The sequence below is a fragment of the Paenibacillus sp. J23TS9 genome, assembly GCF_018403225.1.
GTDB lineage: Bacteria > Bacillota > Bacilli > Paenibacillales > Paenibacillaceae > Paenibacillus_AQ.
This window is the reverse complement of the sequence record NZ_BOSG01000001.1, coordinates 2,360,127-2,417,797: the sequence shown is the minus strand read 5'-3', so window position 1 is coordinate 2,417,797 and position 57,671 is coordinate 2,360,127. Positions and strand designations below refer to the sequence as shown.

The window sequence follows — 57,671 nt, the reverse complement described above, 5'->3', positions numbered from 1 at the left end:
TTCCGAAGCAAATGGCAATTGTACGCGCTGTTTGCTTTGCCGCTGCTCTACATCATTATATTCAAGTATGTGCCGATGTACGGCGCACAGATCGCTTTCAAGGAATTTAACGTAACCAAAGGCATCGGAGGCAGCCCTTGGGTGGGATTTGCACAATTTGAGCGTTTTTTTCACTCCCATGAGTTCTGGAGATTGCTGCGGAATACGCTGGTGATCAGCTTTTATGCCCTGCTCGCGAGCTTCCCGTTTCCTATTATCCTGGCATTGGGACTGAACTATGTGAAGAATCGGCGTTTCAAGAACACGGTACAGATGATCACATATGCGCCGTATTTCATTTCCTTGGTTGTCCTGGTGGGGCTCTTGCTGCAGTTTCTTGATCCGCGGACCGGACTGATTAACACATTGCTCGGATGGTTTGGCCTTGGACCGTTTCATTTTATGGCCCAGGCTTCCTGGTTTAATTCGATCTATGTATGGTCGCATGTGTGGCAGAATACTGGTTTTGCCTGCATTATCTATTTGGCTGCGCTCTCCGGCATTGATCCGGCCTTGCATGAGGCGGCAGTGATGGACGGGGCGACGAAGGTCCAGCGGATGCGTCATATCGATATACCGGGCATTCTGCCGATCGCGGTCATTCTTCTGATCCTGAATACCGGACAAATGCTCGAAACGGGCTTCGAGAAAATTTTGCTGATGCAAAATGCGCTGAATCTGCGCTCTTCTGAAGTCATCGATACCTACGTCTATAAAGTGGGGCTTGTATCACAGGCTATGAATTTCTCTTATGCGACAGCCATTGGCTTGTTCAAAGCGGTGATTGGCTTCATCCTGCTCATTATCGTGAACCAGACAGCCAAACAATTGAAGCAGGAAAGCTTATGGTAGAAAGGCGGCGGAAACCTTGCGAAAAACAAAAATGAAAGAAGCCGGCTCTGACCGTCTATTTACGATCATGAATTATTTGGTACTGACTCTGATTATGATTATCGTGCTGTATCCGCTCGTTTATGTTGTAAGCGCTTCATTCAGCTCGAGCAGTGCAGTCTTGTCAGGACGCGTGTGGTTGTGGCCTGTTGAACCAACGCTGGATGGTTACCGGGCTGTTTTCAAAAATGGAATGGTTGTACGCGGCTTTATGAACACCTTGTTCTACACCGTGGCGGGAACGGGAATTAACCTGCTGTTTACGGTTCTGGCAGCTTATCCGCTGTCCAGAAAAGATTTCCGCGGACGGAATGTATTTATGCTCCTGTTCGTCTTCACCATGATGTTTAACGGAGGGCTTATTCCGACCTATTTGCTGGTAAAAAATCTCGGCATGATCGACACGGTCTGGTCCATGCTGATTCCGGCGGCCTTGTCGGTCTGGAATGTCATTATCATGCGGACGTATTTTCAAACGACGATTCCCGGCGAACTACTGGAAGCATCGCAGCTGGACGGATGTACAGATTTCCGTTTCCTGCTTCGGATTGTATTGCCCTTGTCCGGGCCGATCCTTGCGGTTATCGCCTTGTTCTATGCCGTGGGGCATTGGAATCAATATTTCAACGCAATGATTTTCCTGAAACGGGCGGATTTGTATCCGCTGCAATTGATTCTTAGAGATATTCTCGTCCAGAACGAGATCAATATTGACATGCTCGGGGATGCGAAGACCGCTGCGGCGCGTCAGGGACTGCGGGAGCTGCTCAAATATTCACTGATTGTTGTGACCTCTGTCCCGCTGCTCGTGGTGTATCCATTCGTGCAGAAGTTCTTCGTTAAAGGTGTCATGATTGGCTCGATAAAGGGCTGATAGCGGGTCATGAAAGATTTCGATAACTTTTGAAAAAACATGGAGGGTTGTTATGTACAAGAAAGCTGGCAAGATCGCAAGTCTGGTCATTGCTGTCAGTATGCTGCTCGCAGGATGCTCAGGCGGCTCGAAAGAGGGAAGCGGGGAGACGGAAGAAAGTAAAGCGCCCGCAGCCCAAACGGTTGAATTATCGGCACCAGGCACCTATCCGTTGGTAAAGGATAAAACGACGCTCAAGATCATGGTGCGCGGCAATCCGCTCGTGGAGAACTTCGAAACCAACGAGTTCACCAAATGGTATGAGGAAAAAACCAACGTGCACATTGAGTGGGAGGTTGTTCCGGAACAGAGCATGCAGGAGAAGCTGAACCTGGTACTGGCAAGCGAGGATTATCCGGACGTCATCATGGGTCTGAATGTATCCCCTACACAGCAAATGATCTATGGATCACAGGGGGCGTTCCTGCCGCTGAATGATTTGATTGAAAAGGAAGGCACTCAAACGAAGAAAATGTTCCAGGATAATCCTGAAATCAAGGACACGGTTACCGCCATTGACGGCAAGATCTATGCGCTTCCTGAAGTTAATGATTGTTATCACTGTTCCATGAGCCAGAAAATGTGGATTTATGAGCCTTGGCTCAAAAAGCTCGGTCTCGAAATGCCGAAGACAACAGATGATCTCTACAATGTTCTGAAGGCTTTTAAGGAGAAGGATCCGAATGGCAACGGGAAAAAGGATGAAGTACCGCTTTCCATTACTCAAAAGTCATGGCGTTCGACCATAGATTCGTTCCTGATGAACTCCTTCATTTATAATCCGGTGTACGGATCAAGCAGCAAACATATGTACATTAAGGGCGGTAAACTCGATGTTGCGTATAACAAACCGGAATGGCGCGAAGGCCTGCGTTATCTTAACAAGCTTTACAAGGATGGACTAATTGCTCCGGAATCATTTACCCAGGACGAGAACCAGCTGATTCAACAGGGTGAAAATCCGGATACGGTAATTTTAGGCGCTTCCACGGGTGGTCATGAAGGCGTATTCACACAGCTGCTGGGTGAAAGCGGACGCTGGAAAGAGTATAAGGCTGTTCCTCCTCTAAAAGGACCGGAAGGCGTGCAGTATGCCGCAACGGATACCACTGCGTTGACTCCTGGATCCTTCATCATTACCAAGAAGGCCAAAAATCCGGAGCTTGCTCTGCGCTGGGCGGATGGCTTGTACGAGAAAGAAATGACGCTGCGGAGTGTGTACGGCCGCCCCGATCAGGAATGGCGTGACGCCAAGGATGGCGAAATCGGCATTAACGGCAAGCCTGCCGTATGGTCCGAGCTTAAATCCTTTGGTACGGTTCAAAATGTGAACTGGGCTCAGACCGGGCCGGCAATGCGTTCTAACGATTTCCGCCTGTCGGCTGTAGCAAAAGGTGATGATGATTTAGAGGTAATCCTGTACAACGAGACGAAGAATAAATATGAGCCGTATAAACCAACAGATGTCAGCACAGTGCCGCCGCTGTTCCTGACCAATGAACAGGCGTCCGAGGTGGCCGATTTGGCCAAGACCATCAATGACTATGTGGATGAGATGATTGCCCGTTTTGTCATTGGAGATGCGAGCCTGGATACGGAATGGGACAGCTACGTCAGCCAGCTGGATAACATGAACTTAAAACGTTATCTGGAAATTTACCAAACGGCTTATGATGAGAAGAACAAAAAATAAACCAGCAAACGGAGGTTAAGACTGACATGAATCCGCGTTTTGAAAGAACACTTCCTCTGATGGAAGATCGATTCGGCTTGTTTATTCACTGGGGCTTGTATGCGATCCCGGCAAGGGGAGAATGGATTCGGAATAATGAACGCATCACCAATGAGGATTATCAGCCGTATTTCGAAGAGTTCAATCCGGTTCTATACGACCCGAGGAGCTGGGCGAAATCAGCCAAGGCGGCCGGTCAGCGCTATGCTGTTCTCACAACCAAGCATCACGACGGCTTCTGTCTCTTTGACAGCCAGCTTACGGAGTACAAGGCAACAAATACGCCGGCTGGACGGGATTTAATCCGCGAGTATGTGGATGCATTCCGGGAAGAAGGTATTAAGGTCGGTTTCTATTATTCTTTAATCGATTGGTATCATGATGATTATCCGGCATATGATGACAGACATCATCCGATGAGGGGCAATGAAGACTTCAAGGACAAGGAAACGGAGTTCGACCGCTACCTAGACTATATGCACGGCCAGGTGCGGGAGCTTCTCACCAACTACGGCAAGATTGATATTATCTGGTTCGACTTCTCCTATGACGATATGACAGCCGAGAAGTGGCGGGCAACCGAGCTGATTCAGATGATTCGCTCTCTTCAGCCGGATATCGTCATTGACAACCGTCTTGGCGGCAACATTATGGCGGAGGAGCCTGAAGTGTACGCAGGCGATTTCTTCTCACCTGAACAGATTATCCCGCCTGAAGGAATCGTGAATTCGGCTGGTGAGGCAGTTCCCTGGGAAGCATGTATTACGCTGAATGATCATTGGGGATACCATTCCACCGATCATAATTACAAGTCCCCGCGCCAAGTCATTCGAGCGCTGGTGGAATGCGTCAGCAAGAACGGTAATTTACTCTTAAACGTGGGTCCGGATGCCAAAGGCGAGATTCCTGAAGAGTCACTCGAAATTCTGGCGGCTGTCGGGAAGTGGCTTCACCGCAATGGCGACAGCATTTACGGCTGTGGAATCGCTAGCTTGCCAAAGCCGGAGTGGGGACGTTATACCCAACGCGGTAATAAACTGTATGCGCATGTATTCGACCGGGGCATCGGACCCATCTACTTCCAGGGCTTAAAAGGTAAAATTAAAAAAGCAAGGCTGTTGTCTGATGGCAGTGAGCTTCATGTGCAAACGCCATGGATGGCGGATCAATACTCCGATACGGAAAGCGGCGCTTTTATTCACATTGCCGGCGGAGATCTGCCGGATGAACTGGATACGGTGATTGAGCTGGAGCTTTTTGAATAGATGATAGATAGCGGTACAAATCGCTTCTAAGATACTTATATGGCAAGGAGCTGATAAACGGGATGAAGCCAGGAGTAAGCAGCTATAGCCTGCTTCACGCGATCAAAGCCGGCGAGATGTCCGTGCTTGATGTCATCGACTGGATTGCGGAGCAGGGTGGAGAACATATGGAGATCGTTCCTTATGGATATACGCTTGAAGACCAGCCTGAACTCGCGGATGCCGTCCGCGAGCGGGCTGCGGCGAAGGGGATCGAGTTGTCCAATTATTCGATGCCCGCAAATTTCGTGCAGGAGACACGTGAAGACTTCGAGGCCGAGATGGAGAGGGTCAAAAGGCATGTGGACACTGTACACCGACTGGGCATGAAGCATATGCGCCACGACGTGACCGCTTTCACGCTGCCGCCCGACAAATGGGGAATTGACTATTTGGAGGATCATCTGGAGCAGATCGTGGAGGGCTGCCGGCAAATTGCTGATTATGCAGCCGGTTATGGCATCACGACCACGATCGAGAACCATGGCGTCAGCGTTCAGGCAAGCGACCGCGTACAGCGGGTTCTCCGGGCGGCGGACCGTCCGAACTTCAAAACGACGCTTGATATCGGCAACTTCCTCTGCGTCGACGAAGAGCCTCTGGTTGGCGTGAAGCGGAACCTGCCCTTTGCCTCGCTGATTCACGTCAAGGATTTCTATATCCGTCCCGCGGATGAAAATCCCGGCGGCGGCGACTGGTTCCGCAGCACGCATGGAAACTATCTGCGGGGAGCGATCTTTGGCCAGGGCGATATCGATGTCCGTCGCGTGCTGCGCTTGGTAAAAGAATCCGGCTACGACGGATATATTACGCTTGAGTTCGAGGGTATGGAGGAGTGCCGTGAGGCCACAAAGCTGGGTCTTGAAAATTTGCGGCGAATTTGGAATGAGATTTAGAGGGTAATATGAAAAGCCTGTTCATGCTACTAATGCATGAACAGGCTTTTTTAATGAACGATGTTATTTAGGTCAATATGGGGCTAGGAATGGCGCTAGCATTTTCACATGGATACCGCAGCCTCCGCAGCTGCGGTTTTCCGCTCCTTAAACATAAAATAATAAATCGCTGAAGCGCTGATATAGAGAACGCCGGTCATGCTGAACGTGATTGCATAACCCCAGTAAGTTCCATAAGTCGTTAGCAACAAAGACTGCACAGGTCCCATGGTTGCCCAGCCCATCATAAAAGCGGTCTGCGTCATGGAGTTCGCAATGCCTCTGCGTGCATCGGATACTCTGTCCACCATAATGGAGGACTGGATTGGGTTGGCCGCATTCATCAGGGCCTGACGGAACAGGAAACTGATAGAGGCCATCACGAATAGATTCGTGAAGCCGGTAAGCAGCAGGAACGGCAAAGACATCATCTGGAAGAGTACGACGGCTTTTACAGGTCCTACGCGGCTTGCGAGCGTAGGTCCGATGAGCATCGAAACGATGGTCATCACTTGGCCGAGTGAGATCAGAATGCCTACAGCCGTGAGAGATACGGCGAAACGGTTCGTAAAATACAGGTTAAGATATGGGACAACGAGCCCTGAGCCTGTACCTACAATTAATTGCGCGAGCGTAAACTTCAATATTGCTTTCCAGTCGTCTTTCGCCTGAGCTGGCAGCTTGGCGGGTTCTACAGGAACCACGGCTTCGATCAGAACCTTATCCTTCACCGTTCTCTTTACGAATAAAAGCGGAATGAATGCGAGTACGCTGGCTGCGCCCCCGGCAAAGAGAACGGCCTGCAAACTGTGGATCTTGCTCCAGCCCGCCTGCTGCAGCAGATCCGCTAGGAATCCGCCGCCGCTGCTTCCCAGTACTTGTGCTGCGAGAACAAGTGAAAAATGATAGCTGAACATTTTCAGCCGCTGCTGCTTCGTTGTATTCTCCGCCAGAAACGGTACAGCGATAACCTGAAAGAATGCGGCAAACAAGCCAGCGGCTATTGAGAGTATGATGAGTCCTGATTCTCCGCTGACAAAGGCTCTTCCCATAAAACTGAGACCGGTTAGCAAGGCCCCAAACAAGAGCAGAAGCCGGTGGCTGACGCGGTCCGCTATCAGTCCAATCGGAATAAATATGAGCGCTGTCGCCAAGGACTGTACGCTGACGATGGTTCCGTTCATCGTATCCTGATATCCCAGGGACTGAATGTATAAATTGTAGAGCACCGAAAACATGCCTGTACCGATCTGGTACAGAAGGTTTGCCAGAAAAAAGAGCCGGATATTGCGGCCGAGCTGTTTCCATCCTGATGTTACTGCATGCAGTACATGCATTTTGTCTGATCCTCCGTCATTGTCATAGTTTGTCTCCCCATTGTAGCAAGGGGATCTCCCGGAGGGAAGCAAAAAATGGAAGATGTCCATCCAGAAGGGACAGGAAGGTGGAGCTACTATGAGCAGTGCAACAAATCGGAGCTGCCAGCGTACATAACAAAGAAGAATAAACAGGAAGGGGCAATGTATTTTGAACGAAGAAATCAGAATCTGGGAAGTAGAGTCGATGGAGCCCAAGCTGTTGGAGCAGCTGTCTTCACTATTGATCCATGTGGTTGAAGACGGGGCATCAATCGGCTTTTTGCCGCCGCTTATGGAGCAGGATACCCATGAATACTGGCAGCAGGTGCTGGAGCCCGGCGTCCGGATGTGGGTCGCAATGAGAGGGGAGCAGGTGGCAGGGACCATCCAGCTGCATTTAGCAATGAAAGCTAACGGAGCACATCGTGCTGAAATTGCAAAATTAATGGTATCCCCTGATGTCCGAAGAAGCGGAATTGCCCGCCTGCTGATGCAGACGGCCGAGCAAGCGGCCAAATACGAGAACAGAACGCTGCTTGTTCTGGATACTAGAGCCGGAGATCCATCAAATTTACTCTATCAATCTCTTGGATATATCGAAGCGGGAAGAATACCGCGTTTTGCCCGTTCGGCCAGCGGCCAGCTGGATGATACGATCTATTATTACAAGGAAATTTAAAATTGCCGTCAATTAGGAATGGTGAATATGGATATGTTCAAGAGATTCCTCGTCAAATTACCCTATGCATACACCATGCGAATTCATCAGCTTAGATTAACCCGAAGTCTGCAGAACAAGTTCAAATCCTTTGCGGTCGATCGTTCGGATGTTTCGCTTCCCTTCATCATGAAACGCCATCAATCGCTTCTCCGGAGAAAGCTTGGCGCATCCGATCCAAGACTTCAAGAGAATAAGATCACCAACCTTGGCATTGCCATCAGCAGGATGAACGGCGTGCTGCTTCGGCCGGGTGAAACCTTTTCTTATTGGAAGCTGGTCGGCAAACCTACGAAAAGGAAAGGCTATATTGAAGGCCTTCAGCTATCTCGCGGAGAAGTGAGAACCGGAGTCGGCGGCGGTTTATGCCAATTGGCCAATCTGGTTTATTGGCTGGCTCTGCATTCGCCGCTTGAGGTTGCAGAGCGTCATCATCACAGCTTTGATCCGTTTCCGGATGATCACCGTGTCCTGCCTTTTGGAAGCGGGGCGAGCGTATTTTATAACTATGTGGATCTTCGTTTCTACAATCCGACTTCAGTATCCTTTCAATTCAGCATCTGGCTGACGGAAGAACATCTCAAAGGAACCCTCCACTGTGGCCAGGAATGGCCGTACGCATATCATATCGAAGAAAGAAATCATCAGTTTCATTCCAGAGACGGAAAAAACTTCAGAGAGAATGAAATCTGGCGCAGAGTGGTTGATAAGAGAACGGGGCTGACAGTGATTGAAGAGCTGCTGGTACATAACTTCTCAGAGGTCAAATATGAGATACCTGCAGTTTCGGTTATAGGGCCACAGTTCCACCACCTCAAGATCCGGTGACGATGTAACGGGTTTGCTGTAAAATGTGTGGGATGCCGAATACATAATAAAGGAATGATCGACTGTAATGAATGTATACCAAGCTTCGATCCATGATCTAGAAGATATCGCCGTGTTATTTAATGAGTACCGGATCTTTTATATGCAGGAGTCTGACCTTGAAGGGGCACGGCATTTTTTGTCTGAGCGCTTTGCCCTGAGTGAATCGGTCATTTTTGTCGCAAGGGACCCGAAGACGAGCCAGGCTCTGGGCTTTACCCAGCTGTATCCATCCTTTTCCTCGGTTTCCATGCAGCGGTTGTTCATTCTGAATGATTTGTTCGTCGTAAAGGAGTTCCGCAAACAGGGGGCGGCGCAGCGGCTGCTGGAGGCTGCCCGGAGCTATGCTTCCGTCAACAAGGCCAAAGGCCTTGAGCTATCCACTGCTAAAGACAACATATCTGCCAAATGTCTGTATGAACAATTTGGTTATAAGAAGGATATTGAGTTCGACCATTATTTTCTGCGCCTATAATGCGAAAATTCACTACAAGGCTTTGGCCTGAAAACGAGTTCAACTACGGGAGTGAGCATGATGCAGCATACATTGATCTGGAAACGTGTGGATGGTACGGGAATGGAGTATTGTACCCATACCCTTGGGGAGCGGACAAGAATTGAGGGCAAAGTGATACGTTCCCTGAAGGAGGAAGTATCCTTTGTAGAATACAACGTGATTTGTGACGAGTTGGGAAATACAGAATCCGTGATGATAGATTACATCCAGCACAACTTGGTTCAAACGATGAAATTACAGAAAGACGCGGATCATCGCTGGATGCGTGACGGTATCTATATTCCCGGACTGGACGGTCTTAAGGATATCGATATCGGTGCTACGCCATCAACGAACCTGCTTCCGATTCGCAGAATGCGGCTTGAGGTCGGGAAATCGGAGCAAATGACGGCTGCCTGGGTGCGTTTTCCCGAATTTGATGTGCTGCCGCTTCAACAGGAATATACCCGCTTGGGAGAGGAGTTGTTTGAATACCGCTCAACAAGTGGGTATACCGCCCGGTTACATACGGATGCCGAGGGGATTATCTGCGAGTATGAAGGAGAATGGATTCAGGAAAATAAATAAACCAAGCGAGTCGGCGCTGAAGGAAGATGCTATCTTGTCTATCTACCATTCTCTCAAAATGTGTGTTGATCCTATGACAATCATCGCTTCATTTCATAGATTATGTCATAGAATATACTATCCTTGAGAGAAAGGAGGTGATCGACATGGCGATTTTATTACCAATACAGTTTTTCGATCTGGCAGCCAATGTCGGCAAATCCTACTATGAAAATCTTGCGGGAGGCATTAACGCGGCTGTTACCGTACAGAACAACTCGGAAAATCCTGTGAGCCTGGTGATTACACGCGTGAATGCTCCGGTCATTACGTATTTGATCCCTGCCTTTAACAGTCTCACACTTTCGGTGAATCTATTATTAGTCGCGGCTCTGCTGACGGGTGCGGGCGCAGCCTTCGGCACGATCGAGGTGGCTACGTCGGATTTCTAAATTCGTACTAGGAAGCAAGGAAGTTATAAAATAATAACGGACGGGATTCGATCGGCTGAATCCCGTCCGTTATTTTTTTTTGGAAAAAGGTAAAAAAAGCTGGAAAGAATGATCTTCAGAGGGTATGATATAGTAAATTCTTATATATCCAATGAATTTACTATGAATTAAATGGAGAAGCCTTGTGATGAACAAAAAAAAGCTGGTAATACCGTTCATACTGCTGATCGTTTTGTTGATACCTTTTGGAATCAGTTATTTTTCATTTCAGTCACAACAGATAAGCAATCAAGGGGCAAATGAATTTGCAACACGTTTGCAGGAAGCAGCGGCTCATCATCAACCCTTTAAAATATCTGAATTAACGTCTATTGATTGGGATCAAATTTATGTTTTTCAGCCTTATGTTACGAAGAGCGAGATGGAGGAAGCCACGGGGATATCATGGACCACCAGTCATTCTTATTTTGGATATTTGCTGAACCGGACATTTCTAGGGGAGTATCCGCTTGATGATGATTCTCTTCATAAGCTCGTTTTTATGAAAAATGGCAAAGTTGTATTGGATGTAACGTTAAACCGCTCTACAGCTGATTTTACAGCTTTGAAGGGATTTTGGCGTGATAAGGAAGTTATGCTGAAAACCGGAGAAGACGGCAAACGAGTCGTGGTTTCCGGGCATTAAAAAGTCATATCGCATTTCTGATGGATAAACATGACAAACCGTTCCTGGATGGGACGGTTTTTTTGCGAGATACGAATGGTTCTCTGAGTAGATTCTTCTGAGTTATTAATGATATGGAAGGAAATAGGGAATGATATACTCCCTACAGAAAAATATGCTAGAATGATCAGTGTCCCAACCTGTGGAGTACCAATAAATCAAAGATGAACCAGAGGAGAGAGGCAAATGACACAAGCAACATCAGCACCGGCAATCGAAGTGGCTTTGTACACCATGTGTCTCGTTCAGGATGGAGATAAGGTATTGCTCCTGAACCGTCCCAGTAAACGTGGCTTTCCCGGCTATATCGGCCCCGGAGGTAAAGTGGATTTCCCCGAGAGTCTGACTGAAGGTGCCATCCGCGAAGTGCGCGAAGAGACGGGGCTGATCGTACATGACTTGATCTATAAAGGACTGGATGAGTTCGTTGATCCTTCGACGAACTATAGATATATGGTTTTCAACTATTTGGCTACCTCGTTTGAAGGGGAATTGCTTGAAAATCCGCCTGAAGGCGAACTGAGGTGGGTTCCGATTCAAGAAGCGACCTCATTGCCTATGCAGGATTGGTTCAAGCGCCGTTTTCCGCTCTTTTTTGATGAAGGGACATTCGAAATCTATGAAGTCTACGACATGGAGAACCTAGTAACCTTGAAGGAAAGTGTGAAGAAGCTCTAACAGCGCTAAGAATAACGAACCAGATCATACATCAGGCCTATTTTCAATCTTATAATCGAGAGAAGAGGTCTTTATAAAATGACAAGCGTGTACCTGAAATTGATTACCGATGACAACATGGAAGAATGCTTGCAGCTCAAGCCAAGGGAAGATCAGCGGCGGCTTGTAGCCCCGAATTCCGATTCACTCGAGAAGGCGAAGCGGGAACCATCTTCAAGACCTTATGGGATTTACACTGGCGATACCATGGTTGGATTCGCTTTGTTCGATGAGGAGGTTTATCCTGAGGACGGTTATTTCTGGATTTGCCGGTTCATGATTGATGAACGCTATCAAGGTAAGGGGTATGGCAAAGCTGGACTCGCGGCGGTTCTGGAGCAGCAGAAAAGCCATTCAGATTGTGTCAAAATCCGCATATCCCATGTTCCTGATAATGGAGTCGCTAACCGTTTATATAAAGGCTTCGGATTTGTAGAGACCGGTGAAGTGATCGGCGGGGAAACGGTGCTGGACTATATAATCTTATGAATACGGATTTGCGAGATTTCCTCGATAACCTGAAAAAGCCTCCGGGTTAACCCCGGGGCTTTTTTTGTTCTCTTAAATTATTTATAGCTGAATATTAGCTAGCTTGCGGAAGGGATACCGCGAAGGCTCAAAAAAGCATCATTTCCTTCACTGAACGAAAATACCATCGTATGGTAACCGGTTGGCAAATTGGACAGATATGCTTTGATGAAAACGACGGTCGTTCCCTGAATGACGTAATCCGTCCCCTGGGTTAAAGGTCCCGCTTCATCGCGGATCGAGGTGAGGGTATTGCCATTCAGACTGAGATTTACACTTGACTCATTTACATTCTGCTGGAATTCGATTGAACGGGCGGATAAGCCGGATTGAACAGGAGGCAGTCCTGAGGCTTTTATCCCCATTTCAGCGAATGGTATAGGTTTGAATTCAGGCAAACCGGAGAGGATTTTAGATTGATCATTGATTTGAAAATTCTCTTTTGCTGAGTTGAGCAGCCCGAGTTCGTCCTTTGTATTGAAGGATAAATTATTCTCAAAGGTACCCAGATCCATATTTTGCTGGTCACCGGTTATGGGTCCGCTATTCACGAAAATATTGTTGCGAACAACATTCCGTTTCGGCAGCAGCGGTTCGTCGTTCAGGATATTTGGTAGGGTAGGATATCGTTTACTCCAAATCTCGCTTTGATATGGTACTTGGTCGAACTTGCTCATCAGCGAGGTATAGTTTTTCTCACCGGGCTTATAGTTACGGGCCATGAAAGCAATGGATGTGCCGGAATCGATAACGAGGTTGTTCTCCACAATATTCTCCCTGCCATTGGCCAGCTTGAACGCCTGTTTACCGATATTGTAAAAAACGTTACCGCGCATTTCCACGCCACTCATATAGTCATCGAGATAGATAGCCGCAGTCGATACCCGCAAATCGCTGGCTACGATATCGTGAATATAATTGTAGTTAATGATATTGCCGCGCCAGACAAAGCTTCTTCCTGAGTAGATCGCTGATGCATCGGCGGTTTCCTTCACCACATCGTAGATTTCATTGTACTCAATGACATGATCATTCCCTCTGAACTGGATCGCCAGATGGGGGGCGTTATGCATTTTATTATGAGTCGCACGGTTTCCAACCCCGTTAATCTCCACGGCAGAGGTGTAAGTGAGTTTAATTCTGGCATAGTTGTATATGTCATTATTGTCTGCGTAATTTCCTGCCGGAGTTAAAGTGGCGGCATCACCGCCGTTCAATGAGACGCCTCCGTTCCCCATGCTGTAGATGCTAGAGCCGAATACACCGTTGTGCTGACCTCCGTTAATTTTGACCGCGTAACCGCCCATTTTGCTGATTTCACAGCGGCGGATCAAATTGTTCTCACCTCCGGTCATATCGATCGCATTTCCGCGGCTCACTTCCATAGACAGGTCACTAAATACCATGTTGGATGTATTGTTCATCGTAATCAGGTTCTGATTAAATAAGGATAGTTGAAGCTTCATTCCCTGCAGGGGAGCGGGAGGGTAAAGATACAACAAGCCTGTACTCCGTTCAAGGTACCATTCACCCGGGGCATCCAGCTCCTCGAGAATATTGTAAAAATAGAACCTTTGCCCGTCTTTCATGGCATAGCTGGTTCCCTTATAGCTCTCAATGCGCTTTTGACTGAGATCTAACGATTTGATCTGCAGATCATTGGTGGCCCAATCATTCCCCCAGTAACCCAGCATCCATGTATCATCAATGGTCTTCCAAGAATGAAGCCCGTTTTCGTTATACGTAAACGTGTAGCCTTTACCCGCCGAATCATCCGCCTTTTCGACGACTTGATTGATGGTGGCGAATCCGTTGTCCGGCCAGCGGGCCAGCGTCATTGCATTGCCGTTCACGAATAACTCCGGTGCAACCTCCAGGTTGTTTCCAAGCTTGCCATAGTCTGTGATACCAAGTGCTTTAAGATCCAGCTGCAGCACTTTGCCTCTGGCTTGCTCCGGAATACGGGACAGGGTTTCGGGATTGCTAACCGGCTGAAACCGGGAAGTATCCAGCAAATCGCCGCCTGAAAATATCACCTTTTCACCATCATAGGCTTGATAAGTAATCGGAGAATCGGCTGTTCCGGAATCCTGTTCGTCAAGCTGAAGCGTTTGGGTAAAACGGTATTCGCCGCCTCGAATCATGACCGTTACACCACCGGCAGGGAGCGGTCCCTTGCTTTTCATGACACGTATGGCATCCCTGGCCTTTTCTAACGTCGCAAAAGGCTTGTTCAGCGTGCCCCCGTTCGAATCACTCCCATTTTTTGAGACATACAGCTTCATAGATTGGGCTTGTGCCGACAAGCTGCTCATTGTGAATGGCAGGCTGCTGCACAAGATGACGCATAGTGCCACAAAAAATCTGAAACCGGTTGTTACTCTCATGTTCCCACCCCGCAAATGATAGAGTCCGCTTCATAAGAAGCGGTTCCAATCATAATACAGCGCTTACAATAGGATGAGGAATGAGTTTTGCTAACTTAAATTGTTGTAAAACTAACGTTGTAAAAAATCTTGTCTGTACTCCGAAGGAGATATACCGGCTTTTTTCTTGAAGGCAGCTGAGAAGTAGGAAACATCTTTAAACCCGCTTCTGTACGCGATCTCGCTTACGCTATAATCGGTTGCTCCAAGCATGCGCTGTGCCTGCTCCAGTCTGCGCTCATGGATGTAACGCATCGGCGTTATCCCCAAATGTCGTTTGAACAGCCGGATAAAATAGTTGGGGTGGAAGTGGGCATTGCTTGAGAGCTCCTGAATCGTAAGCTCCTCAGTCAGATGGTTATCGATAAAATGAATCGTTTCCAGCAGCTCGCGGGAGAATACCGGTGCCTCACTGGCTCTGCTGTCCAGGGCAGCATGATCGATAAACAAGGCGATGATGGACAAAAGTGCGGATTGGATTTTGATGGACGTTGCCGGACCGGGCTTGGCGCTGCATTCCGTGAGCTGCTGGAAGTACTTCAGAAGTTCTGGTGAGTTTCCAGGTCGAACCACGTTTGAAATGCCGAAGAGTTGAAATAGCCTCATGAAATCAAGATTGGATTTGAAATGGCACCAGTACTTGGTATAAGGGATACCGTCAGTTACCGAATAGGATTGCTCCGTACCTCCGGGAATGAAGACAAGCTCGCCTGGCTTAGGCCTAAGCTGTTCTCTTCCGACCTGAATCCATCCTTCCCCTTCGGAAATATAGTAAAGCTTGTCATAGCAGGGAACAAAGCGGTATCTTCGCCACTGCGGACCGCAAATGGAATGCTTGGCTAACAGCAGCTTTACGCGCAAACGTGATAACTGGTCATTTATAAGATGCTTTTCGACATGATCCATCTCCCATTCTCCTTTTTATTTTCGTTTGCTCCGGCTAAGAGCTGTTATTCACTAAACACCACCTCCGTTTGATCCTTGGACACTGTTTCAAATATTCGATTCGCTCATCCCAAAACCTTCTAAACCAAAGGAAGTCAATAAGCGGGATATTAACTCTTGATTTTCCTGCCAGGGAAAACTATAGTCGAACATAATAAGCTTTCATGGGATGGCTGGCACATGCAGGAGAGGAACTGATGTCATGGGACAATGGATCATTAGACAGGCGGAAGAGAAGGATATTTACGGATTAGCGAAGGTGCATTTGGATAGCTGGTTAACGACGTACCGCGGTATTGTACCGGATACTTATCTGGACGGTCTGAAGCTGGAATCACGGATTGAATTGTGGACCAGGGTATTAGAACCTGCCAATAAAACAATGACCTTTGTGCTGGAGAATTCATCTGGTGAGGTGGTTGGCTTTATTAATGGAGGATTGAGCCGGGAAACAGAACTGGATATTGATGCCGAGGTTTATTCGCTTTACCTTTTAAAAGAAGCCCATGGAAAGGGCCATGGCCGCGAACTCATGAATCGCTTGACGATTTACTTCCGTGAACAAGGATATCATTCCATGCTGGTATGGGTGTTTGAGGATAATCCTGCGGTACAGTTTTATAAAAAAATGGGCGGAGAGTTTCTGATGCAGGATGAGCTGCAAATCGGCGGGGAATCTGTATCGGAGTTATGTCTGGAATGGAGAAACATAGCGGTATCAGCATGAGGTTTTACATGCGGCCATGAGATAAATCCGTTAATGGATAAGGAGCGGTGACTTAAGATGGATATCGGTAATCTTATTTTAGGTTTTCTGATCGGTGTGATTTATTTCGTGCTTGGCGTTGCGATGAGAATAAAGCCTTCCCATGAAGGGAAAGGACGGTATGGTTACAGATCATCGCAATCGATGAAAAATGAACGTTTCTGGAATCAGGGTAACAGCTATAGCGCCAATCTGATGATGCTGATGGGGATCATCTTGATTTTAATCAGTGTCATAAGCAGTTTGTGGATTCAGGGTGTCGCTGGTTTTTTTGTCATTGTGGCTGCAGTTGTCCTATTGGCAGCGCTCATGATTGTACTCGTTGAGGGGCGTTTGAAGAAAAACCAGGAATGATCGTGGGTTGAGCCTGTCTCTATGGTTTTAATCGGAAAAGGGATTATACTGTATATAATTCGACATCATAGTGGGCATAGGCGAAAGGAGAAGGCTTTGGAAGATTCATTACAGAAAGAACGGGAAATTATGAAGGTTTGTCTGCTGGCGGGACAAATTATGCTGCAAAGTGGTGCAGAAACCTACCGGGTAGAGGATACAATGATGAGGATTGCTTCTTCTTACGGCATTGACCACACACACAGCTATATGACCCCCACGGGGATTATTTTCTCCCTTGAGGATCCGCAGCCCATGACAAGGCTTAACCGGATTACGGAGCGGACAACCAATTTACATAAGATTGATCAGGTGAACAGCCTTTCCCGCCGGATTAGCACGGGTGAATTATCGATTGATGAGGCATATCAAGAGCTTCAGGAAATTGATCGCACCCAGGCCATATACCCGCTGTGGCTGAACGTGCTCATGGCTGCGGTGGCTAGCGGATGCTTCCTGATCATGTTCCGCGGCACCTGGTCTGACTTCATACCGGCAATGCTGGCAGGCGGAATCGGCTATTACTGCTCGGTGCTTTTGCATCGTCTAGTGCCGGTTAAATTTTTCGCTGAATTTTCAGGGGCGCTGATGATTGGTTTAAGTTCTATTTTCTTTGTTAAATACGGATTTGGGCAGGCTCGTGACATCATCATTATCAGTTCTGTCATGCCGCTCGTTCCCGGACTGCTCATCACGAATGCGATCCGGGATCTCATGGCGGGACATCTGGTCTCCGGCTTGTCCAAGGGAGCGGAAGCTTTTATCACATCCTTTGCCATTGGCGCGGGCATCGCGTTCATGCTGTCGTTTCAATAGGGGGACTTTATGTACATTGAACAGATCGTAACCAGTTTTATTGCTTCTGCCGCATTTGGCATGATTTTTAATTGTCCGAAAAAGGCACTCATCCAGTGCGGACTGGCAGGAATGGTAGGCTGGGTGCTGTATATCTGGCTGCAGGATATCGGAGTTCAGCGGTTGACTGCGACAGTGGTTGCCGCCTATTGTGTCACGATGATCAGCTATATTTTCGCGAAAACTTATCGTACGCCTATCATCGTATTCAGTGTCTCGGGTATTATCCCGCTTGTTCCGGGGGGATTGGCCTACGACGCTATGCGGAATGCTGTGGAAAATCAGTATAATGAGGCAGTACAATCCGGTGCAGAGGCTTTTATGATGTCGGGGGCTATTGCGCTCGGGCTGCTGCTGTCAGAGGTGACCAATCAGGTTATTCGGAAAATGCGGACTTCCAAGTTATAGTGAATAATCAGTTAGATCTAACCATAAAGGAAGTACATGTGAGGAGGAATCCGTATGAATAAAGAGATGGTTATTGTGCTCGCTCCGGATTCCTTTAAGGAGAGCATGACAGCCAAGCAGGCCTGTGAAGCGATGGAACGTGGGATTCGCAAGGCGAATCCATCGGTCCGATGCGTTCATGTCCCGATGGCTGACGGCGGGGAAGGAACGATGCAGTCACTGGTGGATGCGACAGGCGGAATCATTCATTCGCACATGGTCAAGGGACCATTAGGCAATCAAGTAGAAGCATTTTACGGAATTACCGGTGACGGGAAGACCGCTGTTCTGGAGATGGCAAGTGCAAGCGGTATCGGTCTCGTGCCCGTATCCGAGCGTAATCCCATGCTGGCCTCGACCTATGGAACGGGACAATTGATACATGCGGCATTGGATCACGGCGTGGGCAAGCTCTTGATTGGTATTGGCGGCAGTGCTACCAATGATGGCGGTGCCGGAGCGATTCAGGCATTGGGCGGTAGGCTGCTAAATGAAGACGGCAAGGAACTTGGACCTGGCGGTGGCGAGCTAGGGAAATTATCCAGCATTGACTTGTGTGGTTTAGATCCGAGAATCGCAAACGTCCAGATTGAAATAGCGTGTGATGTCACCAATCCTCTCTGCGGACCTGAGGGATCATCACAAGTGTTTGGGCCACAAAAAGGTGCCACACCGGAGATGATAGCGGAGCTGGATGCCAATTTACTGCACTATGCGGATGTGATCAAATCCCAGCTGAACAAGGATATTGCGAATGTCCCGGGCGCAGGCGCCGCCGGGGGGCTGGGTGCAGGGTTGATGGTGTTTTTGAACGGTGTTCTTAAAAAAGGGATCGACCTGGTCATCGAATATTCGGGTCTTGAAGAGAAGGCGAAGCAAGCTGATATGGTGTGGACAGGGGAAGGGAGTATTGACTATCAAACTCAATTCGGTAAGACACCTCTCGGCGTAGCCATGATAGCGCAAAAGCTGAATAAACCGGTTATCGCATTTGCCGGCCGGATCGGGGATGGGATTGAAACATTGTATGGACAGGGGTTTGATGCCATTTTTGGTATTATGCCTGGAGTTTCAACGCTTGAGGAAGCACTGCAGCAGGGGCCTACAAATATGGAACGGGCTTCGGAGAATGTGATGCGGTTAATGATGGCAATGAAGTAGCATTTTTTTGGATCTTCTCAAAGGATATTTGAAATAAAATGGCGGGACAAGGTATCATATCCTTGTCCCGCTTCTTTTTATTTGATCCCGATTCTCATCCTGTAGCTGAACAGCACTTCAAGCTTACGGTCCTGGAAATGCTCCTTAACCAGCTCTTTGAACCGATGAATTTCTTCGTCAAGATCGGGTAACCCAAGCTTCAACACGGACTGGATACCTCCTTGGCTTAGCGCAAGACCGATGTATCGTTCTCCGTCACAAAGCTCCCGGTTATGAAAAACGATTTCCCGAGCATAGCGGAAAGATCCGCTGTGAAGGATGTTGGACAGATGCGATTCCTTGTTCCGTTTCAGAGCTTGATCCTGTTGATCCTGACGCTCTTGGAGCAGCTTGTCAGCATTGCCGAGAAGCTCTACATAAGCTTTCTCGGACTGCCATGAAGCGGTTGGCGGCCAATCGCAGTCATATGCGGCGAAGACGCCACCCGGCCTCAGAACTCGGGCCACCTCGGCCAGTGTACTGACCGGCTCCATCCAGTGGAAGGATTGGGAACAGGTAATCAAATCAGCGGCTCCATCCGGAAATTCAAGCTGGTTGGAATAACCGCTCATGAAGCGGATGCTGCCATCAGCTTCTTGAAGATGCAGCGAGTTCAGCTTGGCTTCGGCTTTACCACGCATATCGTCATTAGGCTCCACACCAACGATGTTGTGCGCATGGTTCCCCCAGATAAATGTGGAAAGGCCAGTGCCGCAGCCGATATCCAGGACCAGGCCAGGTTTCTGCTGGAGATAGCCAGTCAGAATATTTACAACTTCTTGTGGTGCACTGGGCCGGTACCGGTCATAGGTATCCTCATAGCCGGAGAAGCGCTCAATATTGCTTTGGCGGTTGCCCTCAGGGAGATTGTTCATGCGCCGCGCTGCTCAAAGCGTTGAACGATTTCCACGATGACCTGCACCGACTTCAGCATATTATCCACCGAAATGTATTCAAATTTACCGTGGTAGTTCTCGCCCCCAGTAAAGATGTTAGGTGTTGGCAGGCCCATATAGGAGAGCTGTGAACCATCTGTGCCGCCGCGGATCGGCTTGACGATCGGCTTGATTCCCAGGCTTTCCATGGCAGCATACGCGATATCTACAATTTCTTTCACAGGCTCGATTTTTTCTTTCATATTATAATATTGGTCACGCATCTCCAGCACAATCCGCTCTTCTCCGTATTTGGCCTGGAGCTCCTGTACGATACGTTTCATGTTTTGCTTCTTGTTCTCGAATTCCGCTTTATCAAAATCACGGATGATATATTCCATTCTTGTGCGTTCAGTGTCACCATTTTGGCTCATGAGGTGGTAGAAACCATCATAACCATCCGTATGCTCAGGTGCCTGCTCAGCTGGAAGCATGCCGTTCAGCTCCATGGCGATTTTAACGGAATTGACCATTTTGTTTTTAGCTGTACCGGGATGGACATTCGTGCCGTTAATCGTAATGCTGGCTTTGGCTGCGTTGAAGCTTTCATATTCCAGTTCCCCAAGAGGCCCTCCGTCCATGGTGTAAGCGAAGGTGGCATCGAATGCTTTTACATCAAATTTCTCAGGGCCTCTGCCGATTTCTTCATCGGGAGTAAATGCCACACGGATTTTTCCATGTTTAATTTCCGGATGAGCAATCAGGTAGGCCATGGCTGTCATGATTTCGGCGATGCCGGCTTTGTCATCGGCTCCAAGCAGCGTGGTTCCGTCGGTCGTAATCAGCGTATGGCCTTTATATTCAGGCAGCTCGGGGAATTGCTTGGGAGACAGCACAACCTTGAGTCCGGAATTAAGGACAAGGTCACCGCCATCATAATTTTCCACGATTTGCGGGTTAACTCCTGCTCCCGTGAAGTCCGTAGCGGTGTCCACATGGGCAAGGAAGCCGATGGTTGGCACATCTCGGTCTGTATTAGACGGCAGTGTTGCCATGACATAACCGTTTTCATCCATGGTGACTTCCTGCATGCCGATCACGTTAAGCTCTTCAACCAGCTTTCGTGCCAGTGTTAACTGGCCCGGTGTAGAAGGACATGAGGGACTGTCCTCATTCGATTGTGTTTCAATTCTGGCATAGGAAATAAAGCGATCCATGATTTCCTGTTTCATATTCGTTCAGCTCCCTTTCGTATTTTACTAATCATATGTACACTGCGGTTTGATTTCTATGATATCACGGACAGAACATAAAATCACAGGGAGGCTGCTATCAGGCAGGAAATGGTATAATCAGGGATATTTCTTTTAAAACATCAGCAGGATATACGACGTTTATTACATAAGTGGATGGTTTCAACAGGATGAAAACACTGAAAATGTACAGGAGGTATGAACTTATGAACCGAAGAGGTGCAGGTGTTGCTTTTGTCGCAATTGCGGCATTTTTATTTGGAATCAGGTATTTAACAGCTGTGATGCTGCTTCCCGCGAATAGTGGATGGAGCTGGGACTATTATCATGAGATATTGGCCAAATCAGGCGGTCCCTTGTTGACGCTCAGTATTTTATCGCTGGTTGTTGGTATTATTTATTTAGTGCTTGCTGATTTCAAAAAGTCATTACTAAAGTATTCGGACCAGGTAAAAGAAAACTGGAATCAAGAACAAGAGAAGACCAGGGAGTGGGATGAGAGTCTACATTCGCCGTCTAGCAAAGATGATAAGCCTTCGTTATAAGCTTCTTTGATTTAGTGAAAAGTTTAAGGAATTGACTGTTGACTCTCACGTTACGTCATTCTCTATAGTGAAGTTGAAAGGAGGAGAGCATCCATGATGGTTAAGGAAGTCGCGGAGCTTGCTGGAATCAGCGTACGTACGCTTCATCACTACGATGAGATCGGCCTGCTGTGTCCTAGCCAGACGACAGAAGCCGGTTACCGGATTTATTCGGATGAGGATTTGACGCTGCTGCAGCAGATTCTATTCTTCCGGGAACTGGATTTCCCACTGAAGCAAATTCGTGAAATCGTCAGCCGACCGGATTTTAAAAGGCAGGAAGTGATGGAGCTTCACCATAAGCTGCTGCTGGAAAAGCGCGTCCGGCTGGAGCGGATGATCGAAACCTTGGAGAAGACGATGAAGCATGAAAAAGGAGAGATCAGAATGACGAACCAGGACAAATTCGCTGGCTTTGATTTTAGCAGCAACCCCTATGAACAGGAAGCCAGAGAACGTTGGGGGGACAAAGCAGTGGACGATTCCAATGATAGATTGAACAAGATGTCCAAAAAAGAACAAGGGCAGCTGGGAGAAGAGATGAATGCTATTTATCGGAAGCTTGCGCAGCTCCGGCATGGTTCTCCGGCTTCGGATGAGGCGCAGCAAGCGACAGGCGAGTGGTTTCAAATGCTGAACCGGATGGGGAATTATTCACTTGAAGCCTTTAAAGGGTTGGGTCAAATGTATGTGGATGATAAGCGTTTTACACGGAATATTGATCAGTTCGGAGAAGGTCTCGCTGCATTCATGCGCGATGCCATGGCCGAATATGCGGACAGCCGCAGAGTCTAATCTCTGCGGCTGACCAAAAAAGCCGAAGCTCTTTCCTCAGAGCTCCGGCTTTTTTCCGAAATGATGATTTTCTTAATAGGCACGTACTATAATGGTGATGGAGGTGGATTACCAAATGAGTGTATTTAAGGATATCATACAATCTGAAGAGGAATTGGAGCAGCTAGCTGGCAAACCGGGGGAGCTGGCCAACAATAAAGTTATCGCTGCTTTGGATCATAACTGCCGGCAGTTTATAGCCCTGTCGCCTTTGGTCTTTATTTCAACGAGCGGTGCAGGCGGTGAATGCGATTGTTCTCCACGTGGCGATGCCCCAGGTTTTGCGTACATATTGGATGATCAGCATCTCATACTTCCGGAACGTCCGGGCAACCGTAGATATGATTCGCTCCGCAATCTTCTCATCAATCCGCATATTGGTCTCATTTTCGTCATCCCGGGCCTGGAAGAGACGCTGCGAATCAATGGGAGAGGATATGTGATCCGTGATAAGGATCTGATGGAGCGAATGTCCGCACAAGGAAAAGTACCTGCTGCGGGTATTGGTATAGAAGTTGAGGAATGTTACATTCACTGTGCCAAGGCATTGAAAAGATCCAAGTTGTGGCAGCCGGATAGCTGGCCTTCCAGAGAATCGCTTCCGGATCCCGCCTCCATCATCGCGGAACATGCCGGCAGACTCCGTCTTTCCACCCGCGAAGTAAGGGCGTCATTGACAGAGAGTTATGAAAAGCGGCTTTATTAATACAAGAGAATATCATTCCGGACGGTTATCTGACAAGGTAACCGTCTTTTTTTGTCAGAAATCTCAAGCTATCATTCGCCTGTCCATTATTTAATGCTATTAATGATATTAACTATCCGTTTACCCTGCGCTAATATTCAGCGAACACATCCTATATACAATGGGTAAGAAATGTCAAAAATCCAATGTACTTGTAAAGGAGATGTAAGCTGCATTGAACAGGACAAACAGAATCAAACGGAGTGTGTCGATCGTCATGCTGAGCAGCATGATGCTTACGGCCGGAACTCCCTCTCTTCTCATCTCAAAGGTTCACGCGGAGTCGCCTCCGGCAACAACTACGATGGAGAAAGAGCAAGAGACAACGACGGGCAAAGAGCCAAGCGGCATTCGGCTGCAGCATACGCCCGTAGAGTGGATCCCGGAGCAGAAGAACTATTCGGTCACAGCAGGCGTGTATAGTGATGGACAAGCATGGACCGGGCAAATCCGCTACTCGGTGGATGGAAAGGAACAACCTCCTGTCACGCTGAAACCTGAAGCACAGCAGTTGGATACATATGCAGGAGAAATCCCGGGTGAGTTGTTGATCGGCCGTGAGCTGAACTACACGATCGAGATTCTGGATTCAGAATCAAAGGTTATCGAGTCTGCATCCTATTCAACTGCGATCCGAGAGGAAGTGCCGCAATCTTTATTATCCGCCGAATCACCTGCGCCTGCATTGCTGATTACCGAGATGGTACCAGATACGTCTGATCTGCCTGATACCAATACAGACGCATTTGAATTCGTAGAGGTGTACAATAACACCGACCAGGATCTGAATTTCAAGGACTATTCCTTCTTTTATAACAACAAGGATCCGTGGACACCCGAAGGGGGAGCGGATATCATCATTCCTGCCCGGCAGCCCGTGGTGTTCTGGATAATGAACGGAAAGAACAATGAGGAAACGGAGGAGCATTTCAACCAGAATTTCGGGAGCAATCTGATTAAAGGTGTGAACCTGTTTCGTATTCAGGGCGGAGGAGGCATGGCTAACGGCAGTGCCAGAACCCTGACAATTAGGGGCAAAAACAACGAGCCTGTCATAACAGCCTCTTATGAGCCCGCACATGTTAAAACCAATATGGGAATCTTTTTCAAGCATCCTGCAGCTGGCAGTAGCATAATGAGTGTTATGGATTCCTCTGGAAAGCAGCCGGCAACCCCTGGAACTATCGATCCTGACCAGGCTGTTCCGTTGGTTGTTGAAGCAGGGAACCAAACCGTAATCAATCATACAGCTGCTGCTTCCATAGATGTAAAGGATCTTGAGATTAAGGCGCGGGTGGTTAATCCGGGTACAAATGCAGATGGCTCGAAAATGCCTGTGAAGCTGCTATATAAGACACCATCCCAATCCAGATACAACGTCACAACGATGACGGATTCCGGAAATACAGGTGATTACACCGCCACAATTCCGGCAGCCGCACTGATTGAACCGACGCTTCAATACCGGATTCAGGCGGGGCAGCTGGACAAGCCGTTTACTTCTCAGGTGAACATGGAATCTTTTGATTCATCCAAAGCACCCGTACTGCTCATAACCGAATTGGTTCCGAATACGACGAATGTACCAACGACTTCATCGGATGCTTATGAGTTTATCGAGGTGTACAACAATTCGGATCAGCCGGTATCATTCAAAAATTATAAGATCTATTACCGTTATCCGGACAAAGGCACTGGAGCGGATGTTGAATGGCCTTCCACCAAAACGGATTTTGTTATTCCTTCGAAACAGTCCGTTGTCTTCTGGGTGAAGAACACTGCCAATACAGCCTATAAGGCAGATGATTTTAATAGCTTTTATAAAACGAATCTGGTTCCGGATGAAACGCTCCAGACCATTCAAAGCGATGGGATGGCAAACTCCGGCAGACGCGCTGTCGTCATCAAAACGAATACAGGCAAAGAAATCTCTTCAGCTTATTATGATGCAGATCTGCTATACGAAGGCGGCACCAATGGTGACGAAACCAAAGAGGACAAGGCTATCGGGTACAGCTATCCGCGTAACGGAAGCACGGTTATGATTAAAGCCGGTTCAGGCATCGAAGCACCATCACCGGGTTCTGTTACTTCTGCTCAGGTCCCTGCCGATCCGGTTCATGTTATTGTCGACAGTATCCCTCCTACCATTCAGGATCTGACGGGTATAACGGAAGTGGAGCAGTCGAAAGGACTCGAGCTAAAAGCAGATGCAAAGGACGATCATGAGATTACCTCCGTGGAAGTCTATGTCCGTTCAGACAAACAGACTGAATTCACCGGGCATCCGTTGAAGGAAGATTTCAATGACATGATGTACCATTACAAGCTTTCTTCTGCCGAGTTAATCGGACGCAAATATATTGAATATTATTACGTGGTTTCTGATGGTGCGAACGAAACGCAATCGAAGCCTGTTAAAGTGGCTGTTACCGGAGGCTTAAACGATGCTCCGCTGCGTCTGAATGTGAAGGACAAGGAGATTCTAAAAGGTAAGTATACGATTAAAGGGACCTCTGAAGCAGCGGGAACAGCTGGAATCAGCTTAAGTCTTGACGGGAAAAGGCTGCCGGATGCCAATACCTTTGCCGGTCTTGAAAATGATGCTTATTTCGTCTTTGACGCCATCAATGTGGACTATTATTTTAAAAATGCTGTAACGATGGGACCTCCGGAGCTGGAGGACAAGTCGATTTTGTATACGTTTATGGATCCGATAACGACATATACGACACTCTCCTTTCCAATCCGTTCTGAACGATTGACCCAAGGAGATAACATCATTTACATTCGGGCAGGTTCGAAAACATCGCCTTTCGATAAACGTCCGGAAGAGAATAAGGATGATTTTGAAATTAAAAATGTGAGATTGCTGCTCGCGGATGGTACGGAAATTTGGGACCCTGCCTATGCTGAGAAAGAAAAGCAAATCAAGATGGGCGATTCCGCTGGTAAAAGCGAATTTATAGGATTCCACTTTGACCTGAAGCAGGAGCATTTGAAAGCTAAATCTTATGCTTGGGATACTACTTTGGTGCAGGATGGGCCGCATCAAGTAAGCATCTCTGATGGTACCGGGCAGATCAGCTCCAATGTCATCGTTGACAACACGCCGCCCGTGATAAAGCCAACCGTTGAGGAAGGTAAAGAGTATCGCGGAGAGTTTGATATTGATGCGGACATCAAGGATGTATATGCGGGACTGGACAACATTACGGTGAAGTTGGATGACAAGCCGATTCAGCTGCCCTATAAGACATCATCCGGCCGAATGATGGGCGGAGCCCATAAGCTGTATATCCAGGCAGAGGATAAAGCCGGAAACATTTCCGAAAAGACAGTGAATTTTAATGTGCCGGACGAAAACCCGCTTCCTCCGCAGTTGATCAGTCCGAAGCAGGGACAGACCGATGTGGGAGCCAACGCGAATTTAACGGTGAAGGTACAGGACCCTAATCAGGATCCAATGAAGGTTACCTTTTACAAAGGGTATAAATATGATGGAAATCGTGCGGAGGGCTTTACCGGGTATACCAACACATCGGTGACGGAGCCTCCGAAGGAGATGACACCTGCCGGAGAAAAGGCGCTCACTAAAGAGGATTACGAGAAAATCAGCGTTGAAGACGGTAAGTATCTCGTCAATGATTCTGTTGAACAGTTTCCATACCAGCGCTTTGAAGTAAAGCTCGATCCTTCCGTGAAGAGCACCGATAGGGTAGAGGTGAACTGGAAGGGCAAATCTCTGGAAGGCCGGAAAGTAAGCCTGTATGCCTGGAGCCAGACGAAAAAGCAGTGGGAACAGTTGGATCATGTCATCGCGGGCGCGGATGATTTTGAACTGAAAGCTGTAGTCAAAGCCGGCGATTATATGAACGGTGAAGTCATTGATGTGATGGTTCAGGATGAGATTGCAGTTCTGGCGGCGGATAGCGGCAGCAAGCCGACACCGGAATCGCAGGACCCCTATGATTTTTCTTTTATCTGGATGTCTGATACGCAGTACTATTCCCAGAGCTATCCACAGATCTACCAAAATATCGTAAAATGGGTCGTGGATCAGAAGGAAAAGATGAACATCAAGTATGTCATCCATACCGGAGATGTCGTCGATAAATCCTATCAGGAATATCAATGGCTCGAAGCCGACAAGGATATGAAGGTTCTGGAGAATGCCAATATTCCTTATGGTGTGCTGGCAGGCAATCATGATGTCGATCACCAGAATAATGATTATACCAAGTTCAAGGAGTATTTCGGCGAGGAGCGCTTTAAAAATAACCAGGTGTTCGGCGGATCGTATGATAATAACCGCGGTCATTATGACCTGGTTTCTTCGAACGGAAATGATTTTGTAATCGTCTATATGGGTTGGGGACTCGGCGATAAGGAAATCGACTGGATGAACGAGATCGTGGCTAAGTATCCGGAGCGTAAAGCGATTCTCTGTCTGCATGAATACTTACTTGTATCGAATAACCGGGCTCCGATTGCCGATCAGATTTTTGAGAAGGTCATCAAGCCGAATAAAAATGTCATCGCTGCATTGTCCGGACATTATCATGATGCAGAGCTGAAGGTTGATCAGCTGGACGACAACGGGGACGGGATCCCCGACCGGAATGTATATCAAATGCTGGCTGATTATCAGGGAGCAGCAGAGGGCGGGCTTGGATATATCCGTCTTATGCAGTTCGATATGAAAAATAACAAGCTCCACATCAAAACGTATTCTCCTTATTTGGATGATTATAATTACTATGATCCTGAAACGGAAAAGGGAAAAGACGAGTTTAGTCTGGATCTTGGTCTGGAGCCGACAACGAAGCGAGTGGCAACGGATTATATTGGTGTAAGAGTATACACAGATCAGCAAATTGGGTTCCAGTCCAATGTGAAGAGCGGCACGGAAGCCTCAGCTACTTGGAACGGCCTGACTCCAAACGGTTATGATCAATGGTATGTGAAAGCCGAAGATGAATACAGCGGCAGCATTTTATCAGATATTTGGGGCTTCTATACCGGTAAGCAAACCGGTGAAATACATCCTGAGGTTCCGGGGGGCGGTGAAAGCAGCGGCGGTGGTAGTGGAGTGGTGACTCCAGAAACGCCAACAGTACCTGTGAAGCCTTCACCTGAAACCGGGGATGGAGGAATGACGCTGCAGCTATCAGCAGAGGGGGCTTATCGAGCGGATGCCAAGGCTCTCGATAAAGCCATAACAAGCACAAGCAATGGTAAGGTGGTTATACATTTAACGGGGAAGAATGAACAAACAGGAGAATCTGCAGTATATCTTCCTGCAGCATCGTTGAAAAAGGCAAAGGACAGCCAGCTGTCTCTCATTATCGTGGCAACGGGTCTTACCGTTACAGTGCCACCGGCTGCATTGCCGGATTCTTTGGATGAAGCGGACCAGCTGCTGCTTCGGATTGCCACCTCGATGAATGAAAGCATCAAACAAATGATGAGCAGCAGTATTGGCACTTCGAAGGAATATTCGCATGGTGGTCTCGTATATACGCTGCGCATGGCACAGGTCAAAGGGCAAAATGAAACGCCGGTGACTGTTTTTGGAGGCCAGGTAACATTAGAAAGAAGTCTCACAGCTGAGCAGCAAAAGCAGCTTCAAACAGATTATGCCGGTGTATATCTGCTGCAAGGGGGGAAGCCAGTGTACAAGGGTGGCAGCTTTGGTAGCAGCACGGTGACTTTCACAGCAGACCAGCCTGGCTCCTACGCAGTCCTTGAGTACCACAAACAGTTCAAGGATGTGCAGGGCTCCTGGGCGGAAGAATTCATTACCAAGCTCGCGGCCAAACATGTAATCCAAGGCATGACTGAAGAACAATTTGGACCCGGTAAAAATGTAACACGTGCTGACTTCGTAACCTTGGCAATGCGCGCGGCCAGCGCAGAGTTGACCTCGGTCAGTCAGGAATTTAAGGATGTGCCTGCCGAAGCTTATTATGCCGCTGCGGTTGCACAGGCAGCGAAGCTTGGTATTATCCAAGGCAGTGATGGCAAGTTCCGGCCACAAGACACAATCAGCCGCGAGGAAGCAGCTGTCATTATGATGAAAGTAAGCGATGTTCTGAATGGTAAGGAGCGGACAGGCTCTGTGAGCACGGGCTTTACGGACATGAACCAAGTGGCTTCCTGGGCAAAAGAAGCGGTAGAGCGTGCGAACAAGCTCGGTCTCATGAATGGTAAAGGCAATCACCGATTTGATCCGAAGGGGAAAGTAACCCGGGCGGAAATTGCCAAAATGATGTATAGCTTGATCAACAGCTAAATAAGTAAAAGGCCGGGTGTTATCACCCGGCCTTTCTGCATTCCTGCACCTTTAATCCGTGTTATACTATCTTTTGTAAAAGATTCCCTGAGTCATATCACTGTTACATATGACAGCTGCAGCGGCATACAATGGATCAGAAATTAGCACAGTCAGATTGTGGAAATCCGGAATATATTTTTAAGTAGTATCAGCTACATAAATTGAACTAAAGAAAGGGAAAGCGTCTCGCCTGTATGCCGGATGTAATCAAGGAGAGGTAGGGTAAGACTTTAGTTCATTTTATATAAAAAAGGAGAAATTTCATGAAATCATGGTTTGAATATAACTGGCAGGTCCGAGATGAATGGTTTGAAGTATACAGCCAGCTCTCAACCGATGAACTGATAAAGGAAAGAACAGGAGGTGTCGGATCGATCCTGAAGACGTTTTTCCATATTGCGGACGTGGAGCTCAGCTGGATCAGAGCCATCGAAGGGCTGGAGGACTGGGAACCTCTCTATGAAGATTATCAAACTCTGGAGGCAGTAAAGGATCTGTCGGAAAGCTGCCGTAAACAAATACAGGACATTCTTTCGAATGCAGATGCAAGCAAGGAGAGTACCGTTGTTCGCGTATCTTGGCGTACGGAGCCGCTCATGTACGGGGAAGTGCTCCGTCATGTGATCGCCCATGAAATCCATCATATCGGCCAGTTCTCGGTATGGGCGAAGGAGCTTGGTATCAAGCGGGTATCGGCTAATTTTATTGACCGAGGATTGGGTCAGACATTACTTCAGGAGAAGGCAAACCGTACAATATTATAAAAAGGAAGAGGTTGTGCAGAAGTAATGGAACGAGTGAGCAGTATGAAACGTGAGGATGCAGTTGTGATCGCGACTTGGAGGTACCCGGAGCCGTATGATTTATACAGCATGGATGGAAGCGAAGAAGATATTGCCGATTTAATGAATGGAGATTATGTTTCTGCAAGAGATGCAGAAGGAAGTCTGATCGGATTTTATTGTACCGGTATTTCGGCGCGCGTCCCGGGCGGCTATGATGCAGGGATTTATGAAGAGGATTCCTTGGTGGATTTCGGCCTGGGGATGAAACCGGAGCTTACCGGACAGGGGCATGGAATCCGTTTTGTTGAGGAGGGGATAGCATACGTCAAGCGCAGCTTACCTGAAAAAGGAATTCGCCTGGTCGTTGCCACCTTTAACCAACGTGCGATTCGAACCTATGAGAATGCTGGCTTTAAGCAAACTTGCGTCTTTACTTCGCCGGTACACGGTCAGGAAACTGAATTTGCCTGCATGATCCAACGGGAAGGATAAACGGCCGAATTTCCTGATATTAAGGATGGATTCAAGGAACCAGAGGACGGTGTATTATTTTTCCATGGCCCTGTCTCTTGACTTTTGGCAATAATTTGGTTTTCATCATATAAGGGAATATACATTTTTTTTGTAATGAATCTATGAAAAATCAGGTGAACAACATGCGAATTGCGCTTTTTGATTCAGGGTTAGGCGGATTAACCGTACTTTCTGAAGCCGTGAAGCAGCTGCCCAAAGAGGACTTTTTATTTTTTGCCGACACACTTCATGTACCTTACGGCACGAAAACTAAGGAGCAGGTGCAGGACTTTGTGCGTGAGTCGCTGGATCAAATTTTAAAAGAGGATATCAAAGCGCTGGTGATAGCATGCAATACCGCAACCAGTGCAGCGGCTGAAGAGCTGCGTCAGGAATACAGCTTTCCGATTATCGGAATGGAACCGGCAGTCAAGCCGGCCGTTGAGATGAACCGTGAAACAGGGAAAAGAGTTTTGGTGGCGGCAACCCCACTGACACTTCATCAGTCAAAATATACGCAGCTGGTATCCCGGGTAGACGACCACAGTATTGTGGATTCACTCCCGTTGCCTGAACTGGTGACATACTGCGAGGCTATGCAGTTTGATCCCGAGGTGATGACAGCCTATTTTAACGAGAAATTAGCGCCTTATCATTTGAATGATTATGGAACGCTGGTCCTGGGCTGCACCCATTTTCCATTTTATAAGCCGCTGCTAAGCCGGATTCTGCCGGATCATATCGAAATTATTGATGGTAGCCGCGGTACCATCCGCAGACTCCGTCATGTGCTTGTTGAGAAGGAGATCCTCGGAAATCAAGGCAGCGGGGATATCCGTTTCGCATGCTCCAGTCAGGATCCGGCTTACTTACTGAAAATGCAGCAGGCCTTCGAACGGTTTCATAGCGGTGCGAATGTTATGAAGGTCATGAAATAAAAGTTAACTTTGTCTACTTGAGCTGTATTAGTTGTATGCAAGCTCCTGAATCGTTTGAGAAACGTTATCCTGGAATAACCCGCCGTGATAGCAGATGACGGTTTGAGCATCATAAGACGCTAATTTTTTGACGGATTCCAAAGCCTGAGCCATATTCAGCGTTTGTTCAGGGTCAGGTCCGCAAAGACGGCCATCAACGACGCGAAGCGCATCGGCCGCGATAAGTGTTTTACTGGGAATGTGATAAAGACTGATATGCCCGGGAGTGTGCCCTGGCGTAGCAATTACTTCAATGCCACCGCACACAGGAAGGACTTCTCCGTCATGAATCACTCGGTTTACGGGTGATTTTGGCGGATTTTTTAATGTCGAGAGAAAAGCCTGTTTCCATTGCTCGGGAACATTAGCGGGGATCATGGCTTCCGCAGCGGCGAGCGCTTCGGGAGTAATCTTAAGAATCATCACGTCCCCCTCAATAAATGGCTTCTCCTCCGCACTGGCCAGTACCTCAATTGGATGTTCGCTCTGTTCCAGCATAGCTGGCAGGCTGCCAATATGGTCGATATCCTGATGCGTCAAAATGACCTTCGTCAAATCTTGAATCCCAAGTCCATGTCGTTCCAAAACCTCAGTGAATTTGGAGATTTGGCCGGGATAACCGGTATCAATCAGAATGGCATGTTCATCATCATGAATGATTGTGGGGTGGATGGTATCAACTTTACCCATGATGATTGAGGAAATATCCAGCATGTGAATTTGACTTGCCCGATTTGCTTGGTTCATGTAGCACCCTCCATTATTTATATCATTGATTTCATTGAGCAGGTACTATCATAGCGCCGTAAAAAGTATAAGTCAAAGGTAAAATATTATATTATAACACACAAATATTTATTTGTCAAGTATAATATTGATGGAGCTTATGCATCCGAATTCGATTCTAATATCCATAAAAAAGAGCCGGATTTCTCTGTGAAGAGAATCCGGCTTTGCCATAGGAAGATGAAACTGGATAGATAGAAAATGATGGGATAATCTGAATTATTCCGGTTTAACGAGGATCTTAACTTGATTTTTTTCTTTCAGAAGCGTGTCAAAGCCTTCAGAAAGAACATCATCCAACTGGATCCGTTTAGTCACGAGCTTCTCGGCAGGGAAATAGCCTTTATCCATCAGGCTGATCACAGCAGGGAATACATCACGATATCCGATAATGCCTTTAATCGTACGCTCCATCATGACAACATTGTTCGGATGAATCGGAGCTTCTTTTTCAAAGATGCTGACGATCATGAGTTCTCCACCCATTTTGGTTGACGCCAGAGCTTGTGTGAGGACTGGAGGGACACCCGTCACTTCATAAGCTACATCTACACCGCCATTTGTAAGCTTATGAATTTCCTTCACAGCGTCAAATTCCTTCGGATCGATCACAATGGCACCGAGCTCGGCTGCTTTTTGCTTACGTTCAGGGGACAATTCTACCGCATAAATTTCGGATGCTCCAGAAGCCTTCAGGGCCTCGATCACGAGCAGACCAATAGGACCTGTTCCGAAAACGACTGCCTTGTCGCCTACTTTTAATTTGCTGGAACGAACGGCATGAAGAGCTACTGCGGACGGTTCCACAAGAGCACCTTGTTCGTAAGAAACGGAATCAGGGATTTTATGGACCATCACCTCATCTGCAGCTACGAAGCTTGAGAATCCACCACCGCCGCCGGCAAGGCCAAGGAATCCCATTTTATTGCAAAGATTATATTTGCCCTGCTGGCAGGCTTCACATTCGCCGCATGCATAGATCGGTTCAACGACAACACGGTCGCCTACGCTTACTTTGGTTACATCTTCTCCGATTTCAACAACCTGTCCGGAAAATTCATGTCCCATAACGATCGGGGCTTTTTCGCCCGTCAGTGGATGAGGAGCTGCCTGTGGAATGAAGATCGGGCCGGAAGTATATTCGTGCAGGTCGCTGCCGCAAATGCCGCACCATTCTACTCTGATTTTTACTTTGCCTTTCGAAGCAGCGGGTTCTTCAATGTGATCCAGACGTAAATCTTTTTGTCCATGCCATCTAAGTGCTTTCATACAAGTCATCTCCAGTTCGTAGATTGAATCCTGATTATGATCAGATGAGCTTTTTTAGCTCATATTAAGGAAACGTTTCCGAAAACTAATATGTCACATCTTCACGGGATTGTCAAATTCAAATTTGAATTAATATGTGAGATATAAAGTGCTGATATAAAGGATTGATACCGCTTACTGTAATAGGAGGAGCCAGGCCGGATTTATCGAAAAAACCTTTAATGGTATAATATAAATATAGATTGTAAAATTCATAACAAACGGGAAACGATTCCATGAAAGAAAGGGATTTGGGCGGCTTGTCAAACAACTCAAAAGTAACCATTGAAGATGTGGCGAAAAAGGCTGGAGTCGGTATCGCGACGGTATCCAGAGCTATTAACAATTCAGGCGGCATCAGTGAGAAAACAAAAGCCAAGGTACTTCAAGCCATTGAAGAGCTTGGATTCATTCCAAACATTGCAGCACAAAGCCTGAAAGTTCGGAATACGAACCAGATCGCACTTGCTGTTCCAGATATCCGGAATGCATTCGTGCCTGAAATCGCATGGTCCGTGGAACAGGCTGCCAAGCAGCACGGGTACCGTGTTGTAAACATCAACACTTCAGGCATTGGTCAAATCGAGCTGGAGACCATTCGTGATGTCAAAAAACTGCATGTCGATGGATTGATTATTCTACCGCTGGCTTACCCGAAAAGTTTCGTGGAGCTGGTCAATAAATCTCCGGTACCCATCTCTGTCATTAATTATGGCAAAAAGCTCACGCCTGATATCAAAGCGGATGTGGTCTGCTTGTCCCAACAGGAAGGGCGGCTGGCAATGGAACATTTGGTCAGCATAGGCCGCAACCGGATTGCCTACGCGGGAGCCCCTCGGGATATTATTGAGGAACGATATAATGCTTATGTAAACTCGTTAAACCAAGTGGATGTTTCCCTGGTATATTTTGGGGAGGATTTTTCCTTGAACACGGGAGCCAAGGCTGCGGACTACTTCAAAAGTCTGAAAAACATGCCGGATGCGGTATATGCCGGTAACGATATGGTGGCAATCGGTTTGATCAACCGTTTTAAGGAGCTGGGGGTGAGGGTCCCGGAGGATGTTGCGGTGGTTGGTATTGACAATAATATTTGGACGACCATCACGTCACCTCAGATCAGCTCCGTGTCCATTATGGGGGTGGAAGTGTCCAGGCTGGCCACGGAACTGCTTCTAAAACGAATACGTGAAAATGTAAATGGCGTATACGAGAAGATCCAGTTTGAACCAAGGCTGATCGTGCGGGAGTCCACTGTGACGATGAAACGTAGTACGACATATTTGGATTGACGAAGCCGTGAAGGGAGCAGACGCATTGAAATTACAGGGAATCAATCATTTTTGTTTCTCGGTTTCTAACCTGGATAGATCAATATCCTTTTACAAGAATGTATTTGGTGCGAAGCTGCTTGTGACAGGGAGGAAGCTGGCTTATTTTGACCTGGACGGCTTATGGATTGCGTTAAATGAGGAAGACGTAGAACGCGGCCATCTGCCACGGAACTACACCCATATCGCTTTTACAGTTACAGAAGAAGAATTTGATCCGTGGTATCTGAGGCTTAAGGAAATGAACGTTCACATCTTGCCTGGCCGGGAACGGGATGATAGAGATAAACGCTCGGTTTATTTCCTTGATCCCGACGGCCATACATTTGAACTTCACACCGGAAGTCTGCAGGATCGCATGGACTATTACAGAGCAGATAAAGATCATATGAGTTTTTATACATAAACTTCGTACAGGAGGATACTTATGACAACGATTGGCTGGGTAAGACATGGTATTACCGATTGGAATGTGGCGAGAAGAGCTCAAGGACAAACGGACGTGCCATTGAACGATACAGGGCGTGCCCAAGCCCGGGCTTTGGCGGAGCGTTTCAAGAATGAAAAGTGGGATGCTGTTTATGCGAGTGACTTATTGCGTGCAAAAGAAACTGCGGAAACGATAGCAAATGCGCTGAATATTCCTCTTTATGTGGATGAGCGTTTGCGGGAAATGGCTTGCGGGAAAATGGAAGGCACGACGGAAGACGAAAGAATCCGCATGTGGGGTGAGGATTGGAGCGAAATGGAGCTGGGAATTGAAACGGATGAATCCATGATCTTGCGCGGAGAGGATGTTATCCGGGAGATTTGCCTTCATTATCCGGAGCAGCGGGTGTTGGTGGTGAGCCACGGGGCCTTGATCTCGGCGCTTCTGCCGGCACTGGTTCCGAATATGCAGGAAAGGGAGCATTTGCATAATACCTCTGTCACCCTGGTTCGTCAGCTGAATGAAGAGTGGGTCTGTGATTTGTACAACTGCCGCCGTCATTTGGATGCGGTGAATTTGTAATATTGCATAGTCAAAAGGGCGTTGCCTTGGTCGCTGGACCTGAGGGAATGCCCTTTTGACTATGCCTATCTATTCACTTTCCAATCACTGGATGGACGGAATTTCGGCTCGAAAGGAACGGAAATATTTACTGGAAGCGGGTATGGATCACGGATTGTCTGCAGCAGTGCTTTGACAGCGATAGCCCCGATTTCAAAGGTCGGAATATGAATGGTCGACAACGGAGGAACGGTATACCGGGAAGGTTCATTATCATCGAAACCGATGACTGCGAAATCCTGCGGGATTCGGTAGCCTTTTTCTGAAATCGCCCGCATCGCTGCCATGGCCATGATATCACTAGCTGCAAATACAGCTGTTGGAAGATCCGCATGATGCTCTTCCAGGTAAGACAGCATCATCCGATAGGCCTGATCAGGTTCCCACTCAGCATTCAAGATTCGTCCCGGGTGATAGGGAATTCCTTTCTCTTCCAGCGCTTGCTTGTAACCTCGAAAACGTTTCTCGCGTTCCATTTTGCCAGATAAACCGGTTCCCCCAATAAAGAGAATATCCCGATGTCCTTGCTGTGTTAAATGCGAAACGGCAGTGCGGGCCGCATGTACACGATCATAAGAAATGGTAGGAATACTGCTGTCCGGCACGTCAATTCCAACAACGGCACAGCCGTACTTGCGGATTTGGCGATTAATCGTCTCATCTATGCCTTCGATCAGGATGATGCCTTCGATTTTGCTGTCGTGAAGCGCTGATTTCAGCACTTCCGGTTTTACAAGCTCATCCTGCGTATATGAAAAAGCAAGCTTATAGCCATTTTTGGCAAGCTCTTGATCAATTCCGTCCAAAATTACCGAGAAATAGGGATGGTAACGGCGATTTTGCAGGGTGGAAACGATACATCCTACAAGTTTCGTTTGGGATGCTCCGGCTGCTGAACTTTTGATCTGATATCCGATTTCATGAGCTGTATCCCATATTTTCTTTTTGGTTTCTGAGTTCACGGAGCGGTTGGTTTCATTGGAAAGCACGCGTGAAACGGTAGATACCGATACGCCGACAATATCCGCGATGTCCTTCAGTGTAGCCATGGTTTGACCGCCTTTTTGAAAAAAATATTTTGCCGCAAATTAAATCTCTCATCATTCTGATATTTTTATATCATGTGAACGAACTTTTTTACGTACAAGGATGTGAAAACTCCCTAATGGTTAAGTATGTATTTATTAATGTTAAGGTATATCGGTTTGGAGGTCAAATGAAAAATATAATGCAATTAGCAAATAATATTTAAATGAATTTGCGGCAAATAGCATCCAAAAACACGGTTGACATTGCAAAAAACGAGGAATACAATTTGCCTGTAGAATGATATCTAAATTAAATATAAAAAGGGGGCAGAAACACATAACTGAGATTTGAATTGTTGTAGAAGGTCAGTATGGAGGAACGAATGCTCTCGTAGATATAGATGCAAAACGCTTGGAACTGGCATGCAAACTCATGCAAAAGTTGTAGACGTCTGCAAAGAGATTTACTGCGTCCGGATGCCATGAGATATCTCGGATATTTCGCATCGGAATCTGGCGAAAATCAAAGACATATTTGAAGAACTCTATGAAGAGAGAGCCTACATACCAAATATGAAATAATGAATACACGATGAAAGGGGATAGAGCTGTGAAAATAGTCGTTATCGGCGAGCTGAATGTGGATGTGATTTTGTCGGGAACAGATCTGATGCCGGAATGGAACCGGGAAAAGCTGATTGATTCCTTTGATATCGTTCTTGGATCATCGTCGGCCATTACTGCTTGTGCGCTGGCCGGACTGGGTGCGGAAGTACATTTTGTCAGCGTTGTCGGGGAAGATGATTTTGGCCGGTTCTGCGTGAAAGAGCTGGAGCGGATGCAGGTGAGTACCAAACATGTGATTCAGAATCCTCAACTTAAAACCGGGGTTACCTTGTCCTTTTCAACACCAAGCGACCGGGGGCTGATGACTTATCCAGGCAGCATTCCGCTGCTTAAACCGGAGGACCTTCCTGAGGAGATTCTGAGTGACGCAGAACATGTCCATTTTGGCTCCTATTTCCTGCAGGATGGCATGCGTCCCCATTGGGAAGCGTTATTTGCCCGGCTTCGCAATCAAGGAGTCACGACTTCATTCGATACAGGCTGGGATGTTCATCAGATATGGCACCGGGATGGGATTGACCGCCTGCTGCCGCATACCGATCTATTCATTCCGAGTGAAGAGGAAATCATGCATATTTATCAGGCAAACAACGTGGAGGAAGCAGCAGGAAAACTTCCGGAAGGCGTTAATACTGTAGCGGTGAAATGCGGAAGCAAGGGTGCCATGCTCATTAGGCCGGGTGAAGAGTCTGAGATGGTCCCGTCGTACAAGGTTACTCCGATAGACACGACAGGAGCGGGAGATGCCTTTAACGCAGGGCTGATCTTTGCTTTCCGCAGCGGCCTGCGCGGACTGGATATGGTGAAGTTCGCCAATGCGAGCGGAGCTATTTCCACGCAAGGGGTAGGCGGGACAGGTTCTTTGCCTTCAATTGAAAAAGTGGAAGCGTTCTTGAAGTCTGTTTAAGAGGTTTGGGAGAAAATATTGAAAATAAATTTCCTGCCGACATAGCCAAGCAGCGTTGTGCAATCCAGGGAGTGCAGGTATACTTTGGGTATTGCCGGTGGGTCCATGAGCCCTGAAGAAGGCTCTGCCGGATTTTGAGGGATGGATGCAGGGGACACCGAGAAGACATAGCAGTTGGTGAGCATGGAGAACCAAGACCTTCCCCGGGTCATAAATGCAGATGCACGCTCACTTACATAAGCTAGGGATTGGATGACAGGAGACTTATGATCACGACCGTAACATTGAATGCAGCCATCGATAAGACATATTATCTTCCTTCGTTTCCGCTGGGCAAGGTTTCACGGGTACAGCATTTTCATGCCGCACCGGGCGGTAAGGGAATCAATGTGGCAAAGGTTATATCTCAGCTGGGAGTACCTGTAACAGCAACCGGTTTTGTGGGCGGCATGAATGGAGAGATCATCAGACAGCAATTAACCCAAATGGGGATTGCTCATGATTTTGTATCCGTTGAAGGAGAATCGAGAATTTGCCTGAATATTCTGGACGAAGCGAATGGTACTTCTACGGAACTGCTGGAGCCGGGTCCGACCGTTAACGACGCTGCTCTGCAGGAAATGGAAGAGAAAATACGCAGCCTTGCATCACAATCCAAGATCGTCTGCTTCAGCGGCAGCTTGCCGGCTGGCGTTCCGAAAGATTTTTATGTGAATTTGGTTACCATTGCCAAGGAAGCTGGAGCATATGTCATTTTGGATGCCAGCGGAGACGCTTTGCGTTTAGGTTTGGAAGCAAAGCCGGATATGATCAAGCCGAATGAAGAGGAAGTGGCTGGGCTGCTTGGCATTGAGGTTGCTGATGAAGCAGCTCTGCAAAAAGCGGTAGAAACGCTGCTGCAAAAATATCAGATGGACCGGATTACCGTTTCATTGGGTGGAGCCGGCTCGTTGGCTGCAATAAAGGAAAGCTGTTACCGCGTAACGACGCCAAAAGTGAAGGTTGTAAACACAGTAGGCTGCGGTGATTCTTTTGTCGCGGGGATGGCTGTATCATTGGCTAAGGGATTGTCGCTTGAAGAAGGACTCGCCGTGGCATCGGCTGCCGGTACCTCCAATGCGATGACTGATCAGGCGGGACAAATAGATCCTGAAGTGTTTGAGCAGCTGCGTCATCAGGTACAAATTACTCGAGTATAGCTTAACGTTTATATATGACTCGATCCTGGCCGGGCGCAGCTGCGTCCGGTCTGTTTGAGCTTGTACCGCTGTTCGAAAAAGAGGAATTCATCCCTGTACGGAGAATTTTTTCATAACCGAAAAAAACGGAGGGAGTGGGTTTATGCTGCTCGGAGATCAGGGGATATGGATCAGCGACCGCAAGGAACTGCTTCAGATGGATCGGATTATTGCTTTTCTGAAAGGGAGCTACTGGGCGAAGAATAGACCAGCGGAATTGATCCGCACTTCCATTGATAACTCTATCTGTTTTGGAGTCTATGATGGAGATGTGCAGATTGGCTTTGCCAGGGTCGTTACGGATTTGGTAACCATGTATTACATGTGCGATGTGATCATTGATGAAACCTACCGTGGACGAGGCCTCGGTAAACAACTGGTTGAAGCTGTCACAAACGATGAGAGATTCGGGCATCTGCACGGGATCCTGGTAACCGCAGATGCCCATGGACTATACGAACAGTATGGTTTTGTACGTGATCCCGACCGGACGCTCCGCAAGAAACGCAGTCAATAGGCATCGCATCTTAAAACCCAAATACAACAACGAAAAGGTGAGCAAATTGATCAAGGCAGTCATTTTTGATTTTGACGGATTAATGGTAGATACGGAAACGCCGGCATACCACGCCTTTTGCAAGGTGTATGGAGAATACGGCAAAGAATTGCCGCTGGAAATGTATGCTCAGTGTGTAGGTACCTCCTTTGATGTTTTTAACCCTTATACATATCTGGTGGAGATTTTACAGCATTCAGTAGAATATGAAGTCATCCGTGAGCAAGTCAATGTGCAGTATCGTGAGCTGCTTCAGCATATACAACCAAGACCCGGTGTAGTGAATTACTTGAAAGAGGCCAGAGTCATGGGGCTTAAAATCGGACTGGCCTCCAGCTCCTACTTTAACTGGATTGAACCCTATCTGACGAGATTTGATCTGCATGGCTATTTCGATTCGATCAATACGGCGGATTTGGTGCAGCAGGTTAAACCGGATCCGGAGCTGTATCTCTTATCCTTGCAAAAATTAGAAGTGAGGCCTGAGGAAGCTGTTTCTTTTGAGGATTCCCTCAACGGTTTTAAGGCTGCCAAAAGAGCGGGTCTGCACACGGTGATCGTACCCAATGAGATGACAAGCACTTTTCCGTTTGAATTCTATGATATGAAAATTCCGAGCATGGAAGCGGTTGAATTGAAGGAATTGGTTAAGCAGCTGGAGAAGCGGGATATTGCTCGGAAACTTTGAATTATTTCCTAATTTGTTCCAAATGAAAGATTTATATTTTTTTGTCGGATACCAATTGACGGATGCAGGAGTGCCCATATATGATTATGAATAATCAATCGCTAGTATAGAATGATTCCATTTCTATACAGAAAGTGGCACTTCTTTTTTTTATCCGTATGCTTTAACGCTTTCGAACACAAAAGCAATGTAGAGGAAAATTTTGGAGGGGGCTTTGATGTTGAAGAAAAAATTATTGTTATCGGTCGTAATGTCAGCGCTCCTGGTTACGGCAGCGGCTGGCTGCGGCAATTCAGAGGGCAAGAAAACGGAGGCTGAAGGATCGGGGAATCAGACAGAGAAGAAATCGTACAAAATCGCTATTTCTCAAATCGTGGAACATCCTTCGCTGGATGCAACACGTGAAGGATTCTTGGCGGCACTGAAAGATGCGGGCATTACTGAAGGCGACAACCTGAAGGTGGATTACAAGAACGCGCAGAACGATCAGACCAACAACCTGTCGATCGCTCAGACGATAGCTTCGAACAAGGATGATTTGGTGCTCGCGATCGCGACGCCTTCGGCACAAGCCATCGTCAAGCAGATTAAAGACAAGCCTGTCCTGTTCGCAGCTGTAACGGATCCGCTCGATGCCAAAATCGTGACGAATCTCGACAAGCCGGGAGGTAACGTGTCCGGTGTATCCGATACGAATCCGGAAGCGGTGCAGAAGCTGATGGATTTTGTAGCGAAAAACTTCCCGAACGTCAAATCAGTCGGGCTTGTCATTAACGAAGGCGAACAAAACGCGGTCGTCATGTCCAAAAACGCTGAGGATGCCTTGAGTAAACATAACATCAAACTGGTGAAGGCGGCTGTGACCAACACGTCGGAAGTGAAGCAGGCTGCACAATCGCTGGTAGGACGTGCGGATGCCATTTTCATCACGCTGGATAATATGGTGGTCAGCGGCGTGGATACAATCATCCAGGTAGCTAATGAAAATCATATCCCATTCTTCTCGAGTGACCGTGATACGGTCGAAAAAGGCGCTTTTGCAACGGTGGGCTTCAAATACTATGACCATGGTTACCAGGTTGGCCAAATGGCTGTAGACATTCTGAAGAATGGTAAAAATCCAGGAGATATGAAAGTGACCATGCAGGAGAAGCTTGATTTGATTCTAAACCTGAAAGCGGCTGCGGCACAAGGCATCACGGTTACGGATGAAATGAAGAACGAAGTGCAGGACAAAGAGAAAAATATCATTCAATAAGCAGTGGGGAATTGTTATAGAGGAGTGGCGATATCCTTCGTCCACTCCTTTCATGTCATAAGGAGGAATTCATCATGTTAAGCTCATTCTTGGGTGCGATTGAACTTGGTTTGCTCTATGCTTTGATGGCACTTGGGGTATATATTACCTATCGGATCCTCGATTTTCCGGATTTAACCGTCGATGGAAGCTTCACAACTGGCGGTGCGATCGCGGCGGTGATGATCTCCCATGGTTATAATGCCTGGTTTGCAAGCCTCGCAGGTTTCCTTGGAGGAGTCGCGGCTGGTGCATGCACAGGCCTGCTGCATACCAAAGGCAAGATTAACGGGCTGTTATCGGGGATATTGATGATGATCGCTCTATATTCCATTAATATGAGGATTCTGGGCAAACCTAACGTCGCAATCATGGATGAAAATACTGTGTTTAATATCAATCCATGGATTTTGATCCCGCTTTTTGTGATTATCGTTCTGCTGCTTATGAACTGGTTCCTGCATACGGATCTCGGGCTTGCGCTGCGGGCGACAGGGGATAATGACCGGATGATTCGGAGTTTAGGCGCCAATACGGACACGACCAAAATCGTCGGAGTCAGCCTTGCGAATGGCCTCGTTGCTCTGTCGGGTGCGCTGATCACTCAGTTATCCGGCTTTGCCGACAGCAGCATGGGAATCGGCATGATCGTCATCGGTCTGGCTTCCGTTATTATCGGTGAAGCGATTTTTGGTGCTCGGAACGTCATTCATGCAACGATTGCAGTCGTATTAGGATCCGTCGTCTATCGTATCGTGGTAGCCTTCGCGCTTCGGGTGGAATGGCTGGATGCTTCGGATTTGAAGCTGATTACCGCCATTATCGTTATCTTTGCACTGGTGTTCCCGTCCGCAAGCCGGGCGATCAAACAGAAGAAGCTGGCGAAGAGACGCACAGCCGAACTGACGGGTGTTATCCCTAAAAGTACAGCAGGAGGTGATCTCCATGCTTGAAATCAAACAGGTATCCAAGTTGTTTAATCCGGGCTCACCCGATGAGAAAATCGCATTGAATCATATTAACGTTAACCTGCGTCCCGGAGATTTCATTACGCTGATCGGCAGTAACGGAGCCGGTAAATCTACCCTCATGAATATCATCTCGGGTGTCATGAAGCCGGATGCGGGTGACGTCATGATTGATGGGAAAATCATCAGCCATCTTCCTGAATACCAGCGCAGCCGGTGGATCGGAAGAGTATTTCAGGATCCAATGGCCGGAACGGCGCCCCATATGACGATCGAGGAAAATCTGGCGATGGCCTTCGCCAGAGGCAAGCGCCGTGGGCTCAAGATGAGTATCAAAGCGAGCCGCAGACAGATGTTCCGCGAATCTCTCGAGCGGCTCGGTATTGGACTCGAGAATCGACTTCGCGCCAAAGTCGGCCTTTTGTCAGGCGGGGAACGTCAGGCACTCAGTCTGCTGATGGCGACCTTTACGCAGCCCGATATCCTGCTGCTGGATGAACACACCGCAGCGCTTGATCCGGCCCGTGCCGAGCTGATTACACGTTTAACGGAATCTATCGTACGCGAGATGAAGCTGACAACGTTGATGGTCACGCATAACATGGAGCAGGCCATCCGTCTTGGCAATCGTCTGATTATGATGGACAAAGGACAGATTATTCTGGACATTGATGAGCAGCGTAAGAAGAGTTTGACGGTCGAGGAGCTGCTTGGTGAATTTGCAAGAATCAGCGGTCATAAGCTATCTGATGACAGGATGGTACTTGCCTAGTCATATCATTCATTGAATCAGAAAACAAACCTGTTTGGGACTTTCTCCTGAACAGGTTTTTTCTATACTATAATGAAGATATAATTATACTTACATATAAAACAGTGGTAGACTTTCTATATAGCAGTTTTGCGCCATAGATTACATAACTGTTGATTATTCGTATCACAACTACTAAAATATTGCAGTAAGCTTTCAGATGATACAGGGGGACGGGGGGCTAGAGTTGCGAAAGAAGATGAAGTTGAACATTGGCTCGAAGATCACACTTGGTTATATATTTATATTGATCTGTGTCGCTGTATTTCTGCTCGTCGTTACGAACAGGGTTGCATCGCTGCAGCATGAGACCGATTTTATAAGCCAACACGATATAGAGGTTCATGATCTGGCAAACAGTGTGGAAAAATCGCTCCTCGATATGGAGACTGGTCAGCGGGGATATGCCATAACCGGAGATTCATCATATCTTGAGCCCTACAATCAGGCGAGTTCTGCCTGGGAAACGAATTATAACAATCTCTACCTGCTATTGACTGATAATCCTTCTCAGCAGGAGAATCTTAAAGATATCCGTCAAAGTATAGAAAAATGGATAGAAACTGCCGGTAAACCCGTAATTGACATGAAGAAAAACGGCAGGGAAGATGAAGTTAAACAGTTTTTTAGTAAGGACCCGGGTAAGGAAACTATGGATTCGATCCGTAACAAGTTCAATTCTTTCCTGGCAACGGAAAAGGCACTTACTATCGAGCGAGTGCAAAGCTTGGAAGATAGTAATGAAAAGCTCATTACGACGATTTATATTCTGTGGGTTATCGTTGCAGTCCTTTCCATTATGGTGGCTGTTACCATCTCAAGAAACATTGTTACGATTATTAAAGACGTGACTCGAACGATTAAAGAAATGGCTGCCGGCGGCAGTCTGGACACAAGAATACAGGTTCGTACGAATGATGAAATTGCAGATCTCGGACGCACGACCAATGAATTGCTTGAGGTCGTACAGAAGCAAGGAGAACTTAAAGATGAAGTCGCTTCGATGTCCACGCTTCTTCAGAATGAATCCACTTTGAGAAGCCTGAGTGAGCAATTCGTTGACCGATTGGCAGCAGTACTCGGTGTACCATATGTCGTATTATACGCAGCTCAGCATGAAGAGCTTGTCATCTCTGCTTCTTATGCGGGTCAAAATGAAAAGACAGCAAAACACTCCATTGCCTGGGGAGAAGGCCTGGTCGGGCAATGTGCCAAAGATCGGAAAATAATTAAATTAGATCATATCCCCGATCATTACATACGGATATCTTCGGGGCTTGGCAGTACTGCGCCTTCATTTGTGGTAGTGGCGCCTTTTATATATGAAGGAACAACATTGGCAGTTGTCGAGGTTGCAGCGCTGGACAAGCTGGATGCACATCAGATGGAGATGTTCAAACAGTTGGTGGAAACGGCAAGCGGCACGATGCACAGCGTTATAAACCGAATGGAAATCCAGCGTCTCTATATGGAATCGCAGACCTTAAATGAGGAGCTTCAATCACAGTCGGAAGAGCTGCAGGTTCAAACGGAGGAGCTGCAGGTACAGTCTGAGGAACTGCAAATGCAGACAGATGAGCTGCAATCGATGAATGAAAAGCTGGAAATCCAGAAGGATCAGGCACAGAATGCTGCGGTCGAGCTGGAGAAGTACGCAGGGCAGCTGGAAACCAGCTCCAATTATAAATCGGAGTTCCTGGCGAATATGTCTCATGAGCTGCGTACACCGCTGAACAGCATGTTAATTCTATCCCAGATTCTTGCGGAAAACCGGACAGGCAATCTGACCGAAGAAGAGGCCAATTATGCATCGGTGATCAATTCATCGGGCACAGACCTTCTTCATCTGATCAATGATATTTTGGATCTTTCCAAGGTAGAGGCGGGTAAAATCCAGCTTGAAATATCTGCTGTGAATATGTCTGAACTACCGGAGTCCATGGAACGTTATTTTGGTAAAACAGCGGAGTTCAAATCACTTCAATTCAGATATGAAATTGCTCCGAATGTTCCTGATATTTTTTATAGCGATGAGCTCAGACTTCATCAGATTATTAGAAATCTGCTCTCGAACGCTTTCAAATTCACAGAACGCGGGGAAGTCAGCCTAAATATATACAAGCTTGATTCGGTTACAACGAAAGGATTCTCTATTCCGACAGAAACGCTCGCTTTTGCTGTAAGGGATACGGGAATCGGAATTTCGGAAGACAAGCAGAACATGATATTTGAAGCCTTTAAGCAGGCTGATGGTGCGACAGCGCGGAAATTTGGAGGTACGGGACTTGGATTGTCCATATCCCAGCAATTTGCCAAGCTGCTTGGCGGCGAGCTGACTGTGGAAAGTGTACCGGGTATCGGCAGCACCTTTACGTTGTATCTGCCTTGTGAAACAGAGCATGTTGATGTTTCGCCTATGATCCTGATGCAGTCCGAAGCGGCTGTTGGAGCCGCTCCTGGCGCGGCGTCACAAGCGGCATGGTCTTATAAGCCAGAGGAAACTGGCGGCAAGCCGTTAGGACAAAGCATGGTTGAACAGGAACCATTGTTCCTTGAGGAGACCGAGCTTTTTGAAGGTAAAAAAGTGCTTGTTGTCGACGATGATATACGGAATGTTTACGCTTTGGCGAATGCGCTAGAGAGATATAATATGCATGTTCTTACGGCTCAGAACGGCTATGAATGCCTTGATATCCTGCAAACTGATCCTGATATTTCCATTATCCTAATGGACATCATGATGCCTGAAATGGATGGGTATCAAACGATGAAAAATATCCGCAATACGCTGGACTTAACGGAACTGCCGATCCTTGCGTTAACTGCTAAAGCAATGAAGGAAGATAAAGATAAATGTTTGGCGGCTGGTGCCTCGGATTATCTGAGCAAACCGCTAAATATCAACGAGGTTATCTCACGGATGAAGGTATGGTTGACCAAATCCCAAATGGAATAAAAAGAACTAAAAGAGGAGCCGATTGATCATCGGCTCCTCTTCTTATTGGCAGCGACTATACATTCTGGGATTAGAGCAACAAATTTTTGACCTTCTAGTCAGGTATGACTATACTAGTAGTAGCATAAGAATCGAAGGGGTCTTTGATATGGATGAACGTGAACTGCTTGTTTTGGGTCTGCTAATGACTCAAAGCCAGCATGGTTATCAAATTAATGATTTTATTGAACGGAATTTGGGACAAGTGTCCGATATGAAGAAAGCGACGGCATATTCTATCTTAAAACGGTTGGATAAACAAGGATGCGTAGATGTTACAGTGGAACAGGAAGGTAACCGGCCGCCCAGACAAATTTATTCCATCACGGATCGCGGCAGAGAGCTTTTTTACGATCTGCTTCGCTCATCTCTGGCCCATGCAGAAAATGTAACTCCGGCAGGAGAGATCGGTTTAATGTTTATAGATCATCTTTCACGGAAAGACGCCAAGGAGCTTCTTAAAATCAAACTGGAGAAAATGAATCAGTTGATTGAGGCCTGCTCCTCGATCCCTTCACACGAAGAGGGAATTGGAGTGAATCTTTCCTTCCGGCATAGACTGGCTTTGCTTGAATGCAACCGAACGTTTCTGATTCAAACCATACAGGAACTGGAGAATGAATCCGCGGTATAAAATGGCATAGAACTTGACTTATGTAAAGATCGCAGCCCTGCTGCGGTCTTTTTTTTATAAGTAATGAAGTGATATAGAGATAAACGCAAACGTATATTTTTCCAGCTGTTATGCACACTAACCTTGTCTAATGTTTCCAAGGGGGGAGATGGCAGAATGACGGCAAAACATAAGCCGATTACTTTGGAGTATGTGCTGCATGAGTTCGAACAGTGTGTCGATTTGATTCATCGGAATTTTCCGATGTTATCCGCAGATATGGTATATTTTGACCATTTGATTGACAAGGATGCCATGGAGAGAGAGGTTCTTCAGCCTTTTGCGAATGTTCAAGCCGATGAACTGGATCATCTCCTGAAGGACTCCCGGTTCAACTCATCTTCTAGCAGCAAGGAAATCATTGAGGGGATACTTAAGGGTGACGCAGCTATTTTTCATGAATCATCGGTTTATCTGGTATCACTGTACGGTCCAAGCAGCCGCTCCATTGAGCAGTCAGAGACGGAAGCAGTCATCATCGGTCCCCATGATGCCTTTACAGAATCTGCATTTACCAATTTGTCCTTAATCCGCCGTAAGCTGAAAAGCTCCCATCTAAAGGCCATTCAGCTGTCTGTGGGAGAAGTGGCCAAAAGCGATGTGTTTGTGTTGTATATTGACGGGATCGTTAATATGGAATTTGTGAATGAAATGATTAAGCGGATCCGTGATATTGAAGTCGACATCATTACGGACAGTAACATGCTTGTTCAGCACATCGATGATTATCCCAATACGATTTTCCCTTTGTTTTTGACAACGGAACGTCCTGATTTGATTGTTTCCAAGCTTTCGAGTGGAAGGGTAGCGGTCATTATGGACGAAAGTCCTTCGGTGATTTCAGGTCCAACATCGCTATTTGAATTTTTCACCTCTCCGGATGACTATTATCAACGCTGGATTATTGGCACAGCAACCCGGATTCTGAGATATATCGCCTTTATCATCACAATTACCTTTACAGCGGTATACGTAGCCATTACAACCTACCATTATGAGATGATACCCGAAAATTTACTATATACCCTGATCGAATCACGAAGCCGCGTGCCGTTTCCACCTGTGTTTGAGGCGCTTCTTATGGAGGTGACGATTGAGCTGCTGCGTGAGGCAGGTGCGCGTCTTCCCAGTAAAATCGGCCAAACGATAGGGATTGTTGGAGGTATCGTCATTGGACAAGCAGCGGTACAGGCAGGGCTTACGAGTAATATTCTGATTATTGCTGTGGCTTTATCAGCGATTGCTTCCTTTGTCATCCCCAGTTATGTGATGAGTGCCTCCATTCGCTTTGCCCGGTTTTTCTTGATTATTTTGGCTGGAATCTGGGGGAATTTTGGGCTCATGATCGGGATATCCATCCTGGTGATACATCTTTCCAAGCTTACAAGTTTGGGTTCCTCGTATATTACACCCATTGCGCCGCTGAATTTTCAGGATTGGAAGGATAGCTTCATCCGGGGTCCGTTCTGGATGCTGAAGGATCGTCCCGCTCAATCAAGGACTCATAACAAGGTGCGTAATAAAATGAAACGATAAAGGAAGGCGTCCTATGAAGGAAAGACTGTATTCGACCCATATCGCCTTACTTGTATTTATGATTCAAACAGGCGTGTCAGCGCTGAGTTTGTCCAGAAAGGCAGCCGTCTACTTTGGTACGAATGGATGGCTGTCCATTTTGATCCTAGGCTGTGTAGCTGCGATTAATATTGTGTTGATTTCTATCGTCAACCGGATGGGCAACGGCATGTCGGTCTTTGATATCATGGAAAAATCCATTCCACGATTCATTGTTATTCCCATCTACCTATTACTTTCTGCTTATCTGGCTGCCATCGGATGTTTGGTTGGAAAGCAATACATCCATATATTTCAGCTCATTGCTTTCCCAACGGCTTCTCCCTTAATGCTGCAGGGCTGTTTTAACCTTCTGGTTTTAATTCTCGTGACCAAAGGAATTTACAATATCAGCAAGGCTGCGACTGTTTTTTCGCTTTTGATCTTATGGATGGTGTTCTTATTGTTTGCTTTTTCGAATGATTTTGAGTTTGAACGTATGACCCCTTTTGTGTTTAAGGGGGGAAGAGATATGCTCGTAGGCGCTGTAGACATGTTTGCCGCTTTTGTGGGTTATGAGCTGATTTTGTTTGTCATGCCATACGCTGACAGATCCAAGAAGTGGACGAGATCCGTCCAAATCGGCAATCTCATGACGACGTTGACCTATTTCTCGTTTGTGTTCATCAGCTTCGGTTTTTTTAGTCTGGGACAATTGAAAATCATGATTTACCCGCTGCTGGACATGCTGGCATATATTCAGCTGCCTTTTGTGGAAAGATTGGAGAACATGTTATTCAGCTTCCTGCTGTTCACGGTCGTGGTAACTTCCACGATGTACACTTGGTCTGCAGGCGAAGCGGTACATCATGTATTTCCCAAAGCGAACCGCAATGTAATGGCATTGTTTATCGTCTTTATCACTTTCCTGCTCTCGATTTTACCAGACACGCTGTATGAACTGGAATTATGGCTCAAGATATTGAGCTATGGCGAAGTGGCTTTTTCATTTGCTTTCCCTATATTTCTCATTCTGCTTCTGCTGATTCAAGGGCGAATGGGGGTGAAGAGCCGTGTCTAAGCGAGTCTTAAAGCTGCTCATTGTATGTGTAATGCTTATTGGCATGGCTCTTCAAATGACTGGCTGCAACAAAAGCCAAAGAATTCTGGAAAAGCTGGCCATTGATCATACCATTGGTTATGACCTTGATGATGAACAAAAGCTGAACGTAACCGCGGCCATTATTAACCAGGGAGAAGGAGGAAGTGAAGTTAAACAGGAGCTGATTACAGCAGAAGCAGAAACTAGCAAGGAAGCTAAAATCAAGCTTTCCAGACAGACCAGCCGGAATATTGTATCCGGACAGCTCCGAAACACGATGTACAGTATGGATGTGGCCAGTCAGGGAATCCGCAAGCTGATCGAAAATTTGGTGCGGGATCCTTCGATATCACCCCGGGTTAAAATAACGGTCGTGAATGGCTCTGTAGAGGAATTATTAAGAAGTCAATTCCCTAATCACCCCAATACCAGCCAATATGTTGACCATCTATTGGAGAAGAATTGGAAAAATCAAAACATTCCGCAGGTAAACATATATCAATTTACAAGAGATTATCTGGATGACGGGATCGATCCGGTCGCTCCTATTGTACGGAAAAAAGGAGACAATGTGATTGTTGACGGTCTTGCCTTGTTTAAGGATGACAAATATGTCGGTAAGTTAAGCGCGGACTATAATATGCTGTTTGCCATGTCTCGGGGCAAATACAGACAGGGTGAAATTTATATCAAGCTCGATCAGAACGATTCAGATGGTGCTGTTATGCTGGGCACGGTTAGCAGCGATAAGAAATTTAAAGTGTGGCGAAAACGAAGCGGGGGATTTGTGGTTGAGCTGTGTCTAGAAGTCAAGGGAGATATTATGGAGTATACGGGAAATGTACTTTTAGATAATCATAAGGATATCATTACTATTGAACAGGGTATTTCCAAGTATATCTCTAACAAAATGGAGGACATGGTGGATATCATGAAAGACAAACGGGCAGACAATGTCGGTCTCGGTAAACAAGTCCGCAACAGCATCAGCTATAAAGAGTGGAAGAATATAAATTGGGATGAGCTTTACCCAGAAGTTACCTTTCGATGCACAGTGAACACCAAAATCAAAAGCACCGGTGAAATATTGGAAATTCCGGTACCGTCCCGGGAATGAACAAGAAAGACGCATTCAACAAGAATGCGTCTTTTTCGTTCAATGGATCAGCTTGCTTTCCTTGGCCTTTTTGACCAGGCCTGCTGCAAGCTGGTTAATAATTCCTTTTAGTGCGAGACCGATAATTAAGGTGATTCCCGCATAAATGCACATGATGAGAAGATCATTTCTGACGATACTCCAAATGATTCCTCCAACGGATTCGCGCATCATGCTAATACCGTACGTAAACGGGAGAAAGGGATGGATCGCTCTAAAAAAGGCGGGTGTTGTCTGAATAGGAAATGTGCCACCGGAGCCTGCGAGCTGCAGCACCAGCATAACGATGGCCAATGCCTTCCCAACGTTTCCGAATACGGATACCAAAGTGTAGACAATCAGCATAAACACAGCGCTGTTCACCAGACCAAAGACAACAAACCAGGGCTTATCGACGACATAGGTTCCAAGAATAAACATATCTCCAGTCGTTACGCAGACCGATTGCAGCAGAGCAAGGGTCAGAAAAGTTAAAAATCTGCCGAAATAGACTTCGTAGCTCTTATAGGAATGATCACCGAGCACTTCCGTTGTAACCAGCGATACTAATAGGGTAGCTCCAACCCATAACGCCAATGTGGAGAAAAAGGGCGACATGGCTGAACCGTAATTCGGTATCGGGTAAAGCTGATTTTCCTTCAGAACAACAGGTTCGGCAAAAAATTGACTTTCCAGCTGGAAGTTGTTTTTAAGTAGGTCGATAACTTCCTGTAAACTCCCTTCAGATTCGAATTCACGCATCCTTTGGGCCAGCTCGGAGACCTTGGCTTCGACCGCAGGCAGTTCTTTTTTAATCTCGCTTATACCTTGTGTGCCGACAGTTAGTCCTTTGGAGGCATCATTCAAAATTTTCTTCACATCCGGCACGCTTTTCAGAGCATTATTCAGAACGGTACGCGTTTTCTCGGCAGTTTGCTGGGCTTTGCTGAGCCCGCTTAGAATAGCTGGCTGAATCTCGCTGTCATACCGGCTTAAGATATCGCCCAGGATCTGCGAGGTGTCTCCGGAAACCTGATTTAGGCGGTCAACCAAATCGGAAGCGGGCTTCTCGCCCTTTTTAACGGCGCTGCTGATGCTGCTGACGAGTGTTTGCTGCTGTTTCATTTTATCCTGTACCTGCTTCAGCTTGGAGCTGACAAAACCGATCCGGTTCCCCGAAACCTTGTTCAGCTGGTCAAACCAGTTGATGAGCTGAGTTTGAACCTTCAATCCGAGTTCGAGCCTGGATGAAACATGATCCAATGTATCCGTGACCACCGAGGGATCCACATTGGGGTCCTTCAAAACAGAGGTAAGCTGCTGTGCCGCGAGGGCGGTCTGCTGAAGCAGCAGAAGATCCTGCTTTACATTCGGACCGATGTCTTTGGCTGCATCGGAGGCACTGGACAAAAAAGTATCGAGTCCACCGGCAAATTCCTGACCATTCTTGGCGATATCGGTCACGAGGGGAAGATTCTTCTGTGCTTGACCAACAAGCTGATCCGTCTTATGTATATCATCCATGGCTACATTGACAGCATTGTTGATCTCCGGAAAATTCTTCTCCAGCTTGAACACAAGCGAGCGGACCTTTTCAATGGTCGGCAGCTGCTCCTGCAGCTCGATGCCAAGATCGTTGAAAATTTTGAAAATGGTACCGTTCGCGGTTTTCACAAAGTTCTTGCTGACTTCCTGAATAATACCGCTTGCTCCCGAAGAAGTAATCTTGGGGGAGACCGCGTTCACCTTTTCATTTACATAATACAAAATTTCAGCTTTGGAGGGATTGTCTGAAAGAACGGTGGCAATGGTTGCCGAAAAGCTTTCAGGGATGACGATACTGGCGTAATAATCCCCGTGACGCACCCCTCTCATGGCATCCTCCTCGCTGACAAAACGCCATCCGAGCTTATGGTTGTCTTTCAGGGAATCGATCACCTCATTGCCGAGGTTGATAGCCTTGCCTTTCAGCGTTGTTCCCTTATCATTGTTGGCTACAGCGATAGCTATATCGCCCGTATTGCCATAGGGATCCCAGGAAGCCTTGATATTAAACCAGGCATACAAAGAAGGCAGCATGACCAGTCCAAGGATGATGACCAGCGCCGCCCAGTTGGTTACAATGTTACGCATGTCTCTGCCAAAAATGAGTGCAATATTTTTCATGGGGTCTCCTACCTCACTTGCGAAACGGTTTTTGTTAGTATTTCTTGGGGGAGAAGGGAACATACCCATAAGCTGCAATTCCCCCGGTTACCCACAAGTTAACCATCTTTAGGCAGGAGCGAAACGATTACCAATCCATCCGGCGGCTAAGCGAGGTGATATGTGCGAGATGATGGCGTCCATGCCAGGCATAAAGTCCAAGATGACGGTCAAGGCTGGTTTTGCCATTCACCGGATGCACATAGCTCCGCTGCCAATCCTTTTCCTTCATATGTCTAAACAGAAGCACCATACGCGCATGGATACCGTCCAGCATTTTAAGCGAAACCTCCGGTGCAGGGGCAGTTGAATCGGCTAGGTTAGCCCATAATGCTTCTTCATAAGGCTTGATCACAGGTTCATCTTCGGTCAGTGCCAGCTTGATCCGCAGTAGTGAATTCATATGGCTGTCCGCAAGATGATGCACGACTTGACGCACTGTCCAGCCATCCGGGCGGTAAGGAGTGTCCAGTTGTTCATCATTTAAGCTGTTAACGGCTTCTCTGACTTGAGATGGAAGCGCACGAAGCTGATCAATCCAATAGCTGCGGTCGGCCGGGCTGATGGTTTCAAATGCTGTAAATTCTCCGATCGGGTAACGTAAATCTGAACTCATAACATGTACCTCCTCAATAATTGTGGGTTCCATTAATTAATCCCAATTGCCCTGTTATTACTATATGGCTGAGACTCGAACAAAACGATATTTTTCACAACTTTATCATAACATGATCGTGTTCTGCAGATTTTTTCTATTTTAGACCGGACGGATCCCGATGTGAAAGCGTATAGAATGTAAGTAGCTGGTTTGGCCGACTCCATAAAATCTGTATCCAAATATTCCCCTCGCCATTATAATAGGAGCAACATTCGATATGAACGGGGTGCGGACCTATGAAATGGAACCGGTCATACTGGGGATTCTGTCTTTTCTTCTTTGTTCATTATTTCGGCTTTTCGTCGGTCATGTCCTTATTCGGTATATGGCTGGGACAGGCCGTGGGGCTCGATGGCACGGAAAAAGGGATCGTATTTGCGATCAATTCGCTCGGGACGTTGTGCTTCCACCTGCTGTATGGCTATATTTCGGATAAAATAGGTCTGCGAAAGCATCTGTTAGCGATCATCATCGGACTGCTCGTGCTTGCCGGGCCTTATTTTCAATTTGTTTACGGTCCGCTGCTTCACAGCAATATATGGCTGGGCGCTTTGGCAGGCAGCATCTACATGGGAGCCACCTTCAGCTCGGGTAATGCGGCGATGGAATCCTTTATCGAGAAGATCAGCAGGCTAAGAGCCTTTGAATACGGCAAGGCAAGAATGTTCGGATCGCTGGGCTGGGCGGTCGCTACGTTTTTTGCTGGCCAGACCTTCAATCTCAATCCCAATTGGAATTTTTGGATATGCACTTGCACGGCCACCATACTTGCCTTTTTACTGTTCAGGACTAAACTTCCGATTGCTACAGATACAGAAGAAGGAAATGAAGCATCAGCCAAATCCTCCGAACCGATCCGATTTACCGATATAAAGCGCTTGGCTCAGAATCCGAAGTTCTGGGCATTCGTTATGTACATCGTCGGTGTGATGTGTCTGGTTCCGGTATATGATCAGCAGTTTCCGGTCTATTTTTCCTCTTTGTTTGAATCCAGTGGAACCGGGAACCGTATGTATGGCTATTTAAACAGTGTGCAGGTATTTGCGGAAGCGCTATGTATGTTTCTTGCACCTGCCCTGATCAACAAAATAGGCCCCAAAAGGGGCCTGCTGCTTGGAGGGATGCTCATGTTCATCCGCATCTTTGTATCAGGGATTGTTGATGGGCCGCTGGAGGTCGGAGCTACCAAGCTGATTCAGGCTTTTGAGCTCCCCGTGATGCTGATTTCCATTTTCAAATACATCCGGATGCACTTCGATTTGCGGGTTTCATCCACCATGTATCTAGTCGGCTATCAGTTTACCGGCGCTCTCGGGGGTTCGGTCATGTCCCCGATTGCCGGAAGACTGTATGATAATATCGGATTTTCACATACCTATCTGTGGATGGCAGGATATGTACTGCTGTTCACACTAATTGCTGTATTCACACTTTCCGACAATGTGAAGGAATTAGCTCAAGGGATATTGTACCGGGCCAGCTCGGAAACAGTGACAAAACGGTAGCCTCTTTTTTTCAGCTCCGGCAATATTTCTTTTAAGGCATCAATGGTTTGGGATTTTCCTTCAACATGATCATGCATCAGAACGATATCGCCATTCCGTGCATTACCTAGTACTTTATTGACAATTTTCCGGACGCCAGGCCGGTTCCAGTCCCAGGTATCCTGATGCCAGGACCACATGACCACCAAATATCCTTCCTTTTTGCAGGTCTCTATCATCCGATCGCTGTAGTAACCACCCGGCGGACGGAACAGATAAGACCTTTTTCCCGTTGCTTTGAAAATGGCATCCTGCGTCCGGCTAAGCTGGCTGGAGATGCTTTCTACGGAGCTTCTGCGGTTGAAGTAGGCATGATCATAGGTATGATTTCCCAGCTCATGTCCTTCGGCTACCTCTCTGCGCGCAAGCTCCGGATTTTTCTCCACCTGTTTTCCGACAACGAAAAAGGTTGCTTTTGCATCATATTTTTTAAGCAAATCCAGAATATGCGTGGTTTCATCCGGGTCTGGTCCATCATCAAACGTAAGCGCAATAACCTTTTCTTTATTCGGTATCTCCCAAATTACATCCCCGCGCTGCTCATAATATTCCCGCCCTTTATTCCCGGAAGGAGCTGCAGCGGCAGCGGGGGAGAGGATCTCCATAGCCAGGATGGCAGCACATGCGGTCAGCAGGGAACGACGTATGTAAATATGCATTGGTTCCGATCCCTCCTTGATGAAGTGATATACATAGGTCCGTCCGTAAAGTCCGTTGGTAGTATGCGACATGCCCTGCGTAAACATACATCCGCCGCATCAAGGCAGGCATTTTTCTCCGCTTCATGCTACAATATTCTGGAACTTAAGGCCATTTTTTTCGGGAGGAAGCCATGTCATATAAGCAAATTAAATGGATGATATTATTTGTTCCCACCTTGACGGTAGGGTTATGGGAATATTTGCGGCATACGCTGCTCATGCCATATATATCGATGGAAGCAGGGAATTTTTTGACGCCGGTGTTCGTATTTCTGATCAGTATGACGCTGTTAAGCCAGTTGTTTAGCAGACTGGAGCAGGTACAGGAGGAG

General features: G+C 47.1%; 53 protein-coding genes (2 of these 53 cut by a window edge). 42 read left to right on the top strand and 11 right to left on the bottom strand.

Translation table 11 applies throughout. From position 1 onward, the window contains the following. From KJS65_RS11290 to KJS65_RS11270, 5 genes are all read left to right on the top strand, one after another. Positions 1–891, top strand: partial view of an ABC transporter permease gene (locus KJS65_RS11290; protein ID WP_213649908.1) — the 3' portion only. Its footprint begins 21 nt before the window's first position; 891 of the gene's 912 nt are visible here — the last part of the coding sequence; its start codon lies beyond the left edge, outside the window; its stop codon occupies positions 889–891. A gap of 31 nt (positions 892–922) precedes the next feature. After that, positions 923–1,804 (top strand): carbohydrate ABC transporter permease, encoded by an 882-nt coding sequence (locus KJS65_RS11285; RefSeq protein ID WP_374706180.1) that lies wholly within the window; start codon positions 923–925, stop codon positions 1,802–1,804. Between the two features lie 52 nt (positions 1,805–1,856). After that, the gene (locus KJS65_RS11280) at positions 1,857–3,536 is read left to right on the top strand and encodes an ABC transporter substrate-binding protein (RefSeq protein WP_213649907.1); all 1,680 of its coding nucleotides are present in this window, start codon (positions 1,857–1,859) and stop codon (positions 3,534–3,536) included. A gap of 26 nt (positions 3,537–3,562) precedes the next feature. Then, positions 3,563–4,840: an alpha-L-fucosidase gene (locus KJS65_RS11275; RefSeq protein ID WP_213649906.1), complete on the top strand. Its 1,278-nt coding sequence runs from the start codon at positions 3,563–3,565 to the stop codon at positions 4,838–4,840. Positions 4,841–4,902: 62 nt separating this feature from the next. Beyond that, on the top strand, positions 4,903–5,775 hold the full coding sequence (locus tag KJS65_RS11270) for a sugar phosphate isomerase/epimerase family protein (protein WP_213649905.1): 873 nt from the start codon (positions 4,903–4,905) through the stop codon (positions 5,773–5,775). Positions 5,776–5,879: 104 nt separating this feature from the next. Here KJS65_RS11270 and KJS65_RS11265 read toward each other — a convergent pair whose 3' ends face one another. Then, on the bottom strand, positions 5,880–7,151 hold the full coding sequence (locus KJS65_RS11265; protein WP_213649904.1) for an MFS transporter: 1,272 nt from the start codon (positions 7,149–7,151) through the stop codon (positions 5,880–5,882). 190 nt (positions 7,152–7,341) lie between these two features. Here KJS65_RS11265 and KJS65_RS11260 point away from each other — a divergent pair, with 190 nt between their 5' ends. From KJS65_RS11260 to KJS65_RS11225, 8 genes are all read left to right on the top strand, one after another. Continuing rightward, the gene (locus KJS65_RS11260) at positions 7,342–7,851 is read left to right on the top strand and encodes a GNAT family N-acetyltransferase (RefSeq protein ID WP_213649903.1); all 510 of its coding nucleotides are present in this window, start codon (positions 7,342–7,344) and stop codon (positions 7,849–7,851) included. A 33-nt stretch (positions 7,852–7,884) separates the two neighbouring features. Then, positions 7,885–8,718 carry a VanW family protein gene (locus KJS65_RS11255; protein WP_213649902.1) on the top strand — a complete coding sequence of 278 codons (834 nt, stop codon included), beginning with the start codon at positions 7,885–7,887 and terminating at the stop codon, positions 8,716–8,718. A gap of 67 nt (positions 8,719–8,785) precedes the next feature. Next, positions 8,786–9,232, top strand: a complete 447-nt coding sequence (locus KJS65_RS11250; RefSeq protein ID WP_213649901.1) for a GNAT family N-acetyltransferase — start codon at positions 8,786–8,788, stop codon at positions 9,230–9,232. A gap of 57 nt (positions 9,233–9,289) precedes the next feature. Next, positions 9,290–9,841 (top strand): putative glycolipid-binding domain-containing protein, encoded by a 552-nt coding sequence (locus tag KJS65_RS11245; RefSeq protein WP_213649900.1) that lies wholly within the window; start codon positions 9,290–9,292, stop codon positions 9,839–9,841. A 146-nt stretch (positions 9,842–9,987) separates the two neighbouring features. Beyond that, positions 9,988–10,272 carry a hypothetical protein gene (locus tag KJS65_RS11240; protein ID WP_213649899.1) on the top strand — a complete coding sequence of 95 codons (285 nt, stop codon included), beginning with the start codon at positions 9,988–9,990 and terminating at the stop codon, positions 10,270–10,272. A gap of 187 nt (positions 10,273–10,459) precedes the next feature. Next, positions 10,460–10,957 (top strand): hypothetical protein, encoded by a 498-nt coding sequence (locus KJS65_RS11235; RefSeq protein ID WP_213649898.1) that lies wholly within the window; start codon positions 10,460–10,462, stop codon positions 10,955–10,957. Positions 10,958–11,182: 225 nt separating this feature from the next. Next, the gene (locus KJS65_RS11230; RefSeq protein ID WP_213649897.1) at positions 11,183–11,674 is read left to right on the top strand and encodes an 8-oxo-dGTP diphosphatase; all 492 of its coding nucleotides are present in this window, start codon (positions 11,183–11,185) and stop codon (positions 11,672–11,674) included. Positions 11,675–11,752: 78 nt separating this feature from the next. After that, on the top strand, positions 11,753–12,202 hold the full coding sequence (locus KJS65_RS11225) for a GNAT family N-acetyltransferase (RefSeq protein ID WP_213649896.1): 450 nt from the start codon (positions 11,753–11,755) through the stop codon (positions 12,200–12,202). Between the two features lie 98 nt (positions 12,203–12,300). On the opposite strand, the gene KJS65_RS11220 is transcribed toward KJS65_RS11225, so the two are convergent. Both KJS65_RS11220 and KJS65_RS11215 read right to left on the bottom strand, forming a co-directional pair. Further along, complete coding sequence (locus KJS65_RS11220) at positions 12,301–14,628, bottom strand: X2-like carbohydrate binding domain-containing protein (RefSeq protein WP_213649895.1); 2,328 nt, start codon at positions 14,626–14,628, stop codon at positions 12,301–12,303. A gap of 111 nt (positions 14,629–14,739) precedes the next feature. Then, positions 14,740–15,573, bottom strand: a complete 834-nt coding sequence (locus KJS65_RS11215) for an AraC family transcriptional regulator (RefSeq protein ID WP_213649894.1) — start codon at positions 15,571–15,573, stop codon at positions 14,740–14,742. 241 nt (positions 15,574–15,814) lie between these two features. Here KJS65_RS11215 and KJS65_RS11210 point away from each other — a divergent pair, with 241 nt between their 5' ends. The 5 genes from KJS65_RS11210 to KJS65_RS11190 all read left to right on the top strand — a co-directional run bounded on the left by KJS65_RS11210 (position 15,815) and on the right by KJS65_RS11190 (position 19,234). Next, complete coding sequence (locus KJS65_RS11210; protein WP_213649893.1) at positions 15,815–16,339, top strand: GNAT family N-acetyltransferase; 525 nt, start codon at positions 15,815–15,817, stop codon at positions 16,337–16,339. 57 nt (positions 16,340–16,396) lie between these two features. Then, positions 16,397–16,732 carry an SdpI family protein gene (locus KJS65_RS11205; RefSeq protein WP_213649892.1) on the top strand — a complete coding sequence of 112 codons (336 nt, stop codon included), beginning with the start codon at positions 16,397–16,399 and terminating at the stop codon, positions 16,730–16,732. A 96-nt stretch (positions 16,733–16,828) separates the two neighbouring features. Beyond that, a complete protein-coding gene (locus KJS65_RS11200; protein WP_244864484.1) occupies positions 16,829–17,587 on the top strand; it encodes a threonine/serine exporter family protein in 759 nt (252 codons plus the stop codon). 9 nt (positions 17,588–17,596) lie between these two features. After that, positions 17,597–18,034 (top strand): threonine/serine exporter family protein, encoded by a 438-nt coding sequence (locus KJS65_RS11195; RefSeq protein WP_213649890.1) that lies wholly within the window; start codon positions 17,597–17,599, stop codon positions 18,032–18,034. A gap of 54 nt (positions 18,035–18,088) precedes the next feature. Next, positions 18,089–19,234: a glycerate kinase family protein gene (locus tag KJS65_RS11190; protein WP_213649889.1), complete on the top strand. Its 1,146-nt coding sequence runs from the start codon at positions 18,089–18,091 to the stop codon at positions 19,232–19,234. A 77-nt stretch (positions 19,235–19,311) separates the two neighbouring features. Here the strand turns inward: KJS65_RS11190 and KJS65_RS11185 are convergent, their stop codons facing one another. Continuing rightward, entirely contained in the window at positions 19,312–20,148 is an 837-nt protein-coding gene (locus KJS65_RS11185; protein WP_213649888.1) for a class I SAM-dependent methyltransferase, read from the bottom strand. After that, a complete protein-coding gene (pepT, locus tag KJS65_RS11180; protein WP_213649887.1) occupies positions 20,145–21,380 on the bottom strand; it encodes a peptidase T in 1,236 nt (411 codons plus the stop codon). Before pepT ends, KJS65_RS11185 begins: the two co-directional genes overlap by 4 nt. A gap of 227 nt (positions 21,381–21,607) precedes the next feature. On the opposite strand from pepT, the gene KJS65_RS11175 reads away from it, so the two are divergent. From KJS65_RS11175 to murI, 7 genes are all read left to right on the top strand, one after another. Next, a complete protein-coding gene (locus tag KJS65_RS11175; RefSeq protein ID WP_213649886.1) occupies positions 21,608–21,946 on the top strand; it encodes a hypothetical protein in 339 nt (112 codons plus the stop codon). Between the two features lie 93 nt (positions 21,947–22,039). After that, positions 22,040–22,780, top strand: a complete 741-nt coding sequence (locus tag KJS65_RS11170; RefSeq protein ID WP_213649885.1) for a MerR family transcriptional regulator — start codon at positions 22,040–22,042, stop codon at positions 22,778–22,780. Positions 22,781–22,895: 115 nt separating this feature from the next. Then, a complete protein-coding gene (locus KJS65_RS11165) occupies positions 22,896–23,525 on the top strand; it encodes a pyridoxamine 5'-phosphate oxidase family protein (protein WP_213649884.1) in 630 nt (209 codons plus the stop codon). Between the two features lie 214 nt (positions 23,526–23,739). Next, positions 23,740–29,859 (top strand): S-layer homology domain-containing protein, encoded by a 6,120-nt coding sequence (locus KJS65_RS11160; RefSeq protein ID WP_213649883.1) that lies wholly within the window; start codon positions 23,740–23,742, stop codon positions 29,857–29,859. Between the two features lie 305 nt (positions 29,860–30,164). Continuing rightward, positions 30,165–30,665, top strand: a complete 501-nt coding sequence (locus KJS65_RS11155; protein ID WP_213649882.1) for a DinB family protein — start codon at positions 30,165–30,167, stop codon at positions 30,663–30,665. A gap of 42 nt (positions 30,666–30,707) precedes the next feature. Beyond that, positions 30,708–31,178: a GNAT family N-acetyltransferase gene (locus tag KJS65_RS11150; RefSeq protein WP_244864575.1), complete on the top strand. Its 471-nt coding sequence runs from the start codon at positions 30,708–30,710 to the stop codon at positions 31,176–31,178. A 164-nt stretch (positions 31,179–31,342) separates the two neighbouring features. Next, positions 31,343–32,137, top strand: a complete 795-nt coding sequence (gene murI / locus KJS65_RS11145; RefSeq protein WP_213649880.1) for a glutamate racemase — start codon at positions 31,343–31,345, stop codon at positions 32,135–32,137. Between the two features lie 27 nt (positions 32,138–32,164). Here the strand turns inward: murI and KJS65_RS11140 are convergent, their stop codons facing one another. After that, complete coding sequence (locus tag KJS65_RS11140) at positions 32,165–32,923, bottom strand: MBL fold metallo-hydrolase (RefSeq protein WP_244864483.1); 759 nt, start codon at positions 32,921–32,923, stop codon at positions 32,165–32,167. Between the two features lie 258 nt (positions 32,924–33,181). Continuing rightward, a complete protein-coding gene (locus KJS65_RS11135; protein WP_213649879.1) occupies positions 33,182–34,231 on the bottom strand; it encodes a 2,3-butanediol dehydrogenase in 1,050 nt (349 codons plus the stop codon). Positions 34,232–34,506: 275 nt separating this feature from the next. Here KJS65_RS11135 and KJS65_RS11130 point away from each other — a divergent pair, with 275 nt between their 5' ends. The 3 genes from KJS65_RS11130 to KJS65_RS11120 are packed head-to-tail and all read left to right on the top strand — an operon-like array spanning position 34,507 to position 36,613. Then, positions 34,507–35,562: a LacI family DNA-binding transcriptional regulator gene (locus KJS65_RS11130; protein ID WP_374706151.1), complete on the top strand. Its 1,056-nt coding sequence runs from the start codon at positions 34,507–34,509 to the stop codon at positions 35,560–35,562. 25 nt (positions 35,563–35,587) lie between these two features. Next, a complete protein-coding gene (gene fosB / locus KJS65_RS11125) occupies positions 35,588–36,007 on the top strand; it encodes a metallothiol transferase FosB (RefSeq protein WP_213649878.1) in 420 nt (139 codons plus the stop codon). Positions 36,008–36,028: 21 nt separating this feature from the next. After that, positions 36,029–36,613, top strand: coding sequence for a histidine phosphatase family protein (locus tag KJS65_RS11120; RefSeq protein ID WP_213649877.1), 585 nt, complete (start codon positions 36,029–36,031; stop codon positions 36,611–36,613). Positions 36,614–36,678: 65 nt separating this feature from the next. On the opposite strand, the gene KJS65_RS11115 is transcribed toward KJS65_RS11120, so the two are convergent. Further along, positions 36,679–37,701, bottom strand: a complete 1,023-nt coding sequence (locus KJS65_RS11115; RefSeq protein WP_213649876.1) for a LacI family DNA-binding transcriptional regulator — start codon at positions 37,699–37,701, stop codon at positions 36,679–36,681. A gap of 589 nt (positions 37,702–38,290) precedes the next feature. Between KJS65_RS11115 and KJS65_RS11110 the strand changes: the two genes are divergently transcribed. The 12 genes from KJS65_RS11110 to KJS65_RS11055 all read left to right on the top strand — a co-directional run bounded on the left by KJS65_RS11110 (position 38,291) and on the right by KJS65_RS11055 (position 52,213). Further along, positions 38,291–39,214, top strand: a complete 924-nt coding sequence (locus KJS65_RS11110) for a carbohydrate kinase family protein (RefSeq protein ID WP_244864482.1) — start codon at positions 38,291–38,293, stop codon at positions 39,212–39,214. A 266-nt stretch (positions 39,215–39,480) separates the two neighbouring features. Continuing rightward, positions 39,481–40,413 (top strand): 1-phosphofructokinase, encoded by a 933-nt coding sequence (gene pfkB, locus KJS65_RS11105; protein ID WP_213649874.1) that lies wholly within the window; start codon positions 39,481–39,483, stop codon positions 40,411–40,413. Positions 40,414–40,555: 142 nt separating this feature from the next. Further along, the gene (locus KJS65_RS11100; protein ID WP_213649873.1) at positions 40,556–40,969 is read left to right on the top strand and encodes a GNAT family N-acetyltransferase; all 414 of its coding nucleotides are present in this window, start codon (positions 40,556–40,558) and stop codon (positions 40,967–40,969) included. Between the two features lie 46 nt (positions 40,970–41,015). After that, the gene (locus KJS65_RS11095; RefSeq protein WP_213649872.1) at positions 41,016–41,696 is read left to right on the top strand and encodes an HAD family hydrolase; all 681 of its coding nucleotides are present in this window, start codon (positions 41,016–41,018) and stop codon (positions 41,694–41,696) included. A gap of 217 nt (positions 41,697–41,913) precedes the next feature. Beyond that, positions 41,914–42,954: an ABC transporter substrate-binding protein gene (locus tag KJS65_RS11090; RefSeq protein WP_213649871.1), complete on the top strand. Its 1,041-nt coding sequence runs from the start codon at positions 41,914–41,916 to the stop codon at positions 42,952–42,954. 74 nt (positions 42,955–43,028) lie between these two features. After that, the gene (locus KJS65_RS11085) at positions 43,029–43,946 is read left to right on the top strand and encodes an ABC transporter permease (protein WP_213649870.1); all 918 of its coding nucleotides are present in this window, start codon (positions 43,029–43,031) and stop codon (positions 43,944–43,946) included. Further along, complete coding sequence (locus KJS65_RS11080) at positions 43,939–44,733, top strand: ABC transporter ATP-binding protein (protein WP_213649869.1); 795 nt, start codon at positions 43,939–43,941, stop codon at positions 44,731–44,733. Before KJS65_RS11085 ends, KJS65_RS11080 begins: the two co-directional genes overlap by 8 nt. A gap of 226 nt (positions 44,734–44,959) precedes the next feature. After that, positions 44,960–47,728: a CHASE3 domain-containing protein gene (locus KJS65_RS11075; RefSeq protein WP_213649868.1), complete on the top strand. Its 2,769-nt coding sequence runs from the start codon at positions 44,960–44,962 to the stop codon at positions 47,726–47,728. A 148-nt stretch (positions 47,729–47,876) separates the two neighbouring features. Further along, positions 47,877–48,401 carry a PadR family transcriptional regulator gene (locus KJS65_RS11070; protein ID WP_213649867.1) on the top strand — a complete coding sequence of 175 codons (525 nt, stop codon included), beginning with the start codon at positions 47,877–47,879 and terminating at the stop codon, positions 48,399–48,401. A gap of 156 nt (positions 48,402–48,557) precedes the next feature. Continuing rightward, positions 48,558–49,976, top strand: a complete 1,419-nt coding sequence (locus KJS65_RS11065; RefSeq protein ID WP_213649866.1) for a spore germination protein — start codon at positions 48,558–48,560, stop codon at positions 49,974–49,976. Positions 49,977–49,989: 13 nt separating this feature from the next. Further along, on the top strand, positions 49,990–51,075 hold the full coding sequence (locus tag KJS65_RS11060; RefSeq protein WP_213649865.1) for a GerAB/ArcD/ProY family transporter: 1,086 nt from the start codon (positions 49,990–49,992) through the stop codon (positions 51,073–51,075). Further along, on the top strand, positions 51,068–52,213 hold the full coding sequence (locus tag KJS65_RS11055) for a Ger(x)C family spore germination protein (RefSeq protein WP_213649864.1): 1,146 nt from the start codon (positions 51,068–51,070) through the stop codon (positions 52,211–52,213). The genes KJS65_RS11060 and KJS65_RS11055 overlap by 8 nt, the downstream gene beginning before the upstream one ends. Positions 52,214–52,252: 39 nt before the next feature. On the opposite strand, the gene KJS65_RS11050 is transcribed toward KJS65_RS11055, so the two are convergent. Together KJS65_RS11050 and KJS65_RS11045 are read right to left on the bottom strand one after the other, a co-directional pair. Then, on the bottom strand, positions 52,253–54,397 hold the full coding sequence (locus KJS65_RS11050) for a YhgE/Pip domain-containing protein (protein ID WP_213649863.1): 2,145 nt from the start codon (positions 54,395–54,397) through the stop codon (positions 52,253–52,255). Positions 54,398–54,524: 127 nt separating this feature from the next. Then, entirely contained in the window at positions 54,525–55,052 is a 528-nt protein-coding gene (locus tag KJS65_RS11045; protein WP_213649862.1) for a YfiT family bacillithiol transferase, read from the bottom strand. 278 nt (positions 55,053–55,330) lie between these two features. Between KJS65_RS11045 and KJS65_RS11040 the strand changes: the two genes are divergently transcribed. After that, complete coding sequence (locus KJS65_RS11040; protein WP_213649861.1) at positions 55,331–56,599, top strand: MFS transporter; 1,269 nt, start codon at positions 55,331–55,333, stop codon at positions 56,597–56,599. Here the strand turns inward: KJS65_RS11040 and KJS65_RS11035 are convergent. Continuing rightward, positions 56,551–57,297 carry a polysaccharide deacetylase family protein gene (locus KJS65_RS11035; protein WP_213649860.1) on the bottom strand — a complete coding sequence of 249 codons (747 nt, stop codon included), beginning with the start codon at positions 57,295–57,297 and terminating at the stop codon, positions 56,551–56,553. The genes KJS65_RS11040 and KJS65_RS11035 overlap by 49 nt on opposite strands. A 173-nt stretch (positions 57,298–57,470) precedes the next feature. Between KJS65_RS11035 and KJS65_RS11030 the strand changes: the two genes are divergently transcribed. Next, positions 57,471–57,671 carry the 5' end (the start) of a sensor histidine kinase gene (locus tag KJS65_RS11030; RefSeq protein ID WP_213649859.1) on the top strand. Its footprint extends 636 nt past the window's final position, so the window shows 201 of its 837 coding nt (coding positions 1–201); the start codon lies at positions 57,471–57,473; its stop codon lies off the right edge, out of view.

Coding starts and splice junctions, on each gene's coding strand:
- KJS65_RS11285 (WP_374706180.1), top strand. CDS start 923: ATGAAAGAAGCCGGCTCTGACCGTCTATTTACGATCATGAATTATTTG.
- KJS65_RS11280 (WP_213649907.1), top strand. CDS start 1,857: ATGTACAAGAAAGCTGGCAAGATCGCAAGTCTGGTCATTGCTGTCAGT.
- KJS65_RS11275 (WP_213649906.1), top strand. CDS start 3,563: ATGAATCCGCGTTTTGAAAGAACACTTCCTCTGATGGAAGATCGATTC.
- KJS65_RS11270 (WP_213649905.1), top strand. CDS start 4,903: ATGAAGCCAGGAGTAAGCAGCTATAGCCTGCTTCACGCGATCAAAGCC.
- KJS65_RS11265 (WP_213649904.1), bottom strand. CDS start 7,151: ATGCATGTACTGCATGCAGTAACATCAGGATGGAAACAGCTCGGCCGC.
- KJS65_RS11255 (WP_213649902.1), top strand. CDS start 7,885: ATGTTCAAGAGATTCCTCGTCAAATTACCCTATGCATACACCATGCGA.
- KJS65_RS11250 (WP_213649901.1), top strand. CDS start 8,786: ATGAATGTATACCAAGCTTCGATCCATGATCTAGAAGATATCGCCGTG.
- KJS65_RS11245 (WP_213649900.1), top strand. CDS start 9,290: ATGATGCAGCATACATTGATCTGGAAACGTGTGGATGGTACGGGAATG.
- KJS65_RS11240 (WP_213649899.1), top strand. CDS start 9,988: ATGGCGATTTTATTACCAATACAGTTTTTCGATCTGGCAGCCAATGTC.
- KJS65_RS11235 (WP_213649898.1), top strand. CDS start 10,460: ATGAACAAAAAAAAGCTGGTAATACCGTTCATACTGCTGATCGTTTTG.
- KJS65_RS11230 (WP_213649897.1), top strand. CDS start 11,183: ATGACACAAGCAACATCAGCACCGGCAATCGAAGTGGCTTTGTACACC.
- KJS65_RS11225 (WP_213649896.1), top strand. CDS start 11,753: ATGACAAGCGTGTACCTGAAATTGATTACCGATGACAACATGGAAGAA.
- KJS65_RS11220 (WP_213649895.1), bottom strand. CDS start 14,628: ATGAGAGTAACAACCGGTTTCAGATTTTTTGTGGCACTATGCGTCATC.
- KJS65_RS11215 (WP_213649894.1), bottom strand. CDS start 15,573: ATGGATCATGTCGAAAAGCATCTTATAAATGACCAGTTATCACGTTTG.
- KJS65_RS11210 (WP_213649893.1), top strand. CDS start 15,815: ATGGGACAATGGATCATTAGACAGGCGGAAGAGAAGGATATTTACGGA.
- KJS65_RS11205 (WP_213649892.1), top strand. CDS start 16,397: ATGGATATCGGTAATCTTATTTTAGGTTTTCTGATCGGTGTGATTTAT.
- KJS65_RS11195 (WP_213649890.1), top strand. CDS start 17,597: ATGTACATTGAACAGATCGTAACCAGTTTTATTGCTTCTGCCGCATTT.
- KJS65_RS11190 (WP_213649889.1), top strand. CDS start 18,089: ATGAATAAAGAGATGGTTATTGTGCTCGCTCCGGATTCCTTTAAGGAG.
- KJS65_RS11185 (WP_213649888.1), bottom strand. CDS start 20,148: ATGAACAATCTCCCTGAGGGCAACCGCCAAAGCAATATTGAGCGCTTC.
- pepT (WP_213649887.1), bottom strand. CDS start 21,380: ATGAAACAGGAAATCATGGATCGCTTTATTTCCTATGCCAGAATTGAA.
- KJS65_RS11175 (WP_213649886.1), top strand. CDS start 21,608: ATGAACCGAAGAGGTGCAGGTGTTGCTTTTGTCGCAATTGCGGCATTT.
- KJS65_RS11170 (WP_213649885.1), top strand. CDS start 22,040: ATGATGGTTAAGGAAGTCGCGGAGCTTGCTGGAATCAGCGTACGTACG.
- KJS65_RS11165 (WP_213649884.1), top strand. CDS start 22,896: ATGAGTGTATTTAAGGATATCATACAATCTGAAGAGGAATTGGAGCAG.
- KJS65_RS11155 (WP_213649882.1), top strand. CDS start 30,165: ATGAAATCATGGTTTGAATATAACTGGCAGGTCCGAGATGAATGGTTT.
- KJS65_RS11150 (WP_244864575.1), top strand. CDS start 30,708: ATGAAACGTGAGGATGCAGTTGTGATCGCGACTTGGAGGTACCCGGAG.
- murI (WP_213649880.1), top strand. CDS start 31,343: ATGCGAATTGCGCTTTTTGATTCAGGGTTAGGCGGATTAACCGTACTT.
- KJS65_RS11140 (WP_244864483.1), bottom strand. CDS start 32,923: ATGAACCAAGCAAATCGGGCAAGTCAAATTCACATGCTGGATATTTCC.
- KJS65_RS11135 (WP_213649879.1), bottom strand. CDS start 34,231: ATGAAAGCACTTAGATGGCATGGACAAAAAGATTTACGTCTGGATCAC.
- KJS65_RS11130 (WP_374706151.1), top strand. CDS start 34,507: ATGAAAGAAAGGGATTTGGGCGGCTTGTCAAACAACTCAAAAGTAACC.
- KJS65_RS11120 (WP_213649877.1), top strand. CDS start 36,029: ATGACAACGATTGGCTGGGTAAGACATGGTATTACCGATTGGAATGTG.
- KJS65_RS11115 (WP_213649876.1), bottom strand. CDS start 37,701: ATGGCTACACTGAAGGACATCGCGGATATTGTCGGCGTATCGGTATCT.
- pfkB (WP_213649874.1), top strand. CDS start 39,481: ATGATCACGACCGTAACATTGAATGCAGCCATCGATAAGACATATTAT.
- KJS65_RS11100 (WP_213649873.1), top strand. CDS start 40,556: ATGCTGCTCGGAGATCAGGGGATATGGATCAGCGACCGCAAGGAACTG.
- KJS65_RS11090 (WP_213649871.1), top strand. CDS start 41,914: ATGTTGAAGAAAAAATTATTGTTATCGGTCGTAATGTCAGCGCTCCTG.
- KJS65_RS11085 (WP_213649870.1), top strand. CDS start 43,029: ATGTTAAGCTCATTCTTGGGTGCGATTGAACTTGGTTTGCTCTATGCT.
- KJS65_RS11080 (WP_213649869.1), top strand. CDS start 43,939: ATGCTTGAAATCAAACAGGTATCCAAGTTGTTTAATCCGGGCTCACCC.
- KJS65_RS11070 (WP_213649867.1), top strand. CDS start 47,877: ATGGATGAACGTGAACTGCTTGTTTTGGGTCTGCTAATGACTCAAAGC.
- KJS65_RS11065 (WP_213649866.1), top strand. CDS start 48,558: ATGACGGCAAAACATAAGCCGATTACTTTGGAGTATGTGCTGCATGAG.
- KJS65_RS11060 (WP_213649865.1), top strand. CDS start 49,990: ATGAAGGAAAGACTGTATTCGACCCATATCGCCTTACTTGTATTTATG.
- KJS65_RS11050 (WP_213649863.1), bottom strand. CDS start 54,397: ATGAAAAATATTGCACTCATTTTTGGCAGAGACATGCGTAACATTGTA.
- KJS65_RS11045 (WP_213649862.1), bottom strand. CDS start 55,052: ATGAGTTCAGATTTACGTTACCCGATCGGAGAATTTACAGCATTTGAA.
- KJS65_RS11040 (WP_213649861.1), top strand. CDS start 55,331: ATGAAATGGAACCGGTCATACTGGGGATTCTGTCTTTTCTTCTTTGTT.
- KJS65_RS11035 (WP_213649860.1), bottom strand. CDS start 57,297: ATGCATATTTACATACGTCGTTCCCTGCTGACCGCATGTGCTGCCATC.